Genomic DNA, 57671 nt, shown 5'->3' on the forward strand with positions numbered 1-57671 from the left:
CGCGCAGGCGCCCCTTGTCCATGCCGAGGACGTCCTCGCCGTCGATGGATATGCCGCCGGAGGTCGGCTCGATGAGCCGGGTCAGGCAGCGTACGAGGGTGGACTTGCCGGAGCCGGAGAGGCCCATGACGACGAAGACCTCGCCCTTGCGCACATCGAAGCTGACGTCGCGCACGGCGGCGGTGCACCCGGTGCGGGCGCGCAGCTCGGCGGCGCTCAGGCCGGCCAGCTCCGCGTCACCCGGCACCCGGTCGGCCTTCGGCCCGAAGACCTTCCACAGGTTGTTCACGGAGAACACCGGCGAACCCGCCTGCGCGTCCGTCGCCTCAGCGTTCGGCATCGTGTTCGTACTCATCACGCATCACCACCCAGCAGCTCGGCACACTTCTCCCCGACCATGAGCACCCCGATCATCGGGTTCACCGCCGGCATCGTCGGGAAGACTGACGCGTCGGCAATGCGGATCGCTTCCAGGCCCCGGATCCTCAACTCCGGGTCCACAACGGCGAGTTCATCATTCCTGGCACCCATGCGACAGGTCCCGGCGGGGTGGTAGACGGTGTGCGCGACCTTGCGCGCGTACTCGCCGAGCTCCTCGTCGCCCACGACGTCGGGCCCGGGGCACACCTCGCGCTTGAGCCAGCCGGCGAGCGGCTCGGTCTTCGCGATCTCACGCGCGATCCTGATTCCGTCGACCAGCGTCCGGCCGTCGTAGTCCTCCTCGTCCGTGAAGTACCGGAAGTCGAGGGCGGGCTTCTCGGCCGGGTCCGCGCTGGTCAGGTAGAGGCGGCCGCGGCTGCGCGGCTTGGGGATGTTCGGCGTCATCGAGACCCCGTGCTCCGGCCTGACGTAGCCGAGGCGCTCCGGGTTGTCGGTGAACGGGATCTGGTAGAAGTGGAACATCAGGTCCGGCCCGCTCGCCTCCGGATCACGCTGCACGAAGAGGCCCGCGTCGCTGTCCATGGCGGAGTTGTCGGGGATCGGCCCGTCCGTCTCCCACACGATCACGGACTCGGGGTGGTCGAGCAGGTTCTCGCCGACGCCCGGCAGGTCGTGCAGGACCGGAATCCCGAGCTTCTCCAGGTCGGCCTTCGGCCCGATGCCGGAGTGCATGAGCAGCCGGGGCGTGTCGACCGCGCCGGCGCACACGACGACCTCGTGCCGCGCCTCGACGAGCAGCTCCTCGCCGTCCTTCGTCCGTACGTGGACACCGCGCGCCCGCGTGCCGTCCATCTCCAGCCGGTACGCCCACGTCTCAAGCAGGAGCGTCAGGTTGGGCCGGTCGCCGGCCTCCATGTGCGGGTGCAGATAGGCGACGGAGGCGCTGGAGCGCTTGTTGTTCTCCGGGTGGTACGCGAGGTCGAAGAAGCCGACGCCGTCCTTGAACGGCGCCTTGTTGAAGCCGTCCACGCGCGGCACGCCCGTGGCGGTCTGCGCGGCGTCGACGAAGTCGCGGGCGATCGCGTTCCGGTCCTTCTCGTCGACCGCCACGATGTTGTTGCGCAGCTTGCCGAAGTACGGGTCCATCGCCTTGTGGTCCCAGCCCTCGGCTCCCGCCGCCGCCCACTCGTCCCAGTCGCCGGGCAGCGGCTTGAACGAGATGAGCGTGTTGTGCGACGAGCAGCCGCCGAGCACCTTGGCGCGGCTGTGCAGGATGTGCGAGTTGCCGCGCGGCTGCTCGGTGGTGGTGTAGCCGTAGTCGAGATCGCCGCCGAGGAGGCCGAGCCAGCGGCGCAGGGTCAGGACGTCGTCGCGGTCGATGTCGCTCGGTCCGCCCTCGATGACGGCGACGGTGACGTCGGGGTTCTGGGTCAGCCGGGACGCAATGACGGATCCGGCGGTGCCGCCGCCGACGACGACGTAGTCGTACGTGTTCACGGACTTCTCAGGCATACGTCAACTCCAAGGTTCTGCGCGTAATGGGCGGTGCGAAGTGCGGTTGGTCGGCCCAGCGCGGAAGAAACGGGTGGTCAGCCCGGTGCGAGGGGTGGGTGGTCAGCCCGCGAACCAGCGCACGGGCTTCGGCGCCAGGTTCTGGTAGACGTGCTTGGTCTCGCGGTACTCGGCGAGCCCGGCCGGGCCCAGCTCACGGCCGATCCCGCTCTTGCCGAAGCCGCCCCACTCCGCCTGCGGGAGGTAGGGGTGGAAGTCGTTGATCCAGATCGTGCCGTGGCGAAGGCGTCCGGCGACACGCCGCGCGCGCCCCGCGTCGGCGGTCCAGACGGCGCCCGCGAGCCCGTACTCGGTGTCGTTGGCGAGCGCGACGGCCTCGTCCTCGGTGCGGAACGTCTCGACCGTCAGGACGGGTCCGAAGACCTCCTCGCGGACGACGCGCATCTCGCGGTGGCACTGGTCGAGGACGGTGGGCTCGTAGAAGTACCCGTCGGCGGGCCGTACCTCACTGGGCTCGGGCCGCTTGCCGCCGCTGCGCAGGACGGCGCCCTCGGCGAGGGCCGACGCCACGTACGACTCGGTCTTGTTGCGCTGCTGCGCGGAGACGAGGGGGCCGCACTCGACACCGTCCTCGGTGCCGCGGCCGAGCCTGATCTTCTCGGCGCGGCGGGCGAGTTCGGCGACGAAGCGCTCGCGCACGGACTCCTCGACGATGAGCCTGGCACCGGCGGAGCAGACCTGGCCGCTGTGGATGAAGGCGGCGTTCAGCGCCTGGTCGACGGCGGTGTCGAAGCCTTCGTCGGTCTCGCAGGAGTCGGCGAAGACGACGTTCGGGTTCTTGCCGCCCAGTTCGAGGGCGATCTTCTTCACGTCGGCGGCCGCGGCCTGCGCGACCTTCGTGCCGCTGATCAGGCCGCCGGTGAAGGAGACGAGGTCGACGTCCGGGTGCTCGGCGAGCCGGGCGCCCACGGTGTGGCCCGGCCCGGTCACGATGTTCGCGACGCCCGCGGGAAGGCCGGCCTCCGCCAGGAGCTCGATGAGGACCACAGTCGTCAGCGGCGTGATCTCACTCGGCTTGATGACGAAGGTGTTTCCGGCGGCGAGGGCCGGGGCGACCTTCCAGCTGGCCTGGAGGAGCGGGTAGTTCCACGGGGTGATCAGGGAGCAGACGCCGACGGGCTCGTGCACGACGACGCTGTGGATCTCGTCGGACCCTGCGTCGACGACGCGCCCGCCGCCCTCTCCGACGACCAGATCGGCGAAGTACCGGAAGGCGTCGGCGACACAGTCGACGTCGACGCGCCCCTCCTCGACGGTCTTGCCCGCGTCGCGGCTCTCGAGCAGACCGATCTTCTCCCGGTCGCGTACGAGGAGATCGGCGACGCGGCGCAGCAGCGCGGCGCGCTCGGCGACGGGCGTCGCCGGCCAGGTTCCCTCGTCGAAGGCGCGGCGCGCGGCGGCCACCGCGGCGTCCGCGTCCTGCGTGCCGCCCTCGGCGATCAGTGCGAACGGCTGGGCATCCGCCGGGTCGAGAATCTCGCGCGTGGCCCCGGAGGCGGCACTGCGCCACTCTCCGTCCACAAAAATGCTCTGGTTTTCAGACACGTCCCGTTTTGCCTTCCGTTCCCGAACAGTCCCCCTGAACATCGCGGAACTCCCTTTTCACGGGGAGCCTGCGACGTCGGAACCCCCTGCCCCTGGGATCGGAAAGCATGCACAACCCGTGGCTGAAAGTGGTCCGTGTCACGGCATACATGGCGAGTAAGTCCGAAATGTCGCCACTGGCGTCGCTACTCGGGGTACATGCCCCATGCAAACATGCCCTGTACAGGCAAGCCGCGCACAAACACCGCGCCCCCGCCTGTCCGGATCGACCGGACGGACGGGGGCGCGGGTGAAGCCGCGTGCAGGTGACCAGGGGTACCTGCGGGACGCGTGGATCAGATGAGGCCGAGCTCGCGGACCGCGGCGCGCTCCTCCTCGAGCTCCTTCACCGACGCGTCGATGCGGGCGCGGGAGAACTCGTTGATGTCCAGGCCCTGGACGATCTCGTACTTGCCGTCCTTGGTGGTGACGGGGAAGGAGGAGATCAGACCCTCCGGGACGCCGTAGGAGCCGTCCGACGGGATACCCATGGAGGTCCAGTCGCCCTCGGCGGTGCCGTTCACCCACGTGTGGACGTGGTCGATCGCGGCGTTCGCGGCCGAGGCGGCCGAGGACGCGCCACGGGCCTCGATGATCGCGGCGCCGCGCTTGGCGACGGTCGGGATGAAGGCCTCGGCCAGCCACTGCTCGTCGCCGCCGATGGCCTCGATGGCCGGCTTGCCCGCGACGGACGCCTGGAAGATGTCCGGGTACTGGGTGGCGGAGTGGTTGCCCCAGATGGTGAGGCGCTTGATGTCCGCGACCGTCGTGCCGGTCTTCTTCGCGAGCTGCGTGAGCGCGCGGTTGTGGTCCAGGCGCGTCATGGCCGTGAAGCGCTCGGCCGGTACGTCCGGGGCGGCGGCCTGCGCGATGAGCGCGTTCGTGTTGGCCGGGTTGCCGACGACGAGGACCTTGATGTCGTCCGCGGCGTTGTCGTTGATCGCCTTGCCCTGCGGCTTGAAGATGCCGCCGTTGGCGGAGAGCAGGTCGCCGCGCTCCATGCCCTTGGTGCGGGGGCGGGCGCCGACGAGGAGGGCGACGTTGGCGCCGTCGAACGCGACGTTCGGGTCGTCCGAGATCTCGATGTTCTGCAGCAGCGGGAAGGCGCAGTCGTCGAGCTCCATGGCGGTGCCCTCGGCGGCCTTGAGCGCCGGGGTGATCTCCAGGAGGCGCAGGTTGACCGGCACGTCCGCGCCGAGCAGCTGGCCGGAGGCGATGCGGAAGAGCAGTGCGTAGCCGATCTGGCCGGCTGCGCCGGTGACGGTGACGTTCACGGGAGTGCGGGTCATGGCGTTCTCCGTATGACAGCAGGGCTTTTTTTGATCGATCTCTCGGCATCAAGAGATCCGCCCGTCAGGCTATCGCGCCCCGGACCCCCCGCACCTCCGGGTGCATGTGGCCCGCCCCACAGAACACCCGCTCCCCTCGACCGGAACAGGTGACGCGGAGCGAGAGGTGACGCAACGGCAGGCGGCCGCCTGCTCGGGAGAGGTGGGCAGACGGCCGCCTGTGGGGGGTGCCACTTGGTGACGACTCCCGTGGGGGTACTGCTCCGCCTGCCCCGGTCCGGGGCAGGCATGCCCCCGTCTCGCAATGAATTCCGCGGCACCTCCGCCACGGTCCCGCGCTGCGCCCGTCCCTACTGCGTGCAGCCCTGCCGGCCCGCCTTCAGCGTCGCGCAGGCCTTCGCCTCGCTCGCCTTCGTGACGGCCACCATCGGGGTGTACGCGTCGAAGTCCGCGTTGACCGTGCCCTTCTGCACTCCGGTGGTGCCGGCCTGCTGGATCCGGACCTCGTCGCCCGGCGCCGCCTGCGTGATACGCGCCCACGCGGCCCCGCACGTCTTGCTGTAGCGGACCTCGATCTTGGCCTGGCCGACGAGCACGGAGTCCGTGGTCCGCGCGAACTCGCCTCCGCAGCCCATCGCCTCGGGGTCCTTGCCGGTGCAGTCCTTGCCGCTGCACTCAACTCCCGCGGGCAGTTCGGGGGCGCTGCTGGTCGGCGTCGCCTCCGGCTTCGCGTCGTCGTCCTTGCCGCCCTTGCCCGCGTCCGTGAGGTACACGGCCGCGGCGATGACGACGAGCGCGCCCACGACGCCCGCGAGGAACATCGTCAGCCGGCGCTTGCGCCGCTGCCTGTCCGGCGAACCGCCGCCCGTCCCCGGCTGCCCGGCTGGTCCGCCACCGCCGCCGCCCGCGTAGGCCCCCGGCCCGCTCGCGTACGGAACGCCTTCCCCGGCGCGCTCCCCCGGACGGAACCCGTGCTCCCTCTCGCTCCCGTACGGCACCGAGTCCGCCAGGGGAGCCTGCCCCTGCGGCGGCACGGTCGGCGCGACGCCGGTCGCGCCGCCGCCGGACGGCCTGGCCGTCGTCCTGCTGCCGCCGCCCGCGCCCCCGCTGCCGTTCTTGCCGTCCTTCGTGGCCGTCGGCCCGAACTCCCCGAGCGCTGCGCGCGCCTGGGAGATCCGTATCGCCTCCATCGTCATGTCGTGACGCATCTCGGAGCGGCTCCAGGCGCGCTCCGCGAGCTCCCACATGGTGGTCAGATGGACCGGGTTGGTGCCCGTCACCTCGGCCAGGGTCACGATCGCGCGCTTGGGCGCGAGCAGCCGGCCGTTCAGATACCGCTCCCAGGACGTCTTGCTGTACCCGGTGCGGTCCGCGACCGCGGCGATGCTCAGACCGCTGCGGTCGACGAGCCTGCGGAGCTGGCTTGCGAACTCCCTGACCTGCGGGTCGAGTTCATCCGGTAGCGCCCTCCAACGAGGCATTGCTTCCCCCTATTCCCCCCGTACGTGCCCTGATCCCCCGCGCCGCGCCGCACCCCTCGCGCCGCCCTCGGCCGGCGTTGGCTTCACCGGCCCACTCTGGCTACCCAGTGGGATGCGCGAAGCCAGGATGTCAGTTCCGGGGGCGGGGGCGCACGGGGGCATTCGACGGCGTTCGACCCACCGGCGTGCACCGTTGCACGACCGGAGGCCCGCGGTCCAGTGTCCCACCGGGGTCCCCCGCCCCCTCGCGGAACCCCGAACGCCCCAGCTCAGCGCCTGGGTCGCCCCGGACCGTCCCGATTGCCCACGTTAGCCCCGCTGTTGAGGCAGCTGACGGTAAATCCGCGAACTTGTCGATACATCAACACACTTCGACACAGGAGGAATGGCGCATTACGGGAAGCGCCCGGCAGACCGATCGTTGCCGTCCTCGCACACCGTGGCGGAATGGTCACTTCCGTGCCACAGCGGCGCGCTCAACCTTGAAGCCCACCTGACGCGTCCATGACTCTGATGACCACGGCAGGGAGATCTCCTCGGAAGGACTCCGGCCCCAAAGAACGGCGGCGCCCGTCCTCCCTCGGGGGAGAGGACGGGCGCCGCCTTTGTGCGCGCGCTGCGGGCGTCAGCTGATCGTGAAGTGCAGCGTGTCGTTCAGGAACGGGATGACCAGCCAGGGCGACGGCTGCACCATCAGCGCGAGCAGCACGATGACGACGCCCAGGAACCCGTACGTCACCATGTCGGTGAAACGGGAGCGCACCGCGAGCATGCCCACGGACGGGAGCGTCCAGCGCAGCACCGCACCGCCGATCAGGGCGACGCCGATCAGCAGCGTCCCGACGCGGAACACGTCGAACGCGGTGAGCAGCAGTCCGACGCCCACCAGCGAGATCACCGCGAGGATCGGCCACTGGCGCGCCGGGGCCGGGGCGTCACCCGGCGCCGCGCGGCCGCCGCCCTCGGGGCGCGCGGTGTCCCTGGTGAAGAGCGGGAACCGGCGCGAGGCCCGTCGCGGCTTCCCATCGGCGCCCGGGGCCGACACCGCACCCTCGGCGCCTTCCGGGGTGCCGGTGCCGGCGTCAGCCGACACCGTTCGCGTTCCGTTCGGCGGCCTCGACGACGTTCACGAGGAGCTGGGCACGGGTCATGGGGCCGACGCCGCCCGGGTTCGGGGAGATCCACCCGGCGACCTCGGTGACGCCCGGGTGCACATCGCCGACGATCTTGCCGTTCTCGTCACGCGAGACGCCGACGTCGAGCACGGCGGCGCCCGGCTTGATGTCCTCGGGCTTGATCAGGTGCGGGACCCCCGCGGCGGCCACGACGATGTCGGCGCGCTTGAGGTGGGCGGCCAGGTCACGGGTGCCGGTGTGGCACTGGGTGACCGTCGCGTTCTCGGACTTGCGGGTGAGCAGCAGCGGCATCGGGCGGCCGATGGTGACGCCGCGGCCGACGACCACGACCTCCGCGCCGTTGATCTCCACGCCGTGCTCGCGCAGCAGCGTGATGATGCCGAAGGGGGTGCAGGGCAGCGGCGCCGGCTCGTTCAGGACGAGGCGGCCGAGGTTCATCGGGTGCAGGCCGTCCGCGTCCTTGGCCGGGTCCATCAGCTCCAGGATGCGGTTCTCGTCGATGCCCTTGGGCAGCGGGAGCTGGACGATGTAGCCGGTGCAGGCGGGGTCCTCGTTGAGCTCGCGGACGACCGCCTCGATCTCCTCCTGTGTGGCGGTGGCCGGCAGGTGGCGCTGGATGGAGGCGATGCCGACCTGGGCGCAGTCGCGGTGCTTGCCCGCGACGTACTTCTGGCTGCCCGGGTCCTCACCGACCAGGACGGTGCCGAGGCCGGGCGTGACGCCCTTCTCCCTCAGGGCCGCCACGCGGGCGGACAGATCGGACTTGATCGTGGCTGCGGTGGCCTTGCCATCGAGAATCTGGGCGGTCATGCCCCCCATCTTCGCGGATGGGACCGCCCCGGTTCCAATCCGGGCGTCCCAGCTTGATCACCGTTGTTGCACTTCCACAACGCATACGGAATGCGGCTGGACAAATAAGCCGCACCTAAAGAACCATGAGCGGCAACAGTGCCGCGGGCAGTACCGGGGGGACGACCGCTCTGTAGACCTTTCCTCCACTTGGTGCCGCGCGTTGTCCCCGCACTAAGGCAACGGAGGAAAAAGCCATGAGTTTCGGCGACCCGAACAACCCCTACGGTCCGCCGCAGGGTCAGCCCGGCCAGCAGCCCGGCTACCCGCCGCAGGCACCCCAGGCGCCCCAGGGCCAGCCCGGCTACGGCTACCCGCAGGGTCCGCCCCCGCAGCAGCCCGGCTACGGCTACCCGCAGGGCCAGCCCGCGTACCCCGGCTTCCCCGGCGGCAACCAGATGCCGATCGAGATGCCCGGCCTGATGAAGACCGCGCGTGTGCTCCTCTTCATCCTCGCCGGCTTCCAGCTCCTGTTCGGCATCATCGCGGGCGTCGCCATCGGCGCGGCCCAGGACGTGTCCAACGGCGTCGGCTCCGGTGACGCCACGGACACGCTCGCCGGCCTCGGCTTCCTCATCGCGGCCCTCATGGTGGCCCTCGGCGCCCTGTCGATCTTCCTGGGCGTGAAGTTCAAGAACGGCGGAAGCGGCATCCGCATCACGACGATCGTCTACGCGTCACTGATGATCATCGGTGGCCTCGTGAACACCATCAACGGCGGCGGCGGTTCGGCGACCTTCGGCGGACTCATCTCGCTCGCCATCGCCGGCATCATCCTCGGCTCCATGGTGAACAGCGCCGCGACCACCTGGTTCAACCGCCCGCGCTACTGATCGCGCTCGCGGCGAACCAGGGGTTTCCACCCTTCACCCGTAAGGGCCGCTCTCTCCCGTCACAAGGGGAGCGCGGCCCTTCGCCGTCCCCCTAGGCTGTTGGGTTGTCCGGCTGGGAGAGGACTGGCTTTTGTACAGCATCGTCGTCGTGCCGCCACTGACCGAACCACCCTGCAGCCACGCGCAGTTCAGACTCGCGCCCGGGGAGAGACTCACCTTCGGCAGGTCGGCCGACAACGACCTGGCGATCGACCACGAGGGCGTCTCCCGCGCGGCCGGTGAGATCACCGCGCACGGCGCCTTCTGGATACTCGGCAACCTCAGCTCCCGGCAGACGTACGTAGTGGAGAACCCCGAAGGGGCGGGCGAGCACATCAAGATCGGGCCGGGCCGCCTGGACGCCCCCGTGCCGTTCGAGTTCTCCCGCGTGGTGCTGCCCGCCGCGGGCGAGCTGCTCCCCTTCGAGGTGTGGGCACCGCGCCACGACTACCTCCAGACCCGGACGCGGCTCGCGGGCCTGACCACCCGGCCCGCCTTCTCCGTCGACCGTACGAAGCGGTACTTCGCGGTGCTCGCCGCGCTGTGCGAGCCGCGGCTGCGCGGGGAGCCGCACGCGCCGCTGCCGACCGTCGAGCAGGTGGTGGAGCGCCTGCGCCCGACCTGGCCGTCGGCCAACCGCGCGGCGGTGCAGTGGAACATCGACTACCTCGCGGTCAAGCTCCGCCTCAAGCCGGGACCCGACGAGGCCGAAACGGGCCCGCGGCTGCACGGCAAGAAGGAGTCCCTGGTCTCCCTCGCCCTCCGCTTCGACCTCGTACGCGAGGAGGACCTGGCCGCCCTCGCGTCGCCGCCCACCAGGGCACATCCATGACCGATCAGCCATACACCGTCGAGGTCCCGGCGGGCTACCGCGTCGGCCCCTGGGTCGTCCGCGAACCACTGGCCGCCGGCGCCTTCGGCAGCGTCTACGCGGCCAGCCTCCGCAACGCTGACGCCGCCGCCTCCGACGGCACCGACCGCCTGCCGAAGACGGCCGCCCTGAAGTTCCTCCCGACCGGCACCCGCACCCCCCGCCAGCTCAACCACTTGCGCGAACTGGCCGAACGAGAAGTGGAGTTACTCAGCCGGCTGCGCAGCCCGCGCCTCATCCGCCTCTACGACACCGTGACGATCGACGACCCCGACCGCCCCGCGCTCGACGGCGTGACCGTCCTCGTACTCGAACGCGCGGAGGGCTCCCTCGCCGACCTGCTCGCGCGGCCGGAGCCGCCGGCCTCCGGGCCCGCGCTGCTCGCCCAGATCTGCGAGGGCCTCCACCAGCTGCACCAGGCGGGCTGGGTGCACGGCGACCTCAAGCCCGCCAACGTCCTGCTGATGAAGGACGGTTCGGCCCGCCTCGCCGACTTCAACATGGCGGCGGAGCTCGAAGGCACCCACGCGTACGCCCCCGCCTTCGCGACCCCCGACTACACCCCGCCCGAACTCCTGTGGGCCGAGATCGGCGAGCGCGGCCAGCAGATCCGGCCGACCGCAGACGTCTGGGCGTACGGCGTCCTCGCCCACCTGGTCCTGACCGGGACGTATCCGCTGCCCGGCGGCATGCCGTCCGCCCGCAGGGACGCCGCCGTGCGCTACACACGCGGCACCGAGGAGCTGCGCCTGTCCCCCGAACTCCCGGACAGCTGGCGGGAGATCATCGCGGACTGCCTCACCCGCACGCACGAGGAACGGGCCGCCCACGACTCGGGCACCGTCCTGCGCCGCGTCGAATCCGTCGTCGGCACGGGCCGCTCCCCCCGGCTCCCGCGCCTGCGCCCCCGCCGCGTACGCCCCCGGGTCGCGGTCGTGACCGCCCTCGCCGCGGCCCTCCTCGGCACGGGCGCCGCCCTCACCCTGTACGACGGCGGCAACGACCCGGCGACGTACGGATCCGCCGAACTGCGCACGGACAAGGGCGTCCCCGTCGCGTACCGCAGATCGATCGTCGACGCGGCGCACGGCTGCAACGACAAGAACGTCACCCCCGCCATGATCGCCGCCCTGCTCAAGGTGGAGAGCGACTTCGACCCGGACCTCGCCGACCCCGCCAAGAACGAGTACGGCATCGCGCGCTGGACGCCGGACATCCTCTGGTACTGGATCGACACCGACCGGCGCACCAAGCTGATCAAGGACCTCAAGCCCCCGTTCCCGCCCGACGTGTCGATCCGCGCGGTCGGCCGCTACACCTGCGAGATCTCCCGCCGGCTCAAGGAGCCCGCCGAACTCCCGGGAAACCGCGGGGTTCTGATCGCCACCGGATACGTGACCTCCGCCGAGCGCGTGAACACCTCCGAGGGAGTGCCCGAGAAGTACCGCGACTTCGCGGCACGGATCGAGCACTACCTCAAGGAGTACACGGCGCACGGCGACCGGTGACCCTCGCACAACTGAGGTACCGGCGCGCGGCGGCCGCTGGGACGGTGATTCCACTCCACCGAAGCGGTGGAGGGAAGCTCCGTCCAGAAGTCTCCATCCATGGGGGAAACATGAGGATCAACAAGGCAGTGGCCACGGTCGGCGCCGTGGCCGCCCTGTTCGCCGGCTCGACGCTCGCCGCGACCACGGCGAGCGCCCAGCCCGACTTCCATGCCCAGTCGGTGGCCTCCGGTCTGTCCGACGCCCAGGCGACCAGCCTCCAGAAGCGCGTCGACAAGGTGCTCGCCGGTCACGCCGGCGGCCGCCAGGTCTCGCCCACCGAGGTCCGCTACGACGGGCTGAACGTCAAGGTCAGCCCCACCGGCACGTTCTCCGAGGCTGCCCTGAACTGCGGCTACGGCCACCTGTGCATGACGGTCAACGGCACGAACTTCGACTTCTACAAGTGCCAGCGCTGGAACGTCCACAACTGGACCGGTGACGGCCCGTTCATCAACAACCAGACGCCCGGCACCGTCGCGAAGTTCTACAACAAGGACGGCAGCGTCCGCTGGACGTCGACGGCCTACCAGTCCGGCCGGGCGACGTGGGACCCGATCTGGTCCCTCCAGCCCTGTGGAGCCTGACAGCCGCAGTGCCACGGGGAACGACCGCGGGCCGTGCCTTCACGGGGGAAGGCACGGCCCGCGGTCGTGTGCCGCTCGCTGAGACCTAGTGGAAGAAGTGGCGCGTGCCGGTGAAGTACATCGTCACGCCCGCCTTCTTCGCGGCCTCGACGACCTGCTCGTCACGGATGGAGCCACCGGGCTGGACGATCGCCTTCACACCGGCGTCGATCAGGATCTGCGGCCCGTCCGGGAACGGGAAGAACGCGTCCGACGCGGCGAACGAACCGCGCGCCCGCTCCTCGCCGGCCCGCTCCACGGCCAGCTTGCAGGAGTCGACGCGGTTGACCTGGCCCATGCCGACGCCGACCGAGGCGCCGTCCTTGGCCAGCAGGATCGCGTTGCTCTTCACCGCGCGGCACGCCTTCCAGGCGAACGCCAGCTCGTCGAGCTCGCCCGGGGACAGCGCGTCGCCCGTCGCGAGGGTCCAGCTCGCCGGGTTGTCTCCGTCGGCCTGGACGCGGTCGGTGACCTGGAGGAGCGCGCCGCCGTCGATCTGCTTCGTCTCGACGACCGCCGACGGGCCCTGGTGGGCGCGCAGCACGCGGATGTTCTTCTTCTTGGTGAGGGCCTCGAGCGCGCCGTCCTCGTACTCGGGCGCGACGATGACCTCGGTGAAGATGTCCGCGACCTGCTCGGCCATCTCCTTCGTCACCGGCCGGTTGACGGCGATGACGCCGCCGAACGCGGACATCGGGTCACAGGCGTGCGCCTTGCGGTGCGCCTCGGCGACGCTCGACGCGACCGCGATGCCGCACGGGTTGGCGTGCTTGATGATCGCGACGCACGGGTCGTCGTGGTCGTACGCGGCACGGCGCGCGGCGTCCGTGTCCGTGTAGTTGTTGTACGACATCTCTTTGCCGTGCAGCTGCTCGGCCTCCGCGAGACCGCCGGTGCCGTCGACGTAGAGGGCGGCGGCCTGGTGCGGGTTCTCGCCGTAGCGCAGGACGTTCTTGCGCCCGTACGTCGCACCGAGGAACTCGGGGAGGCCGCTCTCGTCGGCGGCCGCGTAGCCGTCGGCGAACCAGGACGCGACCGCGACGTCGTACGCCGCCGTGTGCTGGAAGGCCTCGCCGGCGAGGCGCTTGCGGGCGGTCAGGTCGAAGCCGCCGTCGCGCACGGCCGACAGGACGTCGGCGTACCGGGCGGGGCTGGTGACGACGGCCACCGACGGGTGGTTCTTGGCGGCGGCGCGCACCATCGAGGGGCCGCCGATGTCGATCTGCTCGACGCACTCGTCGGGAGTGGCGCCCGAGGCGACGGTCTCCTTGAAGGGGTACAGGTTCACGACGACGAGCTGGAAGGGCTCCACGCCGAGCTCGGCGAGCTGGCGCTGGTGGTCCTCCAGGCGCAGGTCGGCGAGGATGCCCGCGTGGATCTTCGGGTGCAGCGTCTTGACGCGCCCGTCGAGGCACTCGGGGAAGCCCGTGAGCTCCTCGACCTTGGTGACGGGCACCCCGGCGGCGGCGATCTTCGCAGCGGTCGAGCCGGTCGACACCAGCTCCACGCCCGCCTCGTGCAGCCCGCGCGCGAGGTCTTCCAGACCGGTCTTGTCGTAGACGCTGACGAGCGCCCGGCGAATGGGCCGCTTGTTGCTCTCGGCGGTCACTGGATAACTACCTTTCGTCCCTCAATGCGATAGCCGTTGCGGGCCAGACGCCCCACGACATCGACGAGCAGCCTGCGCTCGACTTCCTTGATGCGCTCGTGCAGAGCGCTCGCGTCGTCCTCGTCCCGGACCTCGACCACGCCCTGAGCGATGATCGGGCCGGTGTCGACGCCGTCGTCGACGAAGTGGACGGTGCATCCGGTGACCTTGGCGCCGTACGCGAGCGCGTCGCGCACACCATGGGCTCCGGGAAAACTGGGGAGCAGGGCGGGGTGCGTGTTCACGAACCGCCCGCCGAACCGGGCGAGGAACTCCTTGCCCACGATCTTCATGAACCCGGCCGAGACCACGAGGTCCGGCTCGTACGCCGCCGTGGCCTCGGCGAGCGCCCGATCCCACTCCTCGCGGGTGGCGAAGTCCTTCACCCGGCAGACGAAGGTGGGCAGCCCGGCGCGCTCGGCGCGCTCGAGCCCGGCGATGGAGTCACGGTCGGCGCCGACGGCCACGATCTCGGCGCCGTAACCCTCCGCGCCCTCGGCCGCGAGGGCGTCGAGCAGAGCCTGCAGATTCGTGCCTGATCCGGAGACCAGCACGACGAGCCGCTTGGCCACAGCGAGGGCCTTTCTCGGGAGTGCGTTTGTAGGGTCGCACAAAGGCTTCATGGTTCCCGATACGGGGAACTCTACGAAGCGGTCGACCGTCAGCAACGATACCGGCACATGGAGCGGCCCCCACGGGACGGGGGCGCGGCCGGAAGGTAGCGTCTGTGGCGGATTCGCCACCGAAGGAACGCCGCCCGCTTGCGGGACGTTCACTTGACAACGGGCTCGCCCGCAGCCGCGCCACGATCGATCTAGGGGAAGACGCACACCTGATGCCGGACCGAAGCCTCCGCCTGCCGCTGCCGCCCGCCGGCTCGACCCTGTTGCGCGAAGGCTGTCCCACGCCTCCTCCGCCCCAGGACACACCGCCCAAGTCCTCCGATTCCTCCAAGCCGTCCAAGTCGTCCAAGTCGTCCAAGTCGTCCAAGGACGAGAACCCGTTCGCGCCGCCGCCGGAGGGCTCGCCCGACCGCCCGTGGCAGCCGCGCCGCCCCGAGGGCGGTCAGGACGGCCAGGGCGACGGGTCGGGCGGGGACCGGAACCCGTGGGGCGGTCAGTGGAGCGACCGGCAGCCGGGCCGCGCCCAGGGCGGCCGCTTCGGCGACCGTCCCGGCCAGGGCGGCGGTCCGGGCGGTCAGGGCGGACCCGAAGGCCCCCAGGGGCCCGGCTCCGGCATGCGCTGGGACCCGACGGACCCGGCCCAGCGCCGCGCTCGCTACGCACTGCTCTCCGGCATGTGGGGCTTCTTCTTCGCCCTGTTCAGCTGGCCCTACGTGGCTCTGCTGCTCGGCGCGCTCGCCCTGTACTGGGGCATCACCGCCCTGCGCGCCAAGCCCCGCACGCCGAACCCGGACGCCCCGGCGCCCACCGGTCCCGCCGCCGGTTCGAGACCGCAGACCACGGCGGCCGTCAGCGGCCTGGTCACCGGCTCCCTCGCCCTGGCCCTGGTCGCCGCCACGTTCACGGCCCAGCTGGTCTACAGCGACTACTACACGTGCGTGAACGACGCGCTGACCAGCGCGTCCCAGAAGGCGTGCAACGACAAGCTCCCGAAGGAACTGCGCACACTGCTCGGCACGCGCGACTAGGGAGTGTCCAGCGGGCGGGGCTCTTCGGGGACCGCGCCCGGGCCCCTGTTCGCGCCCGCCTCCGGTTCGGTGTCCCTGCTCGTGTCGGACGCCTCCTTGAGCGCTGCCCAGCGCGCTTCCCTCGTGGCCTCGCCCGGCCAGGCGTCGCCCACCCGGACGGGCCCGCCCGGGAAGGGGTCCACGGAGAAGGGGTCAGCTGAGAACGGGTCCGCGGGGAAGAAGTCGTACGGCTCGAACGCGGCGTCGCCCGACGGGGTCCTCCCGGCCTGCGCCACCCCGTCCCGGCGCCGTCGCGGCAGCCAGTTCCCCGGCGACGGGATCCGGGGGCGCCGCCACCACGACGGGGCCCGCTCCTCGAGGGATCCCTCGGCCCGCTCCTCAGCCGATTCCCCGGCCCGTTCCCCGCCCGTTTCGCCGACCCGCTCATCGCGCGGCACCCTGACCCGCCACGCCCGCAGCCCCACCGTCACCGGCACCCCCACCAGCGCCGTCCACCCCGCCGCCGCGAGCCCCGTCAGCCACCCCACCGGCCCGAACTCCGCGAGCCCCGCGACGCCCATCGGACCGCCGGCCGCCACCGCGAGCCCCGCGAAGGCCAGCCCGCACAGCACCGCCGCGACGCCCGCCGCCATCGCCGTACGCCCCCGCGACCACGCCTCGTCCCGCTCCCCGTGACGGGGCGCCGCCGCCCCCGCCACGAACCACGCCACCGTCAGCCCGGCCACGACCGGCACCGCCCCCGCCGACCAGTTGAGCGTCGACCCGGGGCCCGGCTCCGGCACCGCCGCGAGCAGCGGGAAGGCGGGCAGCAGCGGCCCCGACGACACCCCGAGCGGCCCGGCCACACTCCCGCCGCCGAGCGCGAAGCCGGGACCGAGCGCGTACGCGGCGCCCCACACCGCCGCGTTGGGCACCAGCGCGGCGGCCAGCAGGAGCACCGCGGCCCGTCCCGACCACACGTCCGTGAGCTGCTCGAACGAATGCCGCACCGCCTCGGCGTGCCACACCGTCGACGCCGCCACGACCAGCGCGCCGCCCGCCACGAGCACGAGCGCCCCGGCGGCCGCGGCCCGCGCGGCGACCGGCAGCAGACGGCGTACGAACACCTCGCGCTCGCCGTCCTGGACGGCGTCGAGACGATGGCGCAGGAGCACGGGCATCGGGATGCGCGGGCGGCCGTGGGCCGTCCAGATCCCGGCGCCCGCGGCGGCCACGGCGACGACCGTCAGATGCGCGGTGACGCTCGGCCAGGACGGCCGCAGCTCACCGTCCGACGCGTAGAACGCGGCGCCGCCGCCCACCAGCAGATACCCGATCACGATCCCGCCCCACGCGGTCCGCCAGGCCGTCTGCGGCGCGTCCCCGTCGTCGGCGCCCTCCACCGTGTCACGCGCCGCACGGTGCAGCAGCCACACCGGAATCACCAGAAGGAGCAGTGGCGCGACGCCGATCGGCGCCGGGGTCCCCGAGAGCGTGTCCGTCCTGACGACCTCGGCGCCGTGCGCGAGCAGCCACAGCGCGGCGGCGGCGTGCAGGGCCCCGCCGGGACCGCTGTCCGGGTAGGGCGAGCTGATCCACAGCACCATGACGAGCACGGCGGACGAGCCGAGTCCGAGGCCGGCCGCGACGACCCCGCCGAACAGGCAGGCGGCGGGCCCCGGGGAGCGGTCACGCACGCGGGAGAGCAGGAGCGGCAACGACAGGCCACGGTCGGTCATTTGGGTCACGCGGCCATGCTCCCAACGACGCACGCTTTATTCGCGTAACAGGCGAAGACCGGATGTGTCGCTCAAGATACGTTTATGCACTTATTCACGCGAAAGGGTGTGTGGAGTCCCCTATGACGCAGAGCCCCGCCTCCCCGCTGCCAGCCCCCGACGAGCGCCGCAAGCTCCGCGAGTCGAAGTCCCTGACTCAGGCTCAGGTCGCCGCGCAAGTGGGCGTCACCCGGGAAACGTTCCGCTCCTGGGAATCCGGCCGGACCACCCCGAGGGGCCGCAAGGGGGAGGCGTACGCGACGTTCCTGGCGGACATCGAGGCGGAGAGACAAGCGCCGGCCGCCACGGCAACAGTCACCGCCAAGGCGGCAGCCACCGCCACGACAGCCCCCGCCCGGACCAGACGCTCCGTCGGACGCCGGGACTCCGCCCCGCTCGACCGGGGCCAGGAGCGCGGCGGACGGTGGGGGCTGCCCGCGGCCACAGCGGAAGCGGGCGGGAGCCCGAGCCCGGCGGAGTCCCCGAAGGGCGCCACCGAGGCCTTCGACCGGCTCTACACCCACGCAGCCCCGGGCCTGGTCCGCCAGACCTACCTCCTCACCGGCCGCCGTACCCTCGCCAGGGAGTCCGTGGAGCGCGCCTTCCAGTTCGCCTGGCAGCGCTGGCCCGAGGTCGCCGTGGACCGCGATCCCGTCGGCTGGGTCAGGGCCGCCGCGTACGAGTACGCCATGTCGCCCTGGCACCGTCTCCGCCCGAGCCACCGGCACCCCGAGGCGCCGCCCGCCGACGCCGACCACCGCGCGCTGCTCGACGTACTCCTGAGCCTGCCGTCCTCGTACCGCCGCACCCTGCTGCTCTACGACGGGGTCGGGCTCGATCTGCCCGAGACCGCCGCCGAGACGGAGGCCACCACGCCCGCTGCGGCGAAGCGGCTGCTCCACGCGCGGGAGGCCGTGGCCGAGCAGCTGCCCGCCCTCGCCGTACCCGACCAGCTCCACCGGCGCCTGACCGAACTCGCGGGCGCCGAGAAGCTCCAGGCCCCCAAGTCGACCCTGGTCCGCACGGAGGGCGAGCGCCGGACCCGCTTCTGGACCCGCTCGGCCATCGCCTTCACCGTCCTGATCGTCGGCGCGACGGCCCTCACGCTGCGCACCGCGCCGACCCGTTACGAACCGATCCCCGCCCCCGGCTCCATGATCACCGGAGTACCGCCGCGGACGGGGCCGGGACCGCTCACGCAGGCGGACAAGAAGCTGCGCGACAAGCTGCACAAGTCGACGCAGAGCAGCCCTCACCGCCTCGCCCCCGCGGCCGACTGAGCCCCGACGGGCTTCCCGCACGTAGTTCACGTACAGGGTTCCCGTGCAGACGCAACGACAGTGGGCCCGCACCCCCGAAAGGGTGCGGGCCCACTGATGTCAGGCAGGTGGCGGAACTACGAGAGCAGCTCGCGCGCCAGCTTGGCCGTCTCGGTCGGCGTCTTGCCGACCTTCACGCCGGCGGCCTCGAGGGCCTCCTTCTTGGCCTGTGCGGTGCCAGAAGAGCCGGACACGATCGCGCCCGCGTGACCCATCGTCTTGCCCTCGGGGGCGGTGAAGCCCGCGACGTAGCCGACGACCGGCTTGGTGACGTGCTTGGCGATGTAGTCCGCCGCACGCTCCTCGGCGTCGCCGCCGATCTCGCCGATCATGACGATCAGGTCGGTGTCGGGGTCGGCCTCGAACGCCTCGAGGGCGTCGATGTGCGTCGTACCGATGACCGGGTCGCCACCGATGCCGACGGCGGACGAGAAGCCGAGGTCACGGAGCTCGTACATCATCTGGTACGTCAGCGTGCCGGACTTCGAGACCAGACCGATGCGGCCCGGCTTCGTGATGTCGCCCGGGATGATGCCGGCGTTCGACTGGCCCGGGGTGATGAGACCGGGGCAGTTCGGGCCGATGATGCGGGTCTTGTTGCCCTTCGACTTCGCGTACGCCCAGAAGGCGGCGGAGTCGTGGACGGCGATGCCCTCGGTGATCACGACAGCGAGGGGGATCTCGGCGTCGATCGCCTCGACGACGGCGGCCTTGGAGAAGGCCGGCGGCACGAAGAGGACGGAGACGTTGGCGCCCGTCTTCTCCATGGCCTCCTTGACCGTGCCGAAGACCGGGACCTCGGTGCCGTCGAAGTCGACGGAGGTGCCGGCCTTGCGCGGGTTCACGCCGCCGACGATGTTCGTGCCGTCACCGAGCATGAGCTTGGTGTGCTTCATGCCCGTGGCACCGGTCATGCCCTGGACGATGACCTTGCTGTCCTTGGTGAGGAAGATAGCCATGGTGGTCTGAGTCCCTCTTCCTTACTTCGCAGCCGCGGCGAGCTCGGCGGCCTTGTCGGCCGCGCCGTCCATGGTGTCCACACGCTGGACGAGCGGGTGGTTGGCGTCGCTGAGGATCTGGCGACCCAGCTCCGCGTTGTTGCCGTCGAGTCGCACGACCAGCGGCTTGGTGACCTCTTCGCCCTTGTCGGCGAGGAGCGCCAGGGCCTGCACGATGCCGTTGGCGACCTCGTCACAGGCGGTGATGCCGCCGAAGACGTTGACGAACACGGACTTGACGTCCGGGTCGCCGAGGATGATCTCCAGGCCGTTCGCCATCACCTGGGCGGACGCGCCGCCACCGATGTCGAGGAAGTTGGCCGGCTTCACGTTGCCGTGGTTCTCACCGGCGTACGCGACGACGTCCAGGGTCGACATGACCAGACCGGCACCGTTACCGATGATGCCGACCTCGCCGTCGAGCTTGACGTAGTTGAGGTTCTTGGCCTTGGCAGCAGCCTCGAGCGGGTTGGCTGCGTCCTTGTCCTCGAGCGCCTCGTGCTCGGGCTGGCGGAAGTCGGCGTTCTCGTCGAGGGAGACCTTGCCGTCAAGGGCGATGACCTTGCCGGAGGCGACCTTGGCGAGCGGGTTCACCTCGACGAGGAGGGCGTCCTCCTTGATGAAGGTGTCCCACAGGGTGACGAGGATGTCGGCGACCTGGTCGGCGACCTCGGCCGGGAACTTCGCCTGGGCGACGATCTCCTGGGCCTTCTCCTTGGAGACGCCCTCGTTGGCGTCGACCGGCACCTTCGCGAGGGCGTCGGGGTTCTCCTCCGCGACGACCTCGATCTCCACGCCGCCCTGGACGGACGCCATGGCGAGGAAGGTGCGGTTGGTGCGGTCGAGGAGGTACGAGACGTAGTACTCCTCGAGGATCTCCGGAGCGGTCTCGGCGATCATCACCTTGTGGACCGTGTGGCCCTTGATGTCCATCCCGAGGATGTCCGTCGCGCGGGCGACGGCCTCGTCCGGGGTGGCGGCGAGCTTGACGCCGCCTGCCTTGCCACGGCCGCCGACCTTCACCTGCGCCTTGACGACCGACTTGCCGCCCAGTCGCTCGGTGGCCTCGCGCGCCGCCTCAGGCGTGTCGATGACTTCACCGGCCAGCACCGGTACACCGTGCTTGGCGAAGAGGTCCCTCGCCTGGTACTCGAACAGGTCCACGCGCGTCCGTCCCTTTTCCGTGATCTCGCTGCGATCTCGCTGCTTTGTGGTCAGCTGTCTGCGTGGGCGTGCCGCGAAGGGCAACGTGACTGCGCTGTCACAAGGGAGGCGTAGGACGGAGTCCGGTACGCGGCATGTCCGTCTCGCAGGTTATCGCCGCTCGCCCGGGGTCCCTAAATCGCAGATCACACCTGAGCGGTGATAACAGTCACAGAGCGGGGCCCCACCGGCCTGGGGTGCGCCCGGTGGGGCCCCTGAGAGCCCCTGAAAGACCCGGTGGGAGGACCTGGAGAGCCCTGCCGCCGGGCTGGGAAGGGCCCGGGCGGGTGATCCTCACCCCAATGGGGACCACCCGCCGCCATCTGCCGGGCCGGGCCCGGCTTGTCACTCCGGTCCCCGGCTGCCCGCAGACGACGTATTCAGTCCGCTTCGGTCCGCCGACGCGTTCCGCGGTTGCGCCGGACGGACTACAGATCCGGACCACAGATACGGACTTCGGACGGAGAGCCTCTGCGGCGCCTCAGATACCGATGCCGTTGCCGGCGGCGTCCGTGGCGTTCGTCAGGTAGCTCGGGGCGACCGAGGCGGCCACGCCCTGGACGCCCTGGACCGCGTTCCCGGCGAGCGGCTGCGCGTCGGCGCCGACCGTGCCGGTCAGGTTCTGCGCGAACGGCGAGACCTCACCGACGACCCCGCCCGCGAACGGCGTCACGTCGCCGACCACACCACCGGCGAACGGCGTCACGTCGCCCACGACGCCCTGCGCCAGGTACTCCGCGCTGCCGCCGACGCCCTGCACGACCGGCTGCACCTGGTCGTACACGGCCTGCACGAGGGGCTGGACCGCGCCGACGACCCCGCCCGCGAACGGCTGCACGTCGTCCGCGACGACCGACTGCGCGAAGGGCTGGACCTGGCCCACGACCCCGTCCGCGAACGGCGTGACGTGGCTGACGACGCCACCGGCGAACGGCGTCACGTCGCCGACCGCACCGCCCGCGAGCGAGCCGACGTCACCGACCGCCCGGCCGGCGACCGGGACCACGCCGTGCACGGCGGTCGCGGCGATGGGGGGAAGCACCGCGGCGGAGGTCTCGTCGACGACGGGACCGGCGGCCGTGGTCACTCCGCCGATGGTGCCGGAGGCGGTGGCCGGGACGTTCTGGGCGTAGCCCGGGACCTGCGCCGCGGTCCCGTACGCCTGGGCGGCGATGCCCTGGACCTGGGTGGTGGCGCCCTGGACGTGGCCCTGCGCGCCGGTCACCGTGCGGTCGACGTCGGGGGCGAACGCTGACAGGGGGCCGAACAGGTAGTCGATCTCCTGCGTGGCGCCGTCCTGCACGGCTGCGGCCCGGGCGCCGGCGTTCTGCGCGACGGCGTCGGCCGACACGTTCGGGACCCCGGCGGTGCGGGCGTGGGCGGCGCGGGCGGCGGCGGTACGGGCGGTGTCGGCGGCGCCGGTGACGCCCTCGACGTAGGTCCGGGCCTGCTGCTTGGCGTGCGCGGCGGCGGCCTCGACCCGGGCGTCGGCGTGGCGGACCGCGCCCTGGGCCCCGGTGACGGCGGGACCGGCCTGGGGCGCGGCCTTGGCGGCGGTGCCGGAGACGGTTCCGGAGACGTTGGAGACCGCGCCGGACGCGGTCGTCCGGGTCTGGCCGGTCACGCCCGCCACGGTGTCCTGGGCCTTGCCGGTGACCGAGCCGACGGTGCCATGGGTGACGTCGTCGACGGTGCCCTGGACGTGGGAGACCGTGCCCTGGACGTCGGCGACCACGTCACCGGCCAGGTCCGGGACCGCCAGGGAGTGGGCGGGCATTTCGTCGGCGCTGGCGACGGCGGAGCCGAGCGCCCACGCACCGGAGACGCCGGCGGCTATCACGATGGAACGGCGGATGTTCTTGTTCATGCTTGCGTCAGATCCTTCGAATTCTCATGTCCGGCCCCGCGCTGGAGGTCCAGCGGTGGGCCGGCGGCGTCCGGCCGGAGTGGTCCGGCCGGCGGGCAGACCTGTGCCGCCCCCGCGCGGCAGGTCACGTGCGGGGAACGGGCTGCCCTAGCCGGGGAATTCGGGGATGTCTCGGTGCCTGTCGCGGGTGGGGGCGGCGTGGGAGGACCCCGTCGCTCCGGGCAGCAGCCGGGCCGTCGCGCCGCTGCCGAACGCTGCCGCGGCGAGATCGGAGTGCCGCGTCGTGCTGCCGTCCCCCGCCGACTGACCTACCGCGCTGCCGCTCGGGAACGCGGGCGCGGGGGCGGGAGTCGGGCTGCCGGCCGCCTTTGTGGCCGGGGTTCGCGCGGGTACGACGTTGTCGCCTGCCGAGGCGAACACGTCGCCCACGGGCACGGCTGCTTCTCGCTTGCCGGGCCTTGCGCGGTCACTGTGCCCGGCGGCCGCATGGGCTCCGACGCCCGGAGCCGGTGCCGTGTGGGCGCCGTTCCCAGGCTGACCGGGGGCGCCGGGGGCGCCGATCTGCCCCGGGATGCCGGGCAGCCCCGGCATCGAGGGCGGACCCGGCAGGAACTGCGGCGGAGCCTCGGCGGCGAGCCCGCCGAGGATCCCGACGGCGAACTCCCCCACTTCCCGGACCTCTTCCCGCACCGCTCCCTGGACCGTTCCCCGCACGTCGCGCACTCCTCGTACGACGGGTGCGGCGACCTGAGTGCGGACCGGCTCGGTCACGTGGGTCCGGACGGGCTCGACCACGCGATCCCGGGTGGGCTCCACGGCTTGCTCCCGCACGGCCCCGACTGCTCGGGAACCGCCGGCGGGAGACGTGCGGTGCGCCGCCTGCGCGGGGACGGGTGTGTGAACCGGCGTCCGAGCGGTTGCGTGAACCGCCTGCTCGCCCGCCGCCTCCGTCGGCGGCAGAACTCCCTCCGCCGCATGCGCCCTTCCCCCGCACAGCAGGCCGAACACGATCAGTCCCCCCGCAAGGAACATCACCCGGAGCGCCACGTTCAGCGCACGCCGCCCGGCCGCTGCGCGCACGACGCGCAGAGCGGCAACAGGCAGAGCGACCGGGGAAGTCAAGGCGGGGAACCCTCCCGTACGAGGGGCGCGGGGACGCGGGACGCGTGGGCGCGGGGATGAGAAGAGCCGCGCCGATCCTTGCACGGGACGCCCGAGGTTGCGCAAGCCCCCTGTTACCGATGGGTAGTCATGTCCTGATTTACGGCGTCCCGCACCTACGACGCCCCGTTCGCCGGGTTCCCCGAGTCCGGTATCGGCAGCGGCCGCTTCTCGATCGCCGCCGCCATCACCTCCGGGAAAAGATCCGGCGTGCAGGCGAACGCCGGTGCTCCCGAGGCCGCGAGCGCCGCCGCGTGCTCCCTGTCGTACGCGGGTGCCCCTTCGTCGGACAGCGCGAGCAACGTGACGAACTGCACTCCTGACGACTTCATCGCGGCGACCCGCTTCAGCATCTCGTTCCGGATTCCCCCTTCGTAGAGGTCGCTGATGAGGACGACGACGGTCTCCGCGGGGCGCGTGATCTGCGACTGGCAGTACGCGAGCGCTCTGTTGATGTCGGTGCCGCCGCCGAGCTGCGTGCCGAACAGGACGTCGACCGGGTCGTCGAGCTGGTCGGTGAGGTCGACGACGGCCGTGTCGAACACGACGAGCCTGGTGTTGATGGACCGCATCGAGGCCAGCACAGCGCCGAACACGGAGGCGTAGACGACCGAGGCAGCCATCGAACCCGACTGGTCGATGCAGAGGATGACCTCCTTCTTCACCGACTGGGACGCGCGGCCGTATCCGATGAGCCGCTCGGGGACGACGGTGCGGTACTCCGGCAGGTAGTTCTTGAGGTTGGCCGCGATCGTGCGGTTCCAGTCGATGTCGTGGTGGCGGGGCCTGTTGATACGGGCGCTGCGGTCGAGCGCGCCGGTGAGCGTCGCGCGGGTCCGCGTGACGAGGCGCTTCTCCAGGTCCTCGACGACCTTCCGCACGACGGCGCGAGCCGTCTCCTTCGTCGTCTCCGGCATCGCCTTGTTGAGGGAGAGCAGCGTGCCGACGAGGTGCACGTCGGCGTCGACCGCTTCCAGCATCTCCGGTTCGAGCAGGAGCGCGGACAGGCCCAGGCGGTCGATGGCGTCTCGCTGCATGACCTGGACGACGGAGGAAGGGAAGTACGTCCGGATGTCGCCGAGCCAGCGCGCCACGGACGGCGCGGACGCCCCGAGGCCGGCCGAGCGGTGACGCCCCCGCTCGGCCTTGCCACCTCCCCCGTAGAGCGCGGTCAGGGCGCCGTCCATCGCCGCGTCCTGGCCGCCGAGCGCGCATCCGGTGCCGTCCGCCTCGTCCCCGCCTAGCACGAGCCGCCAGCGCCGCATCCGCTCGCCCCGGGCTCCCCCGCTGAGCTCGTCCACCTGGTCGACCGCCATCAGGCCACCCCCACAAGGTCGTTGTCACCCCGGCCGGAACCGGTTCCCGAGTCAGATCCGGCGTCGGCGTCGTCCGTCCCGAGCAGCAGCCGCAGCACCGGCAGCACCGCGTCCGCGCGCACCTGGTCGAGGCCGGGCGCGAACCCCGGCGGCGCCGTCCCCACCGCCGCCGTGGGGCCCGCCCCCGAGGGCCCGCGCCGCACCAGCTCCCCCAGCGTGCGTCGCACACCGGATTCGTAGGCGGAGAACGTACGGCGCAGCAGCGGCAGTACGTCCGTGAACGCGTCAGCGGACACTCCCGTCAGCCAGTCGTCGACGAGCGCGAGCAGTCGCTCGTCGTGTACGAGGAGCAGCCCGCCGCCGGATCCGCCGCCCACGAACCCCTCGATCCACGCGGCGGCCTCGGCGGGCCCGGTGCCGGGCGAGAGGGCGAGCCCCATCAGCCGCGCGGCCTCGCCCTCGGCCAGCTGTCCGTCGTCGAGGAGCAGCCGCGCGCACCGCCCCCGGATCACGCCGGCCACACTGTCGCGTACGGCGAGGACCCGCAGCACGGAGTGCCAGCGGCCTCTGGGTCCGGCCGTCCCGTCGTCCTCCAGGAGCCCCACAGCCGCGTGCACCGCGTCCACATGGCCGCGCATCTCGGCCGCGGCGTCCCCGTCGAGCCCCGCGCACGCGGGCGGCAGGCCCACGAAGACGCGCTCGGCGAGACCGGCCGCCACCTCGCTCAGCGCCTGGGTGTCCGTCCCTCGCACATCGCCGTAGCGCAGGGAGCGGACGAGGGCGGGCAGGGCCTGGGCGAGATGGCCGACGTCCGCGTCCATCGCGGCGCGGTCGGCCAGCACACGCATCACCACCGGGAGCGCATCCGGCAGTTCGGCGAGGAGGCAGCGCTCCGCGAGGGCGGTGACGTCGGCGAGGGCCGGCGCGCCGATCGCGTCCGCCTCGGCTCTGGCGGTGGCCGCCGAGAGCACGGTCGTCCCCCAGACCCCCGCCTCGGCGACGCGCACGGACAGCTCGGGCTCCCAGCGCAGCCGCCAGGTCTCCCGGAACGTGCCCGTGGAGGCGCGCATGGACCGTGCCGGTTCGCCCCAGCCGACGTCGAGGAGGCGGAGCCGGTGCAGGAGCCGGCTGCGCGCCGCGTCGGTCTCCCGGCGCAGGTCGAGCTCCAACTCCCGCTCCAAAGCCTCCGGTTTGAGTCGCAGGGAGCGCTGCAGCCGCGTGAGGTCGCGTTGCAGCGGCACGGCGGGCGCCGCGTCCGGGACCTCGCCGAGTACGTCCCCGACGACGAGCCTGTCGTGGACGAGCGACAGCGGTACGTCCGATCCCTCGCACATCACGGCGCGGACCGCGTCCGTCGTCTCGGACAGCCCGGCCAGCGGACGGCCCCGCATCGCGGCGAGCGTCTCGGCGAGCCGCACCGCCTCGATGACGTGCGCCGACGACACGATCCTGTCCTCGTCCCTGAACAGCCCGGCGACCTTGGTCATCCAGCGTTCGACGGGCCGGTCCGGGGCGCTGAACAGATGCCCGTACCAGCCGGGCGAGTCGATACCCGCTCCGTATCCGCCGGCCCGGGCGAGCCGGCGGTGCGTCCAGGGCACCCAGGTCATGTCGACCTTGGCCTTGGGCAGCCCCTTGAGGACGGCCCGGTCGGCGGCGACCGTGGTCTTCGTGCGCAGCGCGGGAACGTGCCAGGCGCCGCACACCACCGCGACACCGTCCCCGAACTCCTTCTGTGCGGTGCGCAGTTGAAGGCGCATACAGGCCTCCCGCGCGAGGTCCCGATCGTGCCCGCCGTCGCCGTACTCCTCCCGCAGCGCCCCCATCGCCTCGCCGAGCGCCTCGAACGGCGCGAACGCGTCCCCCGACGCGCCCCGGTGCTCGATGACGTCCTCCCACCAGCGCTCCGGGTCGTCGTGCCCCGCGGTCTCGGCGAGTACGGCGAGCGGATCGACGCGCATCGCCTCCCTGGAATCCTCCTCGCCCTGCTCCCCGCCCTCGCCCTGCCCCCCGTCCCCCTCGGGGTCGTCCGGCGTCGCGCCCTGGTCGCGCAGGGCCAGGCTGTGCGCCGCCGGCAGGTCGATGAAGCGGACCGGCACGTCCCTCTCCAGAGCCCACCGGATCGCGACCCACTCCGGGGAGAACTCGGCCAGCGGCCAGAACGCAGAGCGCCCCGGCTCGTCCACGACATGCGCCAGCAGCGCGACCGGCGGCACCATGCCCTCGTCGGCGGCGAGCGCCACCAGGGCGTCCGCCTCGGGCGGCCCCTCGACCAGGACCACACTCGGACCCGCCGCGTCGAGCGCGGCCCGGACAGCCCTGGCCGAACCGGGGCCGTGGTGACGCACCCCGAGCAGCAGCGGTCCCTGCCCCCTCCCCCGCTCGCTCATACGCTCACCTCGCGGCACGCGCGGTAGAAGTCCTTCCAGCCGTCCCGCTCGCGGACCACGGCCTCCAGGTACTCCTGCCAGATCACCCGGTCCGCGGCCGGGTCACGGACGACGGCCCCGAGGATGCCCGCCGCGACGTCGGACGGCCGCAGCACCCCGTCCCCGAAGTGGGCGGCCAGCGCGAGCCCGCTCGTCACGACCGAGATCGCCTCGGCCGTGGACAGCGTGCCGCTCGGCGACTTCAGCTTCGTACGCCCGTCCTCGGTGACGCCGCTCCGCAGCTCCCGGAAGACCGTGACGATGCGGCGGATCTCATCGGTGCCGTCCGGAGCGGCCGGCAGGTCGAGGGAACGGCCGATCTGGTCGACGCGGCGCGAGACGATGTCGACCTCCGCCTCAGCGCTCTCCGGCAGCGGGAGCACGACGGTGTTGAAGCGGCGGCGCAGCGCGCTCGACAGGTCGTTGACCCCCCGGTCCCGGTCGTTCGCCGTGGCGATCAGGTTGAAGCCCCTGACGGCCTGCACCTCCTGGCCCAACTCCGGTATCGGCAGCGTCTTTTCCGACAGGATCGTGATCAGCGTGTCCTGCACCTCGGCCGGGATGCGGGTCAGCTCCTCGACCCGGGCCGTCATGCCCTCGGACATGGCGCGCATGACGGGGCTGGGCACGAGGGCGTCCCGGCTCGGGCCGTGCGCGAGAAGTCGCGCGTAGTTCCACCCGTAGCGGATCGCCTCCTCGGGGGTGCCCGCCGTGCCCTGCACGAGCAGCGTCGAGTCGCCGCTGACGGCGGCCGTGAGATGCTCGGAGACCCAGGTCTTCGCGGTGCCCGGCACACCGAGCAGCAGCAGGGCGCGATCGGTGGCGAGCGTGGTGACGGCGACCTCGACGATGCGGCGCGGCCCCACGTACTTCGGCGTGATGACGGTCCCGTCGGGCAGCGTCCCGCCGAGCAGATACGTGGCGACGGCCCACGGCGAGAGGCGCCAGCGCTCCGGGCGCGGCCGGTCGTCCTGCGCGGCCAGTGCCGCGAGTTCGGCGGCGAAGGCGTCTTCGGCATGCGGCCGCAGCGCCTGTGCGGCGCCCCGGTCCCCCGCGGACGCGGCGCTCTTCTCGGTCGGTTCGACGGACACGGTCATGGCGATCCCCCTCGATTTCGGCCGGGCTCGGCCGGCACGTCCGGCACGTCCCGAGCACTCGGCCGGGATGTGACTCCACCGTGCACCACGCCACTGACAATCACCGGCCGCACGCCGCTGACCTGTGCGAACAACCGCGCCACGGCCGATTGTCAGTGGCGGGACCTACCTTCGAGACATGACTCAGCAGGGGGTGCGCTGGACGGCGGACCAGGTGCTGGCACTGGCGCCTGACGCCCCGTCACGCAAGGCGGGAAGCAAACTCGGCGTCGCCGGACCTTGGTCGGAGGCGGGAAGTTCGGGCGAAGGGTTGGTGTGGGGGCTCTGCAAGGGCAGTGGCAGCAAGCCGTATCAGACGGTCGTGGATGTCGCGGACGCGGCGGGCCCGGCCTACAAGTGCAGTTGTCCGAGCCGTAAGTTCCCGTGCAAGCACGCCCTCGGGCTCCTCCTCCTGTGGGCGGGGGCGGACGGCTCGGTGCCGGACGCGCAGACGCTTCCGGACTGGGCGGAGCAGTGGGCCGAAGGGCGCAGGAAGCGGGCGCAGACCAAGCGGGAGACGGATGCGGCCGGGGGCTCCGCCGCTGATCCCGAGGCCGCGCGCCGCAGGGCCGAGCGGCGCGCCGAGCGGGTCACGGCGGGCGCGAGCGAGCTGGAGCAGCGGCTCGCGGACCTGCTGCGCGGCGGCCTCGCCTCGGCCGAGCAGGCCGGTTACGGGATGTGGGAGGAGACCGCGGCCCGCATGGTGGATGCACAGGCGCCCGGACTGGCCGCGCGGGTAAGGGAGTTGGGGTCGATACCCGCGTCCGGCCCCGGCTGGCCGGTGCGGCTCCTGGAGGAATGCGCGCTGCTGCACCTCCTCGACAGCGGCTGGCTGCGCCGCGACCTGCTCCCCGCCGGACTCTCGGCGACGGTCCGCTCCCGCATCGGACTGCCGTCATCGGCGGAAGGGCGGCCCACCCGGGACCGATGGCTGGTCCTGGCGCAGTACGACCGGGCCGACAGCCGGCTCACGACACGCCGGACATGGCTGTACGGGACGGAGTCCGGCCACACCGCGCTCCTCCTCTCCTACGGGGCGGCGGGCCGCGCCCCGGCGCTCTCACTGCCGGTCGGCCTCGCACTGGACGCCGAGCTCTGTGCGTACGCGGGCGACGGGCAGCTCCGCGCCGACCTGGGCGAGCAGTTCACGGCACCCGCCCCAAGTCCCGTGCGGCCCAAGGGGGCAGGTGTGGCGGAGGCGGCGGCTCGGTACGGGGACGCGCTGGGCCGCGACCCATGGCTGGAGTCGTGGCCGGTGACGCTGAGTCGGGTCATACCCACGCCGGATGGGGCGAGCGGCAGCGGTAGCGGCTGGCAACTGGCTGACGCGGACGACGACTTGGCACGACCCCGTCCGGCGCGACCGGCCTCGGAGCGGCTGGCGCTCCCGATCACGCCGCAGGCCGCTTCGAGCCCCGGGCTGTGGCGGCTGGCGGCGCTGTCGGGCGGAGCCCCCGTCACCGTCTTCGGCGAATGCGGCCACCGGGGCTTCACCCCTCTCACGGCCTGGCCCGAAGGCCCGGGAGAAGCGGTGGCGCTGTGCTGACGAGCCGGACGACAGAGACGACGGAAGCGACTACGCGGACCCATCCCCTGGAGAGGAGCGGCATGAACGGACCGTCGGCCGCCGGCGCCACGCCCACCAGCACCACCACCGGTGACCCATGGGAAGAGCTGGTCACCGTCGCCCTGCTCGGAACGGACCGGCGGACGCCGCCAGGACACTCGACCGGCTCCGACGCACCGACCGCGCTGCTCGACGCCGCCGCCGTACAGACCGTACGACGGCGGGCCGGGCTGCGGCCCGCACCCGCTGCCGCGCTTCCGGCGCGGGCGGCGGACGACCCGCGGCCCCCGCTCCCCGCCCCCGCACGACGCAGACTGGCGATGCTGCTCACCGACCGCCCCGGCACCGGAGGCGGCCGCCGCGGTACGGCCCCCGACCTCATGGAGCTGCTGCCCCAGTGGCTGGCCGGGGCCAACGCAAAGGGGTACGCGGCCCCTCCGGATCTCCTCCCCGCACTCCTCGACGCGGCGCGCGGGCGCACGGATCTGCGGCCGCAGGCCCTCACGTTCGCCGGCCCGCGCGCACTGTGGCTGGCCCGGCTGAACCCGGACTGGAAGTTCGCGCTCCGTGCCGCCCCCGGCGGCGGCACGGCACTCCCGGCGCCCGAGGACGGGGCAGACGTGCAACACCTGTGGGAGGAAGGTCTGTTCGCCGAACGGGTCGCGCTCCTGGCCCGGGTGCGCGCACACAGCCCGGACGCGGCACGGGACCTGCTCGCAACGACCTGGGCCGCCGAGCGGGCCGAGGACCGGCTGATGTTCCTCGACTCACTGAGGTCGGGGCTCGGCGACGCGGACGAGCCGTTCCTGGAACAGGCATTGTCCGACCGCAGCCGCAACGTCAGAGCCACGGCCGCCGAGCTGCTCTCCGCACTCCCCGGCTCGGCGCTGGCAGCCCGGATGGCCTCGCGCGCCGCCTCCTGCGTCGCCGTCGACCGCACCCGGGGCGCGGCGACGATCTCCGTCGAGGCGCCGCACGAGTGCGACGCGGGCATGGAGCGGGACGGTGTCGCCGCCAAACCGCCGACGGGCCGGGGTGAACGCTCGTGGTGGCTTGGCCAGTTGGTCGAGGCGGCGCCCCTCGGCTGCTGGACCGCGCGGTTCGGCGGGCGCACGCCGGAAGAGATCGTCGCGCTGCCGGTGGCCGACGACTGGCAGCGCGAACTGCACGCCGCCTGGTGCCGGGCCGCAGTGCGCCAGCGAGACGCCGTATGGTCGCGCGCGCTCCTCGGCGCACCCGCCTCACCGGACGCCGGAGGCCCGGGCGCCGTATCGCTGTCCGAACGGGCGAAGCTCCTCGGCGCACTCCCCGACGGTGAACGCGCCGAGTGGGTGGCGGGGTTCATCGCGACGCACGGCCTGTCCGAGGCGTTCCAGCTGCTCGGGGTCTGCGCCCAGCCCTGGGCCGAGGCGCTAGGGCGGGCAGTGGTCGACGCCCTGAACATCGCGCGGGACGCGGGCAGTTACCCCTGGAGCTTCAGCGGCGTCATGGGCCTGGCCGAACGGTGCCTGGATCCCGCGGAAGCGTCCCGGCTCGAAGGCCTCACGGCCACTCCGGACGAACCGGAAGACGCGGCTCCCGGAGCCGGCGGCTACTGGTCGGAAGCGTTCCAGCGCCTGGTCAGCACGTTGCGCCTGCGGCAGGCGATGCGGGACGAGTTGAGAGGGGCGCAAGCGCAATAAGTACGGGGTGAGGCAGGGCAAGGGGAACTGTCCGGTTCGGGCGGAGCGAGACCGCACACCGAACCGGCACTCCTGCCCCCTCACCCGGGAGGTACCGGAGGAATCAAGCCCCGGCAGGCTGACGGACGTTCGCGTTGACCCAGTCCACGATCGACGCCGTCGTCGCGCCCGGGGTGAAGATCTCCGCGACGCCCTTCTCCTTGAGCGGAGCGATGTCCGCCTCGGGGATGATCCCGCCGCCGAACACCTTGATGTCCGCGGCGTCGCGCTCCACGAGGAGCTCGATGACGCGCGCGAAGAGCGTGTTGTGCGCCCCGGAAAGAATCGAGAGACCGATCGCGTCGGCGTCCTCCTGGATCGCCGTGTCGACGATCTGCTCCGGCGTCTGGTGCAGGCCGGTGTAGATGACCTCCATACCGGCATCGCGCAGCGCCCGCGCGATCACCTTGGCCCCGCGATCGTGACCGTCGAGCCCCGGCTTGGCGACCACCACGCGGATCGGACCGGCTGCCACACCCATCACTGCCTCCATGAAGCGACTTCTACCCGATACCTGACCTGATGCGTACCCGGGAAGTGAACGAACGTTATCGACAGCATCCCGCAACCATCCGTTTCGCGGTGCGGAGCGAGGGGGAAATCACACGTTGGGACACGTTCGCTGCGCGCCACAGCCGCCGCAGGCGGTTCAGAAGCCGCATACGGGGGCCTCTGGCGCAAGGGGAGCCGCAAAGAGACAGCCACACCGCCGCCGGCCGCGCGGCGGGCGGCACGGCGCATCGGCGCCGCGGTACGTACGGAGTTTTCGTAGCGCACCGCGACGGTCACACACGGGCACCAAGCAGTCACAGCCCGCGTACGACGCGCATCGTCGGCCACCTCGGCGCATGCTTCCCATGAGGGCACACGGGAGACAGAGCCGTTTTCCCGGGTGCCGACGGGAGGTCGGCCATGAAGGTCACGAGCATCCTGCCTTTTCGCCCGCTCTGTCAGCTGATCCCCACCAGACTGGTGTTCCCCGCCAGACTGGCCGGGGTCTCCGTCTCGTTGTTGAAGGCGACCGCTCTCGAGGTCGCGATCCTCGCCGGGCACCTCCTGCTGTACCCCTCCGGCATCATCCAGGAGCGCAGGGCCGCCCCGGAGCTCCCTGCGCTCGGCTACACCCCCGCCCCCAAGGGCCTGGACGAGGGGGCCGACGATGCCTCGTACCTGACGGAGAGCGCCACGCTGCCGGGGCCTGAGGCCCAGAACGCCCACAGCACCCCCGACAGCCTCAGCGCCCGCCTGCCGGTCACCGAGAGCAAGCCGCCGGTTCTCCTGCTGCACGGCTTCATCGACAACCGCTCCGTCTTCCTCCTGCTGCGCCGCTCCCTCGCCCAGCACGGCCGGCACCACGTGGAGTCGCTGAACTACTCTCCGCTGACCTACGACATCCGCACCGCCGCCGCGCTGCTCGCCCGCCATGTCGAGGAGATCTGCGAGCGCACGGGCCACGACCGCGTGGACGTCGTGGGGCACAGCCTCGGCGGACTCATCGCCCGCTACTACGTGCAGTGCCTGGGAGGCGATCTGCGCGTACGCACCCTCGTGTCGCTCGGCACCCCGCACAGGGGGACCACCGTCGCGCCGCTGATGAACGCGCACCCGATCGTCCGGCAGATGCGCCCCGGCTCGACCGTCATCGAGGAGCTGTCCCGGCCCGCCCCCGGCTGCCGCACCCACTTCGTGAGTTTCTGGAGCGACCTCGACCAGATCATGGTTCCGCTGGAGACGGCCTGCATCGACCACCCCGACCTCATCGCGCAGAACGTCCGCGTCACCGGCGTCGGACACCTCGCGCTCCCCGTCCACCCGGCGGTAGCCGCCGGTATACGGCAGGCACTCGACGCCGAGGAGACGGAAGGAGCGCGCTCCGCCGACGCGGTGGGCGGCCTGACGGTGGCGTGACCGTGGCCTGAACGTGCCCCCGGAACGGTCTCCGAGCTGGCCAAACGTCGAACGATTCTCGAACGCAGGGCCAAAGCTCTGCCCACAGTCCGCCGAAAGACGGCCGAATGCCCGTTTCCTGCGAACGGGAAACCTGCCGAAGATTGTCGAGCCCGCGTACCGCCGGGTACAGTCACCGCACTGCTCTGGCAGCCCCTGTTGTCGAGGCGAAAGAGAAGTTGGTGAACGACCGTCACCCGTCGGGGACTCAGACCTCCCCGGCCCCGGCTCAGGACGCCGACTATGCGCCCTACGCTCCGTATGACCAGCAGAGCGCGCACTACGGCGACTACACCGGTTACGACGGCTACGCCACCGGCGGTTTCGCGGCCGATCCCCTCTTCGGGGACCTTCCCGGCGCGCAGAACACCGGCTCGTACGACAGCGGCCAGTGGGCGACCGGCGCGCACCAGACGCTGACGACGCAGGACCCCCAGCACCACGACCCGTACGCGGCGCAACAACACGCCTCCGCGTACGGCACCGGCAGCTACGACACCACCGCCGTCTGGGGCACCGCCGCTCACGAGCAACTCGGCGGTATTCCGGCCCAGTCCGGACCGGACCATTCCGGCCAGTGGGACAACAGCGCGTGGGCCGACCAGACCGGGCAGTGGGACGCGAACGCCTTCGGGGCGCAGGCGCAGGGATTCACCACGCAGGACGCGTTCGCCACGCAGGCCTTCCAGGCGCCGGCGGCCTTCGAGACCGGGACTTACGAGACCGGAACCTTCGACGCGCAGGGCTTCGAGACCCAGGCGTTCGAGGCTCAGGCCTATGAGACGCAGGCGTTCGAGGCTCAGGCCTATGAGACGCAGGCGTTCGAGGCCCAGCCCTTCGCAACTCAGACCTTCGAAGCGCAGACCTTCGACACCGACGCGTACGACGCCACCGCGTGGAACTCCGCGGGCACCGAAGGCGACGACAACGACCTCGACGCACGGCACGACTACGGCCAACCCGACGCCTCCGAGCCCGAGTCGAGCCACAACGACGATCGCCACGACAGCTACAGCGAGGGCCTCGACGACGTCGAGGAAATCGTCGCCCGCGACGAGCGGCCCGCCCCGGTCACCCCGGCCCAGCGCGCCCGCTCCCGCCGCCGCTCCCCCGCCAAGCGCTCCGCGCTGCTCACCGTCGCGGTGCCCTCGGTGTGCGTGATGGGTGTCGCGGGAGTAGCCGCGGCCTCCGTCGGGGGGCTCGGCGGCGACGACAGCAAGGACACGACGGCGGCCTCGGCACCGGACGCGACCGCCGTGAAGCCCTCCGTCGCCAACAACAAGCTCGACACCCAGCTCGCGGACCTCTCCGCGGACGCGGGCGACTTCGCCGACCGGGCGAGCCGCACCCAGGAACGTATCGACCTCAGGGCCAAGCAGCAGGCCGAGCGGAAGCAGGCGGCGGAGGAAGCGGCGCGCAAGGAGCGGCTGCGTCCCAAGTTCGTCCTCCCGGTCAAGCAGCGCGGGCTGAGCGCGTACTTCGGGCAGGCCGGTATCAACTGGATGTCCGTGCACACCGGCATCGACTTCCCCGTCTCGTACGGGACCCCGGTGATGGCCGCGACCGACGGCACCGTCCGTACGCAGTGGAACAGCGCCTACGGGAACATGACGATCCTGACGGCGAAGGACGGCACGGAGACCTGGTACTGCCACCTCTCCAGCCACGCCGTCATGAGCGGACCGGTCAAGGCCGGCGACCTCATCGCGCACTCCGGGAACTCCGGCAACTCCACCGGTCCGCACCTGCACTTCGAGGTGCGTCCCGGCGGCGGCTCGGCCGTCGACCCGCTCCCGTGGCTCCGCAGCCACGGGCTCGACCCGACGTAACAGGGCCGAGCTCCCGGCGGCAGCCTCCCTACAGCTTCCCCACCGGCCTACAGAGCTACAGTTTCTCCACCGGCGCGTACCTCAGCAGCAGGCGCTTCGGCTTGGGCTCGCCGAAGTCGACTGTCGCCTCCGCGTTCGCCCCTGTGCCCTTGACTCCGACGACCGTGCCGAGGCCGAACTGGTCGTGCGTGACCCGGTCTCCCACGGACAGCGCGACGACCGGCTTCTCCGTCGCCCGGCGCGTGGCGAACGCCGGTGTCGAGCGCGAGCGCGACGACGAGAGAGACGCGGCGATACCGCTCGTCGGACCCGCCGACTTGGCGGGCGCCATGGCGCCGGTCCGCTTCCACTCCAGATGCGTGTCCGGGATCTCCTCCAGGAAGCGCGACGGCGGGTTGTACGAGGGCTGGCCCCAGGCGCTGCGCAGCGTGGAGCGCGTCAGATACAGCCGCTCACGTGCGCGCGTGATGCCGACGTAGGCGAGGCGGCGCTCCTCCTCCAGCTCCTTGACCTGGCCGAGGGAGCGCATGTGCGGGAAGACGCCGTCCTCCATGCCGGTCAGGAAGACGACCGGGAACTCGAGGCCCTTGGCGGTGTGCAGCGTCATCAGCGTGATGACGCCGGAGCCGTCGTCCTCCTCGTCCGGGATCTGGTCGGAGTCGGCGACGAGCGCGACCCGCTCCAGGAACTCGGAGAGCGTACCGACGCTCGCCCCGCCCGCACCCTCGGCCGCGCCGTCCGCCGTCGCGCTCTCCTGCTCGAACTCCAGGGCCACGGCCGCGAGTTCCTGAAGGTTCTCGATGCGCGTCTCGTCCTGCGGGTCCGTCGACGACTGCAACTCGGCCAGATAGCCGGTCCGTTCGAGCACGGCCTCCAGGACCGTGGCCGGGCCCGCGCCCGATTCGACGATCGTGCGGAGGTCCTCCATCAGCGTGTTGAACCGCTTCACCGCGTTCGTCGAGCGGGCCGCCATGCCGTACGCCTCGTCGACGCGGCGCAGCGCCTGCGGGAAGGAGATCTTCTCGCGCTGGGAAAGCGCGTCGATCATCGCTTCGGCACGGTCGCCGATGCCGCGCTTCGGCACATTGAGAATGCGACGCAGGGGGACGGAGTCCTCGGGGTTGGCGAGCACCCGCAGATAGGCCAGGACGTCCCTGACCTCCTTGCGCTCGTAGAAACGGACTCCGCCGACGACCTTGTAGGGCAGGCCGACGCGGATGAAGATCTCTTCGAAGACACGGGACTGCGCGTTCGTCCGGTAGAAGATGGCGACGTCGCCGGCCTTCGCGTCGCGCGCGTCCGTGAGCCGGTCGATCTCGTCGGCGACGAACTGCGCCTCGTCGTGCTCGGTGTCCGCGACGTAGCCGGTGATCTGCGCGCCCGCGCCCGCGTTCGTCCACAGGTTCTTGGGGCGGCGGGATTCGTTGCGCTCGATGACCGCGTTGGCCGCGGAGAGGATGGTCTGCGTCGAGCGGTAGTTCTGCTCCAGCAGGATCGTTGTCGCGTCGGGGTAGTCCTCCTCGAACTGGAGGATGTTCCGGATGGTGGCTCCGCGGAACGCGTAGATCGACTGGTCGGCGTCACCCACGACGCACAGCTCGGCCGGCGGGAGGTCGTCCGCGCGGGGTGGCTCGTCCTCCCCGCGGCCGCTGTCGGCCGACCCCACCAGCTCCCTGACCAGCGCGTACTGCGCGTGGTTCGTGTCCTGGTACTCGTCGACCAGGACGTGGCGGAAGCGGCGGCGGTAGTGCTCGGCGACGTCCGGGAAGGCGCGCAGGAGGTGCACCGTCGTCATGATCAGGTCGTCGAAGTCCAGCGCGTTCGCCTCGCGGAGGCGGGACTGGTACATCGCGTAGGCCTGGGCGAGGGTCTTCTCGAAGCCGTCGGCGGCCTGAGCCGCGAAGTCCTCCTCGTCGATCAGCTCGTTCTTCAGGTTCGAGATCTTGGCGCTGAACGACTTCGGCGGGAACTTCTTGGGGTCCAGGTCGAGGTCGCGGCAGACCAGGGCCATGAGGCGCTTGGAGTCGGCGGCGTCGTAGATCGAGAACGACGATGTGAAGCCGAGCTTCTTCGACTCGCGGCGCAGGATGCGGACGCAGGCGCTGTGGAACGTCGACACCCACATCGCGTTCGCCCGCGGGCCGACGAGGGACTCGACGCGCTCCTTCATCTCGCCCGCGGCCTTGTTCGTGAACGTGATCGCGAGGATCTGGCCGGGGTGCACACCGCGCTCGCCGAGGAGGTACGCGATGCGGTGCGTGAGCACGCGGGTCTTGCCGGAACCCGCGCCCGCCACGATGAGCAGCGGGGAGCCGCCGTGGACGACGGCCGCCTTCTGGTTCTCGTTCAGCCCGTCGAGGAGCGCAGCCGGGTCGAGCGCCGGGCGTGGGGCACCGTCCCGGTAGTACTCGTCTCTGGCCGGGGGCACGTCGAACTTCCCGTCGAACAGGTCGTCCGGAACGTGCTCCGGAGCCGTGTCGTCCTCGGGCGGCGGCGGGGCATGCTCCTCACTGGCCTTCGAAGCCGTGAGGTCCGCCAGGAAGCTGTCGTCAAAGAGGCTGCTCATCGCTCTACGAGTCTAGGCCGCCCCACTGACACCCACGGCCGTCCCGGAAACTTCCCCCGACTTCACGCGCCCGGCCACCTCTCGTAGTGCAGTAGTTACTCTCAGCGAGGGTTACCGGAGGTCACGAACAAGATTGCCGAAGGTCACGAAAATGTATCGGGCATATCGAACATCAACCTTCACAGCAGCCACACGAGTTGGCTAGCGTGCTCCGCGGGCCGCCCGTCCCCCCGCCGGCAACCGCGCCGCGAGCGGGTCGCCCCCGCTGAGTTCAGTACGCCGAGAGGCATGGAACCGGGGACCCACGACCTTTGGGGTGAATCGGCCGACGACCCGTCAGGGCGCGGCCGTAGGGCAGCCTTCCGAATCTCCGCCCGAACCCGACAGCTAACCCGGTAGGCGGTCATGGGAAGGAGACGCGACCCTTGGCGTCGCACCGCAAGCCGCGCACCAGAACAGCCGGCCCCCGCACGGCTCCCGTCGCCGGCATCACCACGGCGGCCCTCACCTCCATCGCCCTGCTCTCGCAGACCGCGACCGCCGCCCCCTCCGCGCCGCCGAAGCCGAGCCTGGAAGAGGTCCAGAAGAAGGTCGACACCCTCTACCACCAGGCGGGCGTGGCCACGGAGAAGTACAACGCTGCCAAGGAGCGCACCACCAAGCAGCAGAAGCGCGTCGGCGAGCTGCACGACGACGTCGCGCAGCGCACCGAGAAGCTCAACAAGGCCCGCCAGGAGCTCGGCACCTTCGCCGCGGCCCAGTACCGCACGGGCGCCGTCTCCGACACCGCGACGCTGCTCCTCGCCGACGACGCGCAGGACTACTTCGACCAGGACCAGCTGATGAGCCGGCTCACGAGCCGCCAGAAGAAGGCCGTCGACGACTACCAGACCGAGCAGGCCGCCACCACGAAGAAGCGCACGGAGGCGGCCAAGAGCCTGGAGACGCTGACCACTTCGCAGGCCACTCTCAAGAGCACGAAGAGGGACGTCCAGCAGAAGCTCGGTGACGCCCGCGAACTCCTGTCGAAGCTGACCGCCGAGGAGAAGGCGCGGCTCGCGGCGATCGAGAAGAAGAAGCAGGAGGCCGCCAGGAAGAAGGCGGAGGAGCTGGCGCGTCAGCAGGCCGAGGCGGAGGCCAAGCGCAAGGCGGCCGAGGAGGCGCGCCAGAAGGAGAACCCGGGCACCGGCACCGGTTCGGGGACGGGTACGGGCTCCGGGAGCACCAGCAGCGGTTACGCCACCAAGGCCGCGAAGGTCATCGACTTCGCCGAGTCCCAGATGGGCAAGCCGTACGTGTGGGGCGCCACGGGCCCGGACTCGTACGACTGCTCGGGCCTCACGCAGGCCGCGTGGAAGGCGGCCGGCATCACGCTGCCGCGCACGACCTGGGACCAGGTCAAGGTCGGCACGACCGTCACCACGGCCGACGCCGAGCCAGGCGACCTGGTTTTCTTCTACGACGACATCAGCCACGTCGGCATCTACATAGGCGACGGCAAGATGATCCACGCGCCGAAGCCGGGCGCGAACGTCCGCGTCGAGTCGATCTACTACATGCCGATCCACAGCGTGGTGCGCCCGGCCTGACCGCCTTCGTGGGGTTACGTTCGGGCGGTGCGCGGCCCGAACGCAACCCCACGTCCCGGACCCACGTGGTCCCAGCTCCCTCCGGCCGCCGGCGCCGCCGTCATGGCCACCGGCATCATTTCGGTCGGCCTGCGACTGACCGGTCACTCGGTGCTGTCCGGCATCATGCTGGTGCTCGCCGCCGCCCTCTGGCTGCTCCTCGCGGCGGACTTCGCGAACCGGCTGGTGCGGGAGCGCGACCGCTGGGAGTCCGAGGCGGACACCCCGCCCGCGCTCACCGCGGTCGCGGCGACGGCCGTCCTCGGCACCCGGATCTCCATGTTCGGCTGGCAGACCCTGGCAGAGGCGCTCCTCGCCCTGGCCGCGCTCGTCTGGCCGGTGCTCCTGATCAACGTCGTACGGCACTGGAAGCCGCGAATGCCGGGGGCCGTGTTCCTCGGCTGTGTCGCGACGCAGGGCCTCGTCGTCCTGGCCGCGACGCTCGCGCCCGCGGTCGGCGCGCACTGGCTCGCGTTCACCGGGATGGTGCTCTTCTGGGGCGGGATCATCCTGTACTGCTTGGCGCTGCTCCACTTCGACCTGCGCGAGGTGGCCTCCGGCGCCGGGGACCACTGGGTCGCGGGCGGCGCGCTCGCCATCTCCGCACTCGCCGCGTCGAAGCTCGTCGCGACGGGTCTGTGGAACAGTGACGACACGGACGTCCTGCGCACCATGAGCTTCCTGCTGCTCGCGCTCGATGTGGCCTGGTACGTCGTGCTGGCGCTGGCGGAGGTGCGGTGGCCCAGGCCGCGTTACGACGTGCGGCGCTGGTCGACGGTCTTCCCGATGGGAATGACAGCGGCGGCGGCACTGTCCGTGAGCGCCGCCGCCGATGTGCCCTGGCTCAAGGGGCCGGGGCAGGTACTGGTGTGGATCGCGGTGGCCGCGTGGCTCGCCACCCTGTTCGGGGCGTTCAGGTCCCGAACAGCCGCCTGACTCAGGTCCAGAGGACCGCGATGAAGATGTTCGCGGTGGTCAGGAGGCCGACGAGACCGAACAGCCCCTTGTCCACCTTCTCGTCGTCCCGCTTCACGTACACGAGGCCGAGGATCACGATCAGCAGCGCGAGCTTCACGCCGATCTTGATGTTGTTGACGGCATTGTCGTCCGCCTGGTTCAGGCCCACCAGGACGACGCCCGTGACCAGCATGGTCAGCGCGCCGTGCAGCATCGCCGGGACGAACCGGGCCGTTCCCTTGCCCATCGCCTTCATCTGGGTGAGGAACCCACCGAGGAGCGAGGCGATGCCGATGATGTGCAGGCCGACGAAGAGGTGGATGAGTACGTCCATGACCGGCGAGCCTAGCCGGGGCCTCACTACCTCCATGAACCGGCCCGCACCGGTCCCACGCCGGTCGCATACGGTCACACCCGGAGCACAAGGACCAGTTGCGGACAATCCGTCACCAACCCGTGACGGTCAGGTTTAGCGTCCTTCCTCAGGTGACCGGCTCCCCACCCCCGCCCCGCTCAGGGGCGGCAGTCGGGCACCTACCGCCGAGAAAGGTCCGGCGGCGGCCCGCTTCCCCTGTGCGGGCCGCCGCCGGACGCGTAAGCAGTACGTACCGGAAGGACGTGCCCCTCGTGTCGGCAGCGCACCGCAAGCCCCGACAGCGCTCGCTCACCGGCCCCACGGCCCGCACCGCGGCGACCCTCGCTCTCGCCTCCGCGGCGACCGCCACCGCCCTGGACGGTGCGGCGCACGCGGATCCCCGGCTCACCCCGAGCCAGGTGAAGGCGAAGGTCGACCAGCTCTACCAGGAGGCCGAGAAGGCCACCGAGAAGTACAACGGCGCCAAGGAGAAGGCGGACAAGGCCGAGAAGAAGCTCGGCTCCCTGCGGGACGAGGCGGCCCGCAGGACGGACCGGCTCAACACCCAGCGCGAGGCGCTCGGTTCGGCCGCCGCCGCGCAGTACCGCACCGGCGCCCTCGACCCGGCGGTCCAGCTCGTCCTGTCCTCCGACCCCGCCCAGTACCTCGACAACGCGGCGCTCGCCGACCGGCTCGGCACCCGGCAGGCCTCCGCGGTCGGGCGCGTGCAGCGCGAACTCCGGCAGATCGACCAGCTGCGCTCCGAGGCCGACGGCCGGCTCGCCGAGCTGCGCAAGCGGCAAGGAGAGCTGAAGAAGCAGAAGAAGACGGTCACCGGGAAGCTGGCCGAGGCGAAGCGTCTGCTCGACCAGTTACCGGCGGACGAGCGCACCGGCGTCGGAGCAGGCGCCGGCGACAGCGGCGCGGCCGGCCGCGCCTCCCGCTCGGACTCCTCCCGCGAGGTGCCGTCCGGCGCCCTGCCCAAGGCCCCGGACTCCCGCACGGCGGCGGCCATCGCCTACGCCTACAGCGCCCTCGGCAGCCCCTATGTGTGGGGCGCCACGGGCCCGAACGCCTTCGACTGCTCCGGCCTCACCCAGGCCGCGTACCGCTCGGCGGGCATCTCCCTGCCGCGCACCACGTACTCCCAGATCAACGCGGGCCCTCGCATCCCACGCTCCCAACTGCAGCCGGGCGACCTGGTGTTCTTCTACTCGGGCATCAGCCACGTGGGGCTCTACATCGGCAACGGCAAAATGATCCACGCCCCGAACCCGAGCGCCCCGGTCCGCATCGCCCCGATCGACGAGATGCCGTTCGCGGGGGCTACGCGGGTGGCGTGACGAGAGTGCCGTTCCGGTGCTCGCGCGCCATGTGGGCGAACGCGAGGTCCGCCACTTCGGCCAGCACCTCGGGGGCCGCGGAGCCGCAGTGCGCGCGCAACTGCGCGGCGAACGCCTCCGAGTCCCGGCAGAGGGCGAGCGCCTGTGTCACCTGGGCGATCAGCTCCGGCAAGAGCTCGGCGCAGTAGGGGTGTTCGCTCTCCGCCGCCGCGCGGATCGGGTCCTCCTCGTCCGGGAAAGCCGGGTCGAGCCAGGTCTCGAGGCCGAGCAGCTGCGGAAATCTCACCGCCAGTTCCCAGCTGGCGAGCGGGATCTCCTCATACGTCGCCTCGGGTTCGCGGCACGCCATCCTCAGGAGCGTCGCCAGGTCGTTCATGAACTCGGGCACAGTCCTAGTTCCCGCCGCACGGCTCCACAGGGTGCGGGCGGCCGGCGGGCAGGTCGAGAAGAACTCCTCGGTGAACGTGTGGGCCAGATGGTCGAGTTGAGCCGCAGCCGGCTGCAGCGGCCAGGTCCATGACGGGCGGGTGTACTCCACCCCCTGAATGCGCCGGTAGCGCAGCACCTGCCACTCCAGCGGATCACCTGATCCGGCCGCGTCGGCCGCGAGACCGACCAGGTGGAATATGGCGCCGCTGCTCAGCGCGGACTGCGGAAGACGCGTCGTCACCCCCCCCGTCACACCAGCCGTCGCGCCGTAGCCCACCGCGTCAGCTCGTGGCGGTTCGACAGCTGAAGCTTTCTGAGGACCGCCGAGACATGGGACTCGACCGTCTTGACCGAGATGAACAGCTGCTTGGCGATCTCCTTGTACGCGTAACCGCGGGCGATGAGGCGCAGGACCTCGCGCTCGCGCTGCGTGAGGCGGTCGAGGTCCTCGTCGACCGGCGGGGCGTCCGTGGACGCGAACGCGTCGAGGACGAAGCCCGCCAGACGCGGCGAGAAGACCGCGTCGCCGTCCTGGACGCGGAAGATCGAGTCGACCAGGTCCGTGCCGGTGATCGTCTTGGTGACGTACCCGCGGGCGCCACCGCGGATGACGCCGATGACATCCTCCGCGGCGTCCGACACGGAAAGGGCCAGAAAGCGGACCGGGTTGTCGGCCGCCGCCATCAACGGGGCGCAGCGGCGCAGGACTTCGACGCCGCCGCCACCGGGAAGGTGCACGTCGAGGAGGACGACCTCGGGGCGCGTGGCCGTGATGACCGTGACCGCCTGGTCCACGTCCGCGGCCTCGCCGACCACCTCGACGCCCGTCGTCTCCGTGCGGCCGATCTCCGCCTGGACGCCGGTGCGGAACATCCGGTGGTCGTCGACAAGGACCACGCGTGCGTGACGGCCGACCGGCTCCGTCTCCGGCTCGCTCGCCGCGGTCGCGTCCGGCTTGACCTGCTCGTCACTCATGGGGTCTTCTCCGCCCTCTTCATGGTCAGTTCGACCTCCGTGCCGCCGTCCGGCACCGCGCGCAGCCGCGCCGTGCCGCCGTTGCGCTCCATCCGGCCGATGATCGATTCTCGTACGCCCATCCGGTCCGCCGGAATCGAGTCGAGGTCGAAACCGGGGCCCCGGTCGCGTACGGACACGAACACCGTCTCCTCCTCGACCTCGGCGTAGACCTGGACCGCACCGCCCTCGCCACCGTACTTGGCGGCATTCACCATCGCTTCCCGCGCAGCCTGCATCTGTGCCGAGAGACCGTCGTCGAGCGGGCAGTCGCCGACCACCACCACCTCGAGGGGCACCCCGTGCTTGTCCTCGACCTCGGCCGCGCTGCGCTTGACCGCCTCCGCGACCGTGCCGGGCTCCTCCGCCTCGTCCTTCCCGTTCCCCTCCGGTCTGTAGAGCCAGGCCCGCAGGTCTCGCTCCTGTGCGCGGGCCAGGCGCCGCACCTCGCTCGCGCTCTCCGCGTTCCGCTGGATCAGCGTGAGGGTGTGCAGGACCGAGTCGTGGACATGGGCCGCGACCTCCGCCCGCTCCTGCGCGCGGATCCGCATGAGGCGCTCCTCGGACAGATCCTGCGTCATGCGCACGAGATAGGGGCCGGCGAGGAGGGCGATGCCGACGAGGACGGCGAGGGCGGCCTGAAGGATGGAGCCGAGGTGCTCGGCCGACCCCTGGAGCACGAAGATCCCGGTGACACCGGCCCCGACGAGTACGACACCCGCCGCGGCCCGCGCCAGATTCAGCGTCCGCTTGCGGCGGCCGACCTCCATCCAGCGGGCCCGGCGCGCATTGTCCGCCTGGCGCCAGACTAGGGCCACGCCCGCGCCGACGAGGAGCGTCGGCCACAGATACGCCTTCGCGTTCCCCGCCAGATTCACATTGCCGACGAACACCATCGACACGACGACCATGAGCAGCAGGGCGACGATCTGCCCCTTGTCCGGCTTGCGGGCGACGAGTCTGCGCCGCCCGTCCGTAGCCGTCTCCGTGGTGAAGGCAGGGGTCCGCTCGCTGCCCACGCCTCCGACGCCGAGCGGGACGAAGAACCAGAACGCCGCGTACAGGAGAGCGCCGAGGCCGTCCGCCATGAACAGGCCCACGAAGACGAGCCGCACCCAGATCACGGGCAGGCCGAGATGCCCGGCGAGCCCCCGCGCCACTCCGCCGAGCCAGCGTCCGTCGCTGGAGCGGTAGAGCTTGCGCGGCGGCCGCGGTCCGTCAATGGGTGGTGCTGCGGCTTCCGGCATGCCATCGATGGTCACACGTGGGGCGGACCGCGGGCATCAGGGTTCAGCCCGGAGACTCCCCTGATCTCCGCCCGGCCCCGAGCGCCGTCAGGGGCGATATCAGGGTTGGTCCAGGGTCGTCCCGACTGCCGCGGCGGGCCTCGGCCCGTCACGATGGACGCATGACAGATCACCAGCACGCCTCGACGGGAGCGCAGGCCGGGCAACCGCAGGACGCGGTGCCCGGGCGCGGCTCCGGCGGTGCGTCCGCGCCGCCCGCGCCGGGACAGGAGCCCGGCGTCCCCGCGCCGCCGAGCAAGTTCCGGCGCGACCGGCGGCACGGGATGCTGGGCGGAGTGTGCGCGGGACTCGGCCGGCACTGCGACATGGATCCGGTGATCTTCCGGATCGGCCTCGCCGTGCTCGCCGCGACGGGCGGGCTCGGCCTGATCTTCTACGGTTTCGCCTGGCTCTTCGTCCCGTACGACGACGAGGAGGAGAACGAGGCGCGCAAGCTCCTCTCCGGCCGCGTGGACGGCCCGGCGCTGACGGCCGTGCTCTTCGCGCTCGTCGGCTGCGGGCTCTTCCTCTCCATGCTGAACAACGGCGGAGTGCTCACATTCGCCGCCGTCCTCGCCCTGCTCCTCGCGGGCGCGGGGTATTGGTCCCAGCAGCGCCGAGCGGCCGACCCCGACCCTCTGGCCGCGCAGACCGTGGCCGACGCGCCGCCCGAGGCGCAGGCGCCGCCCGTCACCGGGGCGCCGTCCTGGTGGCGGGACCCGATAGTCAAGGACGGCACGCACGTCGGAGGGACCGGGTACTTCTGGGGGCCCGACAGCGGCGTCGACATCCGGTACGAGCCCACGGCACACGGGCACCGGACGGCCTGGGGCCCTGACGTCTCCTCCCGCGGCCCGGAAGGCGGGGCACCCAAGCAGCGCGGGCCGCGCTGGATCGGCGGCTGGACGTTCCTGCTCGCGCTGGCCGCGGGCTGCGCGGGCACGACGGCGACCTGGGACGGCCACCCGCTCGGCACGGCCCTCCAGGCCGGTCTCGCGAGCGCGCTCGTCGTCTTCGGTCTGGGCATCGCGCTCAGCGCCTTCGTCGGACGGACCGGCGCCGGCTCGATCATCCTCGCGGTCATCACGGCGGGCCTCCTCGCCGCGTCGGCCGCGCTCCCCTCCAACATCACCACCCACTGGATGCGCACCAACTGGACCCCTGCCTCGGTCGCCCAGGTGGAGCCGGTATACGAGCTGGGAACGGGCGTCGGCACGCTCGATCTGAGCGGGATCGATCTCGGCAAGGGCAAGACGCTGACGACAAGAGCGGAGGTCGGGGCGGGGCAGCTCAAGGTCATCGTGCCGAAGGACGCGACGGTCGTGCTGCGGGCCGAGGTGGGCGTCGGTGACATCCGGCTGCCGGACGAAAAGACACAGGACGTCGACATCCGTCCGAGACAGGAGCAAAGGGTGACCCTCACACCGCCGGTGGGCAGCGAGGACGGCGGCACGGTCGAGCTGAGGCTCGAAGTCGGTGTCGGACAGGCGGAGGTGGCCCGTGCCACGTCATGACTTCCAGCCGGGAAAGCTGATCGCGGGCCTGTTCCTTACCGCGGCCGGAGCCCTCTACCTGGGCGCCGCGCTGGGCGGCTGGGAGGTGGAGTGGTTCGCGGTGATCCCCCTGGTCACCGTCGGCCTGGTCCTGGCCGGAGCAGCGGGCACAGCAACCTACGCGATCCGTCGCCGCCAAAGACCCCACCCGACGGACTCCAGCTCCCCGTAAGAGCGGAAACGGCGCACGGGCGCCCGCCAAGGGGCGCGGGGAACCGCGCGCCGGCCAGCAGTCAAAGGACGCGACACGGGCCCCCAGGGCCCCCGCCGCACAAAGAAACCCGTCAGCCAAGCCCACCCCGGGCCCGGCGCCGAGCCGCAAGCATCGCATCCACCGAAAACACCGAAGCCCCCGCAAGCACCAGCGGCAGCCAAGCCATCAGATAGGCAAGATCGTTACCGAGGTAATACGGCTCGGTGGCCCAGCTCACCGTCAGCCACAGGCTGAGCGAGATCAGCATGCCGCCCACGGCGGCGAGCCGGGCGAGCAGACCGATCAACGTGCCGATGCCGACGGCCAGTTCGCCGAAGGCGATCGCGTATCCGAAGCCGGTCGGGCTCTTGAGCGCCAGGTCGACCATGGCGGGAATGGCGGAGATGTCCCGCACTCCGCGCATCTGCTCGCCGATCGACCCCGATCCGGTGGCGTGGAAGAACGCGCTGTCGGTCAGCTTGTCGAGCCCCGCATAGATGAAGGTGACGCCGAGGAAGATCCGCAAGGGAAGGAGTGCAAACCGTTGGGCGTTGTCCCGCCAGCTGCCCCTGCCGTTGACGTAATCGGTATGGATGTCCGTCCGCATGCCATGAGTCATCGCCCGTCCGCCGCCTCTCCCACCCGCATCAGTGCCCGCAAAATTGCCCGTCACCAGACCTTACGTACGAGCGGGCGCGACCGTTCAGTAACGTTCAGCTATTGCCGCAGGCCGGACGCGGGCACTCAGTCCGAGACGTCGATCGCGCACCGGTTCGTCTCCACGCCCGCCGCGGTGACGACCTGGACGTCGACCCGCCCCGGCTCGACGTCCACGGGGACCGGGACCGTCAGGGTCGAGTCGGTGGGGTTGGTGAAACCGCCCTGAACCGGGACGAGAGGCACATGGACGTGCACGGGACCGATGCGGACGACCATCCGGGAGAGCCGGTCCGCGGTGGCCGCGCCCGGCGGCACGAAGCCGGCCCCGCGGATCTCGATGTCGTCGCCGGTGCGGATCGGCGCGTCCAGGTCCCCGGCCTCACGGGACCGCACGACCGAAAGGATCACGGGCCGGCCGCCCTCCGCGTACTTGGCCGCGAGGTAGGTGGCTGCCGAGACCAGGACCAGCAGGGCGAGGCCCCATGGCAGATCGGGCAGCTGTCCGGGGCGGCGGGCGAGGCGCGCCGCTACGAAGACGAGCGCGACGGCCGAGATCAGCACGTACTGGATGTCGGCGAAGGTGCCGCGTCCGGAGTCGTCCGTGAGCAGGTCGGCGGCGCGCGGCCGGTCCGCGCGCACCTTCTGCAGGCGCTGGCCCAGCACGCGCATCCACACGACCCGCCGCACCAGGACGGCGACCCCGCAGACGACGGCGAGGACGGTCACGACCCCGGCGCCCCGGGCGAGTTCCAGGCCGGAGATCAGCGCGTCCCGTTCGCGGTGGCCAGAAGCGCCGGCCAGCTCGCCCGCCAGGACGAGCACCGCGTAGACCACGACGAGGACCCAGCAGGCGGCGACGGCTCGGGAGGTGGACAGGCGGTTGTCCTCGCCGACGACCGGGGCGAGCACCCCGCCGGCCGCCCGGTGGACGTAGGCCGCGCCGGTCAGGAGGCCGCTCACGACGACCGCCGCGAGCAGTCCCGCCGTGCGCGCCGACGTCCAGCCCGCGCCGATCGCCGTGAGCGCCTGCACGATCAGGAGCAGCGCGCACCCGCCCCACACCACGCCGACCGTGCGCGGCCACAGCCCGGCGAGCCACGCGTCGCCCTCGGCGCGCCCGCGATCGGCCATGCCCCGCGCGGACTGGGTCAGCTCGTCCGAGACCCACTGACGGGACGCGCCCGCCGAGTGCGCGACGGCAGCGGGCAGCCCCTGCCCGGCCGCCAGTTCGTCCCGTTTCGCAAGGAACGCGGCCACGGCCCTGCGGTGCCCTTCGCGCGCCCCGTGCGGGCAGTCGCCGCAGGTGCAGCCCCCGCTGTGCGTTCCCTCTCGCGCCTCCTGGACCGCCACCCGGTACGCCCGCCTTCCCATCCGGAGCCCGCCCGACCCGAACGGCCTCGCGTCAACTTCCGTGTAATGACTGGGAATTGTGCCGTACGCCAGGCCGTCCAGGGCCGCCAGGTCCGGTCAGAGGGGGTGAACAGTGAACGCCGGTGTTGACCCCCCGAGGCCACAGCCCCCGCCTCGAGGACGACGGCCCCGGCTCAAGGCACCGCTGCCCCGACTCGAGACGGCGCCGCCCCGGCTCAGGACGACACCAGCCCTCCGCTCAGGACAGCAGGTCCGGCTCCGCGCTGCTGATCTCCTGCCACAGGGGCTGATGATTGATCCACGCCACCAGGTCGCCGCCCAGCTGATCCCGTGACGCCACGGCCTGGCGGTGGTCGATCAGAATCGGGCGACCCGCGGCCCGCGCCGCGAGCTGCACCTGGCAGGAGCGCTCCATCGACAGGAACCACCACGCGGCCGAGTCGACGGACTCGCCCACGGTGAGCAGCCCGTGGTTGCGCAGGATGAGCGCCTTGTACGAGCCGAGCGCGGCCGCGATCCGCCGCCCCTCGTCCGGGTCCACGGCCACGCCGGTGTACTCGTCGAGCAGCGCGTGGTCCTCGTAGAAGGCGCACGCCTCCTGGGTGATCGGGTCGAGCAGATCGCCGAGCGTGGACAGCGCCCGCCCGTACAGCGAGTGGCAGTGCGCGACGGCGACCACGTCGGGCCGCGCCCGGTGGACCTGGGCATGGACGGTGAACGCGGCCTGGTTCACATGGCGGCGGCCCTCGACGACCTGCCCGTCCCCGTTGGCGAGGACCAGGTCGGACACGGTGACGTGCTTGAACGGCATCCCGAAGGGATTCACCCAGTAGCAGTCGTCGTACTCCGGGTCCCGCACCGTGATGTGCCCCGACACCCCGTCCTCGTAGCCGAGACGCCCGAAGATGCGCAGCGCGCCCGCGAGCCGCTCCATGCGGTGCCGACGCTCGTCGGCCGGGGAGCCATGGATGGGGGGCATCGCGAACTGGAGGTGTTCGGTGGGGACCGGCGGCGGCGTCTGCGTGGACATGGAGCGGAAGTTACCTCCGGGGAGCGCAGGAGGACAGAGGCGGGCGGTGAAGAGAGTGCGCCGAACTCGTCGCGGGCGGCGCCGCGCATACCGGACAGCAGGTGTCGGGTATCCGCGCCAGACTCGGCGTATGACGTCGAACTGGGCCACCTTCACCACGGCCGAACCGGACCTCGCCAAGACGGTCGAGGAGCGCTTCGGTCGGTTCCAGCACCACATCCTGGCAACCCTCCGCAAGGACGGCTCGCCGCGCACGAGCGGACTGGAGGTGCGGTTCCTGCACGGGGAGTTCTGGCTCGGCATGATGCCGGGCTCGCTCAAGGCGCGCGATCTGCTCCGGGACCCGCGCTTCGCCGTCCAGGCCAACCCGGGCGACGGCACCGGAATGGGCGGCGGGGACGTACGGATCTCGGGACGGGCGCTGCTGGTCGATGACCCCGAGGTCATCGCCTCGTACACGGACTCGGTCCAGGTCCCCGACCCGGACGACTTCCACCTCTTCCGCACCGAGCTGACCGAGGTCACCCGCACCTTCATCGAGGACGAGAAATACCTGGTCGTACAGGTGTGGAAGCCGGGCGGCGAGCCAGTACGCACCCTGAAGCGCACCTGAGCCGCCCCACAGACATGAAGGCGCCGCCCACTCCATTCGGCAGTGGGCGGCGCCTTCACACACGGTGTCGGGGAGCGACTACTCCCACTCGATGGTGCCCGGCGGCTTGCTCGTCACGTCGAGCACGACGCGGTTGACGTCCGCGACCTCGTTCGTGATGCGGGTCGAGATCTTCGCCAGGACGTCGTACGGCATGCGCGTCCAGTCCGCCGTCATGGCGTCCTCGGAGGAGACGGGGCGCAGGACGATCGGGTGGCCGTAGGTGCGGCCGTCGCCCTGGACGCCGACGCTGCGGACGTCCGCGAGCAGGACGACCGGGCACTGCCAGATGTCACGGTCGAGACCGGCCGCCGTCAGCTCCTCGCGGGCGATGGCGTCGGCCTCGCGCAGCAGGTCGAGCCGGTCCTTGGTGACCTCGCCGACGATGCGGATACCGAGGCCGGGGCCCGGGAACGGCTGGCGCTGGACGATCTCGTCCGGCAGGCCGAGCTCGGCGCCGACCATGCGCACCTCGTCCTTGAAGAGCTGGCGCAGCGGCTCGACGAGCGCGAACTCCAGGTCCTCGGGGAGGCCGCCCACGTTGTGGTGGGACTTGATGTTCGCCGTGCCGGTGCCGCCGCCGGACTCGACGACGTCCGGGTAGAGCGTGCCCTGGACCAGGAACGCGACGTCCTCGCCGTCGGCCGCGCCCTCGGCGACGATCTCCGCCTGCGCCTGCTCGAAGACGCGGATGAACTCGCGGCCGATGATCTTCCGCTTGGTCTCGGGGTCGGAGACCCCGGCCAGCGCGTCCAGGAAGCGCTGGCTCGCGTCGACGACCTTGAGGTTCGCGCCGGTCGCGGCCACGAAGTCCTTCTCGACCTGCTCGGTCTCGCCCTTGCGCATCAGGCCGTGGTCGACGTACACGCAGGTCAGCTGGGATCCGATGGCCTTCTGCACGAGGGCCGCGGCCACCGCGGAGTCGACGCCGCCGGACAGGCCGCAGATCGCGCGCTTGGTGCCGACCTGCTCGCGGATCGCGGCGACCTGCTCCTCGATCACGTTGCCCGTGGTCCAGGTCGGCTCGATGCCGGCGCCCCGGTAGAGGAAGTGCTCGAGGACCTGCTGGCCGTACGTGGAGTGCATGACCTCGGGGTGGTACTGCACGCCGTACAGCTTCTTGGCGTCGTTCTCGAAGGCCGCGACCGGTACGACGTCCGTGGACGCGGTGACGGTGAAGCCCTCGGGCGCGGCCGAGCAGGCGTCGCCGTGCGACATCCACACGGACTGCTCGGCCGGGGTGCCCTCGAAGAGGGTGGAGCCGGGGCGGGAGACGGTCAGCGGCGTGCGGCCGTACTCACGGGCGCCGTTGTCGTCGACGGTGCCGCCGAGGGTCGTGGCCATCAGCTGGAAGCCGTAGCACATGCCGAAGACGGGGACGCCGGCCTCGAAGATGGCGCGGTCCAGGCGCGGGGCACCCTCCGCGTACACGGACGAGGGGCCGCCGGAGAGGATGATCGCCTTCGGGTTCTTGGCGAGCATCTCCTCGACCGGCATGGTGCTCGGCACGATCTCGCTGTAGACGCGGGCCTCGCGGACGCGGCGGGCGATGAGCTGGGCGTACTGCGCACCAAAGTCGACGACCAGAACGGTGTCAGGGGCGGCAGCGGGGGACGCTGATGGCACGGCGGCGGCCTTCCGGCGGTGGAACACGAGCAGGGGTCTGTTTTGTCGATTCTAACGGGCCCGGACGGACACTCTTCGTCTCATCCCACGGACGCGGTGGCCGGGGCCACCGGGCCGGGGCATACTGGTCTTGTGACCAAGCACCGCATCGACTTCCTCTTTACCTATGGCAACCGGCCCGCCGGCTGCCGAGGTCGAGCTGCTTGATCACCTGACAAGCGACTTACCGGGCGCCCCGGGCCGACAAGGCCCGGGGCGCTCTGTCATCTCCGGTCCTTGCCACTCCAGGACACCCGTCCCCATACGACGAGGAGCCCCAAGATGACCACCACCGCGACCCCCAGCGAAAAGACCGGCGCCCACACCTCCGAAGCCGCCGACGTGATCACCGGCGCCCGCGAGCGCATCGACTCGCTCGACGACCGGATCATCGGCCTGATCCAGGAACGGATGGCCGTCTCGGCCGTCATCCAGGAGGCGCGCATCACCTCCGGCGGGCGCCGCGTGAACCTGGCGCGCGAGCTGGAGGTCCTCGGCCACTACAGGGACGCCCTCGGCAAGCCCGGCACCGGCCTCGCGATGACGCTCCTGGAGCTGTGCCGGGGCCGGGTCTGAGGCCTACTCGACGCACCCACGTTCGGATCCGCTCTCACCCGTACGGCGCGTGACCGGTGCGCGGCACCCTTCGTTGGTCCCGATGTCCGTGCCAGCCAGGGGCGGGCCCGCTCAATCCACGCGTGGCTCCGCTGGAGCGATGAGACGTAGGGATCCATGCCGTACGTCGTGGGACCTCGCTCCAGCGTTTGTGACCGGACGGCAGGGGACAGCAGCCCGGTCACCCAAGAGAACGACCGGTCCCGGGGACGCCCGGGGCCGGTCGGCCTCCCAGCAGAACCCTTTCGCCCCTGTGGTCGAAACGGTCGGTCGAAACGGTTGCGCGCACGACAGACCCGCGAGCACGATACGGAGAAACCCCCACACCCCACAGAGCCCCAAGTCCCGGGCTTCACAAGTGAATTGCCGCAGGCCCGCCCCATCCGCGCGCCACCGCGCGCCGGGGTGGCGACCCCTGGCAGACCCGCACCAGCGGCGCAACCCCCCGGCGCCGCTCCCCGGCACCGACGCCGCCCTGGCGTCGGTGCTGAAGGCCAAGGGCCCCGCGGACGTGTCCGCGGGGCCCTTCGCTGTGCTCACCGAGCCAAGCCGAACCTGCCCGGTCCGGACAGCCGAGGTCAGACGGTCTTCTCCAGCTTCGCGAGCTGCGCGTCGACGATCACCTGCGGCACGTCGGTCTTGCTCGAGTCCAGCATGTTCATGGTGTAGAAGGCCACGACCGTCGAGCCGCTGCGCACCACGGTGAAGGTCATCGGGACCTTGTCGCCGTCGATGACACCCTTCACGTCGTACGAGACCGCCTCGTCGCCCGCGTCGGGCGCGGGCCGCTCCTTGACGCCGCTGTACTTGTAGTCGACGTGCTCGTACGCGGTGCAGCTCTTCGAGGCCGTGCGCAGGTCCTTCATGACCTTGGCGGCGTCGGCACCGTCGTGCGCGAGCAGCGCCAGCGAGGTCACCTTGGGGTCGAGCTCGTCCGTCGCCATGAGCGTGCGCACGACCCGGTCCTTCGCCGTCGGCTGGGTCGAGAACATGAACATGTCGGCGAGCGGCTGGCACGAGGCCGGCTTCGCGGCGACGCTCTCGGTCGGCGGCAGGTCGTCCTTGCCCACCTTCTCGACCTTGTAGCCCTTGACGTCGCCCGTGGCGACGACGGCCTTCTCCAGCTCGGCCGCCGTGAGCGCCTTCGCGCCCTCCTCGGCGGGCTTCGCGGGCGCCGTGGTCTTCTCCGAAGCGGCCGGCTTCTTGGCGTCGTCGGTGGTCTCGGAGGACCCCCCGCACGCCGTCGTCACGCCCAGGGCCGCGACCACGGCAGCGGCCGCCACGGCACGTCTCACACCTGACTTCACATTCCCACCTTCGTCCTCTGCGGCACGGGGCCACGCGTCGGCCCGTACCGAGGCGCCATCCAAGCCCGCCGCCAGCCCCCTTTGCCAGCGCTTTGCGTAACGATCGAAGATCGCCGCAAAGGTTGTACGGGGCGCTGGGTGACCCAGCTCACATAAGAATCGTGTGAGGTCGAGGGCAACCATTTCACGGGGTTGCCGGTCACTTGTGCGGAACCAACGGCCACACCCGCGACCCCACAACGCGGAGGCCTCCCAGCTCGTACTGCGCCGCAGCAGTACGCCGGACTTTCCGAGGTCTTCATGAAGCTTCGCCGTGCCCTGGCCGCCGCGGCCGCGACGGCTGCGATAGCCCCGATCGCGCTGCTGTCGGCCCCGGCCGCGTTTGCCGACGGAACTCCCGACACGACGACCGTCACGACCGAGACGCCGTCGACGCCAGCCGAAACGCCTCCGTCGACCCCGGCCACGCCGTCGTCGCCCGAAACCACTCCGTCCACCCCCGAGTCGCCGTCGACGCCCGCCTCCACGCCCGCGACGACCCCCGCCTCCACCCCGTCGGGCACGCCGTCCGACTCCACGTCGCCGTCGCCGTCCGCGACGCCGACCGAGGAGCCGACCCTCCCGACCGGCATCTGCGAGGTGGACAACGAGGACTACCAGTCCAAGCTGTCCGTCTCCATCAGCGGCCTGCCCGGCAAGATCGCGGCCGGCAGCGGCTGGCACGGCTTCACCCTCAACGTGAAGAACCCGACGAAGACCGACCTCGACGAGGCCATCTTCTACGCGGGCGTCGGCCCGAACGACGAGAACGCCGAGAACGCGTACAAGGCGAGCCAGGTCCGGCTCCAGGCGAAGGTCGACGGCTCCTGGGTCGACATCGACGACGGCGACGGCTACTCGTTCGGCTTCCTCGACCTGTCGGGCATCAAGGCCGGCAAGTCCGTCAACTACCAGCTCCGCCTGAACGTGAAGGCCGGCGCCCCCATCGGTGAGGGTCTGACCATCGGCGGCGGCTTCTACAACGATGACGAGCTGGACTGCCTCAGCGACACCTCCGCCAGCTACATCATCCAGATCGTGAAGCCCGGTACGGACACCGACGGGACCAAGCCGCAGGAAGGCGGCAAGGTTCCGATGCCGACCGAGAAGCCGAACGACAACAACACCCAGGAGGTGACCGGCAGCCTCGCTGAGACCGGTTCCTCCTCCATGGTCCCGACCATCGGTCTGATCGGCGGCGTCGCCGTCGTCGCCGGTGCCGGTGCCGTGTTCGCCGTGCGCCGCCGCAAGGCCGGCGCCACCGCGTAACACCCCGTAGGGGCTACGCACACGGGAAGGACCTGCGCTCGGAGGGGGGCGCAGGTCCTTACGTGTGTCCGGGGTCAGATGCCCGGCGTCACTTCGCGGTCTTCTTGGGCGGAACCGCCGGCATCCCCAGGAACGGCAGCTTCAGCGCGCCGAACGCGTCCTGTGGGACCGCCGGGTTCTTCGGCGCCACGGCCGACAGCCGCGCGTACGCCACGCCCTGCGCCGGACGCGGGTCCTCCTCGCCCTTGTTGGGCCAGTACGACATCGCGCGCTCGGCCTGGGCCGTGATGGTCAGTGACGGGTTCACGCCCAGGTTCGCCGTGACCGCGGCGCCGTCGACGACCGAGATGCCCGGGTGCCCGTAGACCCGGTGGTACGGGTCGATGACGCCCGTCTCCGGGGAGTCACCGATCGGGCAGCCGCCCAGGAAGTGCGCGGTCAGCGGGGTGCCCATCAGCTCACCGATGTTCGAGCCGGCGAAGCCGTTGATCTCGGCGGCGATCGTCGACGCGGCGTCCACGGCGGCCTTGATCTGCTTGGGGTTGGGCGCGCCATGGCCCTGCTCGGCCGTGAGCAGGCCCTTGCCGACGCCGTCCGGCTTCAGATAGGTCGTCAGCGAGTTGTCGAGCGACTGCATGACCAGGCCGATGATGGTCCGCTCCGACCAGCGGTGGTTGGAGAGCGAACGTGCCATCAGGGTCGGGTGCTTGGCCACGTTGGCGAGCCACCCGGCCACGCGGGACGAGCCCTGCGCGTACGGGACCTGGAGGATCGTCATGCCGCCCATCGCGTTCGAGCCCTTGCCGTAGCGGACCGGCTCGATGTGCGTGTTCTCGTCCGGGTGGATCGAGGACGTGATCGCGACGCCCTGCGTGAAGTCGACCTTGGACTTGCCGTGACGCTTCTTGTAGCGGCGGTTGTTGGTCTGGGCGCCGACGAGCGCCTCGGAGTTCGTCCGCGTCAGCTCGCCCAACCTGGACGACAAGTACGGCAGTTGGCCGCCCGCCTTCATGCGGTGCAGCAGGGTCTGCGTACCGTACGTGCCGGCCGCGACGATCACGCGCCGGGCCTTGAACGTACGGCCCGCGCCCTTCTTCCTGTTGTCCGTCGGGAGCGTCTGGACCGCGTAGCCGCCCTGCGAGTCGTCGGTGACGGAGACGGCCGTCGTCATCGGGTGCACGACCGCGCCCGCCTTCTCGGCGAGGTACAGATAGTTCTCGTTGAGGGTGTTCTTCGCGCCGTGGCGGCAGCCCGTCATGCACTCGCCGCACTCGGTGCACGCCTTGCGGGCCGGGCCCGCGCCCCCGAAGTACGGGTCGTCGACCTGCGTGCCGGGCGCGGCCTTCACCGAACCGGCCCCGTCCTCGCCGCAGGCGTCCTTGCCGTCACCGAAGAAGACACCCACCGGCGCCATGTGGAACGTGTCGCCGATGCCCATGTCCTGGGCCGCCGCCTTGAGGTGGACGTCGGCCGGCGTCATGGTCGGATTGAGCCGCACGCCCAGCATGCGCTGCGCCTGGTCGTAGTAGGGCTTCAGCTCCGCCTGCCAGTCGGTGATGTCCTTCCACTGCGGGTCCTCGAAGAACGGCTTCGGCGGCACGTAGAGCGTGTTGGCGTAGTTCAGCGAGCCGCCGCCGACGCCCGCCCCGGCGAGGACCATCACGTTGCCGAGGAGGTGGATGCGCTGGATGCCGTACATGCCGAACTTGGGCGCCCACAGGTAGTTCTTGAGGTCCCAGGAGTTCTTGGGCAGCGTGCCGGGCTCGAAGCGGCGGCCCGCTTCGAGCACGCCGACGCGATAGCCCTTCTCGGTCAGGCGCAGGGCGGACACGGAGCCGCCGAAGCCGGAGCCCACGACGAGGACGTCGTAGTCGTACGCGGCGTCGTCGTCGCTCCCGGCTTCACTCCGGACAGAGTTCTCCTGTGACACTGGCTCTCCTCGTTGAGAACGGGTGGTGCTCTAACGAAGACGGAAGGTCTTC

Annotated in this window: 47 protein-coding genes, 1 pseudogene and 1 riboswitch (2 of these 49 cut by a window edge); of the genes and pseudogenes, 18 read left to right on the plus strand and 30 right to left on the minus strand. The window is 71.4% G+C overall.

From position 1 onward, the window contains the following. The 7 genes from CG723_RS19740 to CG723_RS19770 all read right to left on the minus strand — a co-directional run. Positions 1-355: the beginning of a quaternary amine ABC transporter ATP-binding protein gene (locus CG723_RS19740; RefSeq protein ID WP_100594788.1), read on the minus strand. It extends 863 nt beyond the left edge of the window; the window shows 355 of its 1218 coding nt (coding positions 1-355); it begins with the start codon at positions 353-355; its stop codon lies beyond the left edge, outside the window. Continuing rightward, positions 355-1893: a GMC family oxidoreductase gene (locus CG723_RS19745; protein ID WP_100594789.1), complete on the minus strand. Its 1539-nt coding sequence runs from the start codon at positions 1891-1893 to the stop codon at positions 355-357. Before CG723_RS19745 ends, CG723_RS19740 begins: the two co-directional genes overlap by 1 nt. Positions 1894-1995: 102 nt before the next feature. Then, positions 1996-3498, minus strand: coding sequence for an aldehyde dehydrogenase family protein (locus tag CG723_RS19750; protein WP_100594790.1), 1503 nt, complete (start codon positions 3496-3498; stop codon positions 1996-1998). A 335-nt stretch (positions 3499-3833) separates the two neighbouring features. After that, positions 3834-4826 carry a malate dehydrogenase gene (locus tag CG723_RS19755; protein ID WP_100594791.1) on the minus strand — a complete coding sequence of 331 codons (993 nt, stop codon included), beginning with the start codon at positions 4824-4826 and terminating at the stop codon, positions 3834-3836. A 350-nt stretch (positions 4827-5176) separates the two neighbouring features. After that, complete coding sequence (locus CG723_RS19760; protein ID WP_100594792.1) at positions 5177-6307, minus strand: XRE family transcriptional regulator; 1131 nt, start codon at positions 6305-6307, stop codon at positions 5177-5179. Positions 6308-6932: 625 nt separating this feature from the next. After that, positions 6933-7352, minus strand: a complete 420-nt coding sequence (locus CG723_RS19765; protein WP_234374422.1) for a DUF3017 domain-containing protein — start codon at positions 7350-7352, stop codon at positions 6933-6935. A 37-nt stretch (positions 7353-7389) separates the two neighbouring features. Continuing rightward, complete coding sequence (locus CG723_RS19770) at positions 7390-8253, minus strand: bifunctional methylenetetrahydrofolate dehydrogenase/methenyltetrahydrofolate cyclohydrolase (RefSeq protein WP_100594794.1); 864 nt, start codon at positions 8251-8253, stop codon at positions 7390-7392. Positions 8254-8489: 236 nt separating this feature from the next. Between CG723_RS19770 and CG723_RS19775 the strand changes: the two genes are divergently transcribed. The 4 genes from CG723_RS19775 (at position 8490) to CG723_RS19790 (ending at position 12169) form a co-directional block, all read left to right on the plus strand. Beyond that, positions 8490-9125, plus strand: coding sequence for a hypothetical protein (locus tag CG723_RS19775; RefSeq protein ID WP_100594795.1), 636 nt, complete (start codon positions 8490-8492; stop codon positions 9123-9125). Between the two features lie 130 nt (positions 9126-9255). Next, positions 9256-9996 carry an FHA domain-containing protein gene (locus tag CG723_RS19780; RefSeq protein ID WP_100594796.1) on the plus strand — a complete coding sequence of 247 codons (741 nt, stop codon included), beginning with the start codon at positions 9256-9258 and terminating at the stop codon, positions 9994-9996. Then, complete coding sequence (locus CG723_RS19785) at positions 9993-11543, plus strand: protein kinase domain-containing protein (protein WP_100594797.1); 1551 nt, start codon at positions 9993-9995, stop codon at positions 11541-11543. The genes CG723_RS19780 and CG723_RS19785 overlap by 4 nt, the downstream gene beginning before the upstream one ends. Before the next feature lie 110 nt (positions 11544-11653). After that, positions 11654-12169 carry a hypothetical protein gene (locus tag CG723_RS19790; protein ID WP_100594798.1) on the plus strand — a complete coding sequence of 172 codons (516 nt, stop codon included), beginning with the start codon at positions 11654-11656 and terminating at the stop codon, positions 12167-12169. Between the two features lie 85 nt (positions 12170-12254). Here the strand turns inward: CG723_RS19790 and purH are convergent, their stop codons facing one another. Both purH and purN read right to left on the minus strand, forming a co-directional pair. Continuing rightward, complete coding sequence (gene purH, locus CG723_RS19795) at positions 12255-13817, minus strand: bifunctional phosphoribosylaminoimidazolecarboxamide formyltransferase/IMP cyclohydrolase (protein ID WP_100594799.1); 1563 nt, start codon at positions 13815-13817, stop codon at positions 12255-12257. Further along, complete coding sequence (purN, locus tag CG723_RS19800; RefSeq protein ID WP_100594959.1) at positions 13814-14479, minus strand: phosphoribosylglycinamide formyltransferase; 666 nt, start codon at positions 14477-14479, stop codon at positions 13814-13816. Before purN ends, purH begins: the two co-directional genes overlap by 4 nt. A 212-nt stretch (positions 14480-14691) precedes the next feature. On the opposite strand from purN, the gene CG723_RS19805 reads away from it, so the two are divergent. Next, a complete protein-coding gene (locus CG723_RS19805; RefSeq protein ID WP_100594800.1) occupies positions 14692-15507 on the plus strand; it encodes a hypothetical protein in 816 nt (271 codons plus the stop codon). A 467-nt stretch (positions 15508-15974) separates the two neighbouring features. Here the strand turns inward: CG723_RS19805 and CG723_RS19810 are convergent. Further along, positions 15975-17225: pseudogene (locus CG723_RS19810) on the minus strand (cell division protein PerM); the annotation flags it as partial. Positions 17226-17347: 122 nt separating this feature from the next. Here CG723_RS19810 and CG723_RS19815 point away from each other — a divergent pair. Then, positions 17348-18544, plus strand: a complete 1197-nt coding sequence (locus CG723_RS19815) for a transcriptional regulator (protein WP_100594801.1) — start codon at positions 17348-17350, stop codon at positions 18542-18544. A gap of 116 nt (positions 18545-18660) precedes the next feature. On the opposite strand, the gene sucD is transcribed toward CG723_RS19815, so the two are convergent. The 7 genes from sucD to CG723_RS19850 form a co-directional block, all read right to left on the minus strand. Then, positions 18661-19542 carry a succinate--CoA ligase subunit alpha gene (sucD, locus tag CG723_RS19820; protein ID WP_100594802.1) on the minus strand — a complete coding sequence of 294 codons (882 nt, stop codon included), beginning with the start codon at positions 19540-19542 and terminating at the stop codon, positions 18661-18663. Between the two features lie 21 nt (positions 19543-19563). Further along, positions 19564-20745, minus strand: a complete 1182-nt coding sequence (gene sucC, locus CG723_RS19825; protein WP_100594803.1) for an ADP-forming succinate--CoA ligase subunit beta — start codon at positions 20743-20745, stop codon at positions 19564-19566. A gap of 520 nt (positions 20746-21265) precedes the next feature. Beyond that, positions 21266-22651, minus strand: coding sequence for a hypothetical protein (locus CG723_RS19830; protein ID WP_100594804.1), 1386 nt, complete (start codon positions 22649-22651; stop codon positions 21266-21268). A gap of 147 nt (positions 22652-22798) precedes the next feature. Beyond that, positions 22799-23467, minus strand: coding sequence for a hypothetical protein (locus CG723_RS19835; RefSeq protein WP_100594805.1), 669 nt, complete (start codon positions 23465-23467; stop codon positions 22799-22801). Between the two features lie 461 nt (positions 23468-23928). Then, entirely contained in the window at positions 23929-25128 is a 1200-nt protein-coding gene (locus CG723_RS19840; protein ID WP_100594806.1) for a VWA domain-containing protein, read from the minus strand. Further along, on the minus strand, positions 25128-27518 hold the full coding sequence (locus tag CG723_RS19845) for a DUF5682 family protein (protein ID WP_100594807.1): 2391 nt from the start codon (positions 27516-27518) through the stop codon (positions 25128-25130). Before CG723_RS19845 ends, CG723_RS19840 begins: the two co-directional genes overlap by 1 nt. Next, positions 27515-28654 carry an ATP-binding protein gene (locus CG723_RS19850; protein ID WP_100594808.1) on the minus strand — a complete coding sequence of 380 codons (1140 nt, stop codon included), beginning with the start codon at positions 28652-28654 and terminating at the stop codon, positions 27515-27517. The genes CG723_RS19845 and CG723_RS19850 overlap by 4 nt, the downstream gene beginning before the upstream one ends. Positions 28655-28832: 178 nt before the next feature. Here CG723_RS19850 and CG723_RS19855 point away from each other — a divergent pair, with 178 nt between their 5' ends. Beyond that, positions 28833-30239, plus strand: a complete 1407-nt coding sequence (locus CG723_RS19855; RefSeq protein WP_100594809.1) for an SWIM zinc finger family protein — start codon at positions 28833-28835, stop codon at positions 30237-30239. A gap of 62 nt (positions 30240-30301) precedes the next feature. Beyond that, on the plus strand, positions 30302-31942 hold the full coding sequence (locus CG723_RS19860; RefSeq protein WP_100594810.1) for a DUF5691 domain-containing protein: 1641 nt from the start codon (positions 30302-30304) through the stop codon (positions 31940-31942). A 103-nt stretch (positions 31943-32045) separates the two neighbouring features. On the opposite strand, the gene CG723_RS19865 is transcribed toward CG723_RS19860, so the two are convergent. Then, the gene (locus tag CG723_RS19865; protein WP_100594811.1) at positions 32046-32462 is read right to left on the minus strand and encodes a cobalamin B12-binding domain-containing protein; all 417 of its coding nucleotides are present in this window, start codon (positions 32460-32462) and stop codon (positions 32046-32048) included. A gap of 431 nt (positions 32463-32893) precedes the next feature. Here CG723_RS19865 and CG723_RS19870 point away from each other — a divergent pair, with 431 nt between their 5' ends. After that, positions 32894-33889 (plus strand): lipase family alpha/beta hydrolase, encoded by a 996-nt coding sequence (locus tag CG723_RS19870; protein ID WP_100594812.1) that lies wholly within the window; start codon positions 32894-32896, stop codon positions 33887-33889. A 221-nt stretch (positions 33890-34110) separates the two neighbouring features. Further along, positions 34111-35757 carry a M23 family metallopeptidase gene (locus CG723_RS19875; RefSeq protein ID WP_100594813.1) on the plus strand — a complete coding sequence of 549 codons (1647 nt, stop codon included), beginning with the start codon at positions 34111-34113 and terminating at the stop codon, positions 35755-35757. A gap of 55 nt (positions 35758-35812) precedes the next feature. Here the strand turns inward: CG723_RS19875 and pcrA are convergent, their stop codons facing one another. Beyond that, positions 35813-38323, minus strand: coding sequence for a DNA helicase PcrA (pcrA, locus tag CG723_RS19880; RefSeq protein ID WP_100594814.1), 2511 nt, complete (start codon positions 38321-38323; stop codon positions 35813-35815). Positions 38324-38590: 267 nt separating this feature from the next. Beyond that, positions 38591-38740: riboswitch (cyclic di-AMP (ydaO/yuaA leader) on the plus strand. 8 nt (positions 38741-38748) lie between these two features. On the opposite strand from pcrA, the gene CG723_RS19885 reads away from it, so the two are divergent. Together CG723_RS19885 and CG723_RS19890 are read left to right on the plus strand one after the other, a co-directional pair. After that, positions 38749-39912: a C40 family peptidase gene (locus CG723_RS19885; RefSeq protein ID WP_100594815.1), complete on the plus strand. Its 1164-nt coding sequence runs from the start codon at positions 38749-38751 to the stop codon at positions 39910-39912. A gap of 27 nt (positions 39913-39939) precedes the next feature. Then, positions 39940-40887: a tellurite resistance/C4-dicarboxylate transporter family protein gene (locus tag CG723_RS19890; RefSeq protein ID WP_267893712.1), complete on the plus strand. Its 948-nt coding sequence runs from the start codon at positions 39940-39942 to the stop codon at positions 40885-40887. Between the two features lies 1 nt (position 40888). Here CG723_RS19890 and CG723_RS19895 read toward each other — a convergent pair whose 3' ends face one another. Then, positions 40889-41242 carry a hypothetical protein gene (locus tag CG723_RS19895; RefSeq protein WP_100594817.1) on the minus strand — a complete coding sequence of 118 codons (354 nt, stop codon included), beginning with the start codon at positions 41240-41242 and terminating at the stop codon, positions 40889-40891. A 293-nt stretch (positions 41243-41535) separates the two neighbouring features. Between CG723_RS19895 and CG723_RS19900 the strand changes: the two genes are divergently transcribed. Further along, positions 41536-42606 (plus strand): C40 family peptidase, encoded by a 1071-nt coding sequence (locus CG723_RS19900; RefSeq protein WP_234374407.1) that lies wholly within the window; start codon positions 41536-41538, stop codon positions 42604-42606. On the opposite strand, the gene CG723_RS19905 is transcribed toward CG723_RS19900, so the two are convergent. The 3 genes from CG723_RS19905 to CG723_RS19915 are packed head-to-tail and all read right to left on the minus strand — an operon-like array spanning position 42590 to position 45296. Further along, the gene (locus CG723_RS19905) at positions 42590-43276 is read right to left on the minus strand and encodes a hypothetical protein (protein WP_159032492.1); all 687 of its coding nucleotides are present in this window, start codon (positions 43274-43276) and stop codon (positions 42590-42592) included. The genes CG723_RS19900 and CG723_RS19905 overlap by 17 nt on opposite strands. Before the next feature lie 8 nt (positions 43277-43284). Then, the gene (locus tag CG723_RS19910; protein WP_267893713.1) at positions 43285-44010 is read right to left on the minus strand and encodes a LuxR C-terminal-related transcriptional regulator; all 726 of its coding nucleotides are present in this window, start codon (positions 44008-44010) and stop codon (positions 43285-43287) included. Then, positions 44007-45296 (minus strand): ATP-binding protein, encoded by a 1290-nt coding sequence (locus CG723_RS19915; RefSeq protein WP_100594961.1) that lies wholly within the window; start codon positions 45294-45296, stop codon positions 44007-44009. The genes CG723_RS19910 and CG723_RS19915 overlap by 4 nt, the downstream gene beginning before the upstream one ends. A 161-nt stretch (positions 45297-45457) precedes the next feature. Between CG723_RS19915 and CG723_RS19920 the strand changes: the two genes are divergently transcribed. Then, positions 45458-46849, plus strand: coding sequence for a PspC domain-containing protein (locus tag CG723_RS19920; protein ID WP_100594820.1), 1392 nt, complete (start codon positions 45458-45460; stop codon positions 46847-46849). Then, a complete protein-coding gene (locus tag CG723_RS19925) occupies positions 46836-47060 on the plus strand; it encodes a hypothetical protein (protein ID WP_100594821.1) in 225 nt (74 codons plus the stop codon). Before CG723_RS19920 ends, CG723_RS19925 begins: the two co-directional genes overlap by 14 nt. 112 nt (positions 47061-47172) lie before the next feature. Here CG723_RS19925 and CG723_RS19930 read toward each other — a convergent pair whose 3' ends face one another. From CG723_RS19930 to CG723_RS19940, 3 genes are all read right to left on the minus strand, one after another. Beyond that, on the minus strand, positions 47173-47700 hold the full coding sequence (locus CG723_RS19930; RefSeq protein WP_100594822.1) for a DoxX family protein: 528 nt from the start codon (positions 47698-47700) through the stop codon (positions 47173-47175). A gap of 125 nt (positions 47701-47825) precedes the next feature. Beyond that, on the minus strand, positions 47826-49091 hold the full coding sequence (locus tag CG723_RS19935) for a hypothetical protein (RefSeq protein WP_100594823.1): 1266 nt from the start codon (positions 49089-49091) through the stop codon (positions 47826-47828). Positions 49092-49350: 259 nt separating this feature from the next. Then, on the minus strand, positions 49351-50142 hold the full coding sequence (locus CG723_RS19940) for a class II aldolase/adducin family protein (protein ID WP_100594824.1): 792 nt from the start codon (positions 50140-50142) through the stop codon (positions 49351-49353). Positions 50143-50272: 130 nt separating this feature from the next. Here CG723_RS19940 and CG723_RS19945 point away from each other — a divergent pair, with 130 nt between their 5' ends. After that, complete coding sequence (locus tag CG723_RS19945) at positions 50273-50755, plus strand: pyridoxamine 5'-phosphate oxidase family protein (protein WP_100594825.1); 483 nt, start codon at positions 50273-50275, stop codon at positions 50753-50755. 78 nt (positions 50756-50833) lie between these two features. Here the strand turns inward: CG723_RS19945 and guaA are convergent, their stop codons facing one another. Next, positions 50834-52420 carry a glutamine-hydrolyzing GMP synthase gene (gene guaA / locus CG723_RS19950; protein ID WP_100594962.1) on the minus strand — a complete coding sequence of 529 codons (1587 nt, stop codon included), beginning with the start codon at positions 52418-52420 and terminating at the stop codon, positions 50834-50836. A gap of 321 nt (positions 52421-52741) precedes the next feature. Here guaA and CG723_RS19955 point away from each other — a divergent pair, with 321 nt between their 5' ends. Beyond that, complete coding sequence (locus CG723_RS19955) at positions 52742-53035, plus strand: chorismate mutase (RefSeq protein WP_100594826.1); 294 nt, start codon at positions 52742-52744, stop codon at positions 53033-53035. 617 nt (positions 53036-53652) lie between these two features. On the opposite strand, the gene CG723_RS19960 is transcribed toward CG723_RS19955, so the two are convergent. Continuing rightward, the gene (locus CG723_RS19960; protein ID WP_199841827.1) at positions 53653-54381 is read right to left on the minus strand and encodes a hypothetical protein; all 729 of its coding nucleotides are present in this window, start codon (positions 54379-54381) and stop codon (positions 53653-53655) included. A gap of 300 nt (positions 54382-54681) precedes the next feature. Here CG723_RS19960 and CG723_RS19970 point away from each other — a divergent pair, with 300 nt between their 5' ends. Then, on the plus strand, positions 54682-55689 hold the full coding sequence (locus CG723_RS19970; protein ID WP_107489204.1) for an LAETG motif-containing sortase-dependent surface protein: 1008 nt from the start codon (positions 54682-54684) through the stop codon (positions 55687-55689). A gap of 88 nt (positions 55690-55777) precedes the next feature. Here CG723_RS19970 and CG723_RS19975 read toward each other — a convergent pair whose 3' ends face one another. Both CG723_RS19975 and CG723_RS19980 read right to left on the minus strand, forming a co-directional pair. Then, on the minus strand, positions 55778-57619 hold the full coding sequence (locus CG723_RS19975; RefSeq protein WP_100594830.1) for a GMC family oxidoreductase: 1842 nt from the start codon (positions 57617-57619) through the stop codon (positions 55778-55780). 30 nt (positions 57620-57649) lie between these two features. After that, positions 57650-57671: the end of a succinic semialdehyde dehydrogenase gene (locus CG723_RS19980; protein ID WP_100594831.1), read on the minus strand. Its footprint extends 1607 nt past the window's final position; the window shows 22 of its 1629 coding nt (coding positions 1608-1629); the start codon falls outside the window, past its right edge; the stop codon is at positions 57650-57652.

This window comes from Streptomyces sp. CB01635, from assembly GCF_002803065.1.
Taxonomy (GTDB): domain Bacteria; phylum Actinomycetota; class Actinomycetes; order Streptomycetales; family Streptomycetaceae; genus Streptomyces.

Coding starts and splice junctions, on each gene's coding strand:
- CG723_RS19745 (WP_100594789.1), bottom strand. CDS start 1,893: ATGCCTGAGAAGTCCGTGAACACGTACGACTACGTCGTCGTCGGCGGC.
- CG723_RS19755 (WP_100594791.1), bottom strand. CDS start 4,826: ATGACCCGCACTCCCGTGAACGTCACCGTCACCGGCGCAGCCGGCCAG.
- CG723_RS19760 (WP_100594792.1), bottom strand. CDS start 6,307: ATGCCTCGTTGGAGGGCGCTACCGGATGAACTCGACCCGCAGGTCAGG.
- CG723_RS19770 (WP_100594794.1), bottom strand. CDS start 8,253: ATGACCGCCCAGATTCTCGATGGCAAGGCCACCGCAGCCACGATCAAG.
- CG723_RS19775 (WP_100594795.1), top strand. CDS start 8,490: ATGAGTTTCGGCGACCCGAACAACCCCTACGGTCCGCCGCAGGGTCAG.
- CG723_RS19785 (WP_100594797.1), top strand. CDS start 9,993: ATGACCGATCAGCCATACACCGTCGAGGTCCCGGCGGGCTACCGCGTC.
- CG723_RS19790 (WP_100594798.1), top strand. CDS start 11,654: ATGAGGATCAACAAGGCAGTGGCCACGGTCGGCGCCGTGGCCGCCCTG.
- purN (WP_100594959.1), bottom strand. CDS start 14,479: ATGAAGCCTTTGTGCGACCCTACAAACGCACTCCCGAGAAAGGCCCTC.
- CG723_RS19805 (WP_100594800.1), top strand. CDS start 14,692: ATGCCGGACCGAAGCCTCCGCCTGCCGCTGCCGCCCGCCGGCTCGACC.
- CG723_RS19815 (WP_100594801.1), top strand. CDS start 17,348: ATGACGCAGAGCCCCGCCTCCCCGCTGCCAGCCCCCGACGAGCGCCGC.
- sucD (WP_100594802.1), bottom strand. CDS start 19,542: ATGGCTATCTTCCTCACCAAGGACAGCAAGGTCATCGTCCAGGGCATG.
- CG723_RS19830 (WP_100594804.1), bottom strand. CDS start 22,651: ATGAACAAGAACATCCGCCGTTCCATCGTGATAGCCGCCGGCGTCTCC.
- CG723_RS19840 (WP_100594806.1), bottom strand. CDS start 25,128: ATGGCGGTCGACCAGGTGGACGAGCTCAGCGGGGGAGCCCGGGGCGAG.
- CG723_RS19845 (WP_100594807.1), bottom strand. CDS start 27,518: ATGAGCGAGCGGGGGAGGGGGCAGGGACCGCTGCTGCTCGGGGTGCGT.
- CG723_RS19850 (WP_100594808.1), bottom strand. CDS start 28,654: ATGACCGTGTCCGTCGAACCGACCGAGAAGAGCGCCGCGTCCGCGGGG.
- CG723_RS19855 (WP_100594809.1), top strand. CDS start 28,833: ATGACTCAGCAGGGGGTGCGCTGGACGGCGGACCAGGTGCTGGCACTG.
- CG723_RS19860 (WP_100594810.1), top strand. CDS start 30,302: ATGAACGGACCGTCGGCCGCCGGCGCCACGCCCACCAGCACCACCACC.
- CG723_RS19865 (WP_100594811.1), bottom strand. CDS start 32,462: ATGGGTGTGGCAGCCGGTCCGATCCGCGTGGTGGTCGCCAAGCCGGGG.
- CG723_RS19870 (WP_100594812.1), top strand. CDS start 32,894: ATGAAGGTCACGAGCATCCTGCCTTTTCGCCCGCTCTGTCAGCTGATC.
- pcrA (WP_100594814.1), bottom strand. CDS start 38,323: ATGAGCAGCCTCTTTGACGACAGCTTCCTGGCGGACCTCACGGCTTCG.
- CG723_RS19895 (WP_100594817.1), bottom strand. CDS start 41,242: ATGGACGTACTCATCCACCTCTTCGTCGGCCTGCACATCATCGGCATC.
- CG723_RS19910 (WP_267893713.1), bottom strand. CDS start 44,010: ATGAGTGACGAGCAGGTCAAGCCGGACGCGACCGCGGCGAGCGAGCCG.
- CG723_RS19915 (WP_100594961.1), bottom strand. CDS start 45,296: ATGCCGGAAGCCGCAGCACCACCCATTGACGGACCGCGGCCGCCGCGC.
- CG723_RS19920 (WP_100594820.1), top strand. CDS start 45,458: ATGACAGATCACCAGCACGCCTCGACGGGAGCGCAGGCCGGGCAACCG.
- CG723_RS19930 (WP_100594822.1), bottom strand. CDS start 47,700: ATGACTCATGGCATGCGGACGGACATCCATACCGATTACGTCAACGGC.
- CG723_RS19940 (WP_100594824.1), bottom strand. CDS start 50,142: ATGTCCACGCAGACGCCGCCGCCGGTCCCCACCGAACACCTCCAGTTC.
- CG723_RS19945 (WP_100594825.1), top strand. CDS start 50,273: ATGACGTCGAACTGGGCCACCTTCACCACGGCCGAACCGGACCTCGCC.
- CG723_RS19955 (WP_100594826.1), top strand. CDS start 52,742: ATGACCACCACCGCGACCCCCAGCGAAAAGACCGGCGCCCACACCTCC.
- CG723_RS19970 (WP_107489204.1), top strand. CDS start 54,682: ATGAAGCTTCGCCGTGCCCTGGCCGCCGCGGCCGCGACGGCTGCGATA.